Annotated in this window: 53 protein-coding genes (2 of these 53 running past the window's edge); 36 read left to right on the top strand and 17 right to left on the bottom strand. The window is 33.8% G+C overall.

Annotated features, from left to right (window positions below):
• The 7 genes from F6P99_RS11770 to F6P99_RS11740 all read left to right on the top strand — a co-directional run.
• Positions 1 to 1,345, top strand: the 3' portion of a protein-coding gene (locus F6P99_RS11770) for an acyl-CoA carboxylase subunit beta (protein WP_152287685.1). The gene continues 284 nt to the left of window position 1, outside the view; only the last 1,345 of its 1,629 coding nucleotides appear in the window; the start codon falls outside the window, past its left edge; its stop codon occupies positions 1,343 to 1,345.
• 218 nt (positions 1,346 to 1,563) lie between these two features.
• Positions 1,564 to 3,657, top strand: coding sequence for a phosphate acetyltransferase (gene pta / locus F6P99_RS11765; protein ID WP_152287684.1), 2,094 nt, complete (start codon positions 1,564 to 1,566; stop codon positions 3,655 to 3,657).
• On the top strand, positions 3,657 to 4,841 hold the full coding sequence (locus tag F6P99_RS11760) for an acetate/propionate family kinase (RefSeq protein WP_152287683.1): 1,185 nt from the start codon (positions 3,657 to 3,659) through the stop codon (positions 4,839 to 4,841). The genes pta and F6P99_RS11760 overlap by 1 nt, the downstream gene beginning before the upstream one ends.
• A 35-nt stretch (positions 4,842 to 4,876) precedes the next feature.
• Positions 4,877 to 5,212: a cupin domain-containing protein gene (locus tag F6P99_RS11755; protein ID WP_152287682.1), complete on the top strand. Its 336-nt coding sequence runs from the start codon at positions 4,877 to 4,879 to the stop codon at positions 5,210 to 5,212.
• Positions 5,213 to 5,225: 13 nt separating this feature from the next.
• Positions 5,226 to 5,624 carry a group III truncated hemoglobin gene (locus F6P99_RS11750; RefSeq protein WP_152287681.1) on the top strand — a complete coding sequence of 133 codons (399 nt, stop codon included), beginning with the start codon at positions 5,226 to 5,228 and terminating at the stop codon, positions 5,622 to 5,624.
• 131 nt (positions 5,625 to 5,755) lie between these two features.
• Entirely contained in the window at positions 5,756 to 6,472 is a 717-nt protein-coding gene (locus tag F6P99_RS11745) for a YebC/PmpR family DNA-binding transcriptional regulator (RefSeq protein ID WP_152287680.1), read from the top strand.
• Between the two features lie 152 nt (positions 6,473 to 6,624).
• Positions 6,625 to 7,857 (top strand): purple acid phosphatase family protein, encoded by a 1,233-nt coding sequence (locus F6P99_RS11740; protein WP_193316069.1) that lies wholly within the window; start codon positions 6,625 to 6,627, stop codon positions 7,855 to 7,857.
• Here F6P99_RS11740 and F6P99_RS11735 read toward each other — a convergent pair whose 3' ends face one another.
• On the bottom strand, positions 7,858 to 9,330 hold the full coding sequence (locus F6P99_RS11735) for a hypothetical protein (protein ID WP_152287678.1): 1,473 nt from the start codon (positions 9,328 to 9,330) through the stop codon (positions 7,858 to 7,860).
• A gap of 156 nt (positions 9,331 to 9,486) precedes the next feature.
• Here F6P99_RS11735 and F6P99_RS11730 point away from each other — a divergent pair, with 156 nt between their 5' ends.
• Positions 9,487 to 9,906: a hypothetical protein gene (locus F6P99_RS11730; protein ID WP_152287677.1), complete on the top strand. Its 420-nt coding sequence runs from the start codon at positions 9,487 to 9,489 to the stop codon at positions 9,904 to 9,906.
• Between the two features lie 78 nt (positions 9,907 to 9,984).
• Complete coding sequence (gene yiaA / locus F6P99_RS11725) at positions 9,985 to 10,500, top strand: inner membrane protein YiaA (protein ID WP_152287676.1); 516 nt, start codon at positions 9,985 to 9,987, stop codon at positions 10,498 to 10,500.
• A 49-nt stretch (positions 10,501 to 10,549) separates the two neighbouring features.
• On the opposite strand, the gene F6P99_RS11720 is transcribed toward yiaA, so the two are convergent.
• The 5 genes from F6P99_RS11720 to F6P99_RS11700 all read right to left on the bottom strand — a co-directional run bounded on the left by F6P99_RS11720 (position 10,550) and on the right by F6P99_RS11700 (position 16,260).
• Positions 10,550 to 12,526 carry a ComEC/Rec2 family competence protein gene (locus F6P99_RS11720; protein WP_152287675.1) on the bottom strand — a complete coding sequence of 659 codons (1,977 nt, stop codon included), beginning with the start codon at positions 12,524 to 12,526 and terminating at the stop codon, positions 10,550 to 10,552.
• Between the two features lie 81 nt (positions 12,527 to 12,607).
• A complete protein-coding gene (locus tag F6P99_RS11715; protein WP_152287674.1) occupies positions 12,608 to 13,036 on the bottom strand; it encodes a S1 RNA-binding domain-containing protein in 429 nt (142 codons plus the stop codon).
• 5 nt (positions 13,037 to 13,041) lie between these two features.
• The gene (gene menD, locus F6P99_RS11710) at positions 13,042 to 14,715 is read right to left on the bottom strand and encodes a 2-succinyl-5-enolpyruvyl-6-hydroxy-3-cyclohexene-1-carboxylic-acid synthase (protein ID WP_152287673.1); all 1,674 of its coding nucleotides are present in this window, start codon (positions 14,713 to 14,715) and stop codon (positions 13,042 to 13,044) included.
• Positions 14,716 to 14,772: 57 nt separating this feature from the next.
• Positions 14,773 to 15,825, bottom strand: coding sequence for a chorismate-binding protein (locus F6P99_RS11705; protein ID WP_152287672.1), 1,053 nt, complete (start codon positions 15,823 to 15,825; stop codon positions 14,773 to 14,775).
• Positions 15,826 to 15,834: 9 nt separating this feature from the next.
• Complete coding sequence (locus tag F6P99_RS11700) at positions 15,835 to 16,260, bottom strand: PaaI family thioesterase (protein ID WP_152287671.1); 426 nt, start codon at positions 16,258 to 16,260, stop codon at positions 15,835 to 15,837.
• Positions 16,261 to 16,401: 141 nt separating this feature from the next.
• Here F6P99_RS11700 and F6P99_RS11695 point away from each other — a divergent pair, with 141 nt between their 5' ends.
• Positions 16,402 to 16,923 carry an IS1096 element passenger TnpR family protein gene (locus F6P99_RS11695; protein WP_193316068.1) on the top strand — a complete coding sequence of 174 codons (522 nt, stop codon included), beginning with the start codon at positions 16,402 to 16,404 and terminating at the stop codon, positions 16,921 to 16,923.
• Positions 16,924 to 17,006: 83 nt separating this feature from the next.
• Here F6P99_RS11695 and F6P99_RS11690 read toward each other — a convergent pair whose 3' ends face one another.
• Complete coding sequence (locus F6P99_RS11690) at positions 17,007 to 18,071, bottom strand: hypothetical protein (RefSeq protein WP_152287670.1); 1,065 nt, start codon at positions 18,069 to 18,071, stop codon at positions 17,007 to 17,009.
• A gap of 164 nt (positions 18,072 to 18,235) precedes the next feature.
• Positions 18,236 to 18,553, bottom strand: a complete 318-nt coding sequence (gene trxA, locus F6P99_RS11685; protein ID WP_152287669.1) for a thioredoxin — start codon at positions 18,551 to 18,553, stop codon at positions 18,236 to 18,238.
• 179 nt (positions 18,554 to 18,732) lie between these two features.
• Here trxA and F6P99_RS11680 point away from each other — a divergent pair, with 179 nt between their 5' ends.
• A complete protein-coding gene (locus F6P99_RS11680) occupies positions 18,733 to 19,563 on the top strand; it encodes a 2OG-Fe(II) oxygenase (RefSeq protein ID WP_152287668.1) in 831 nt (276 codons plus the stop codon).
• A gap of 37 nt (positions 19,564 to 19,600) precedes the next feature.
• On the opposite strand, the gene metF is transcribed toward F6P99_RS11680, so the two are convergent.
• The 3 genes from metF to F6P99_RS11665 all read right to left on the bottom strand — a co-directional run bounded on the left by metF (position 19,601) and on the right by F6P99_RS11665 (position 24,519).
• The gene (gene metF / locus F6P99_RS11675) at positions 19,601 to 20,560 is read right to left on the bottom strand and encodes a methylenetetrahydrofolate reductase [NAD(P)H] (RefSeq protein ID WP_152287667.1); all 960 of its coding nucleotides are present in this window, start codon (positions 20,558 to 20,560) and stop codon (positions 19,601 to 19,603) included.
• Positions 20,561 to 20,778: 218 nt separating this feature from the next.
• The gene (gene metH / locus F6P99_RS11670; RefSeq protein ID WP_394349542.1) at positions 20,779 to 23,442 is read right to left on the bottom strand and encodes a methionine synthase; all 2,664 of its coding nucleotides are present in this window, start codon (positions 23,440 to 23,442) and stop codon (positions 20,779 to 20,781) included.
• 81 nt (positions 23,443 to 23,523) lie between these two features.
• A complete protein-coding gene (locus tag F6P99_RS11665; protein WP_152287665.1) occupies positions 23,524 to 24,519 on the bottom strand; it encodes a homocysteine S-methyltransferase family protein in 996 nt (331 codons plus the stop codon).
• Between the two features lie 214 nt (positions 24,520 to 24,733).
• Between F6P99_RS11665 and eco the strand changes: the two genes are divergently transcribed.
• From eco to F6P99_RS11650, 3 genes are read left to right on the top strand one after another with little or no spacing between them, the layout of a single operon-like run.
• Positions 24,734 to 25,234, top strand: a complete 501-nt coding sequence (gene eco / locus F6P99_RS11660; RefSeq protein ID WP_152287664.1) for a serine protease inhibitor ecotin — start codon at positions 24,734 to 24,736, stop codon at positions 25,232 to 25,234.
• Entirely contained in the window at positions 25,235 to 25,840 is a 606-nt protein-coding gene (locus F6P99_RS11655) for a DUF502 domain-containing protein (RefSeq protein ID WP_152287663.1), read from the top strand.
• A 4-nt stretch (positions 25,841 to 25,844) separates the two neighbouring features.
• Complete coding sequence (locus tag F6P99_RS11650) at positions 25,845 to 26,975, top strand: BamA/TamA family outer membrane protein (protein WP_152287662.1); 1,131 nt, start codon at positions 25,845 to 25,847, stop codon at positions 26,973 to 26,975.
• A 14-nt stretch (positions 26,976 to 26,989) separates the two neighbouring features.
• On the opposite strand, the gene F6P99_RS11645 is transcribed toward F6P99_RS11650, so the two are convergent.
• Positions 26,990 to 27,517 carry a DUF4442 domain-containing protein gene (locus F6P99_RS11645; protein WP_152287661.1) on the bottom strand — a complete coding sequence of 176 codons (528 nt, stop codon included), beginning with the start codon at positions 27,515 to 27,517 and terminating at the stop codon, positions 26,990 to 26,992.
• A 36-nt stretch (positions 27,518 to 27,553) separates the two neighbouring features.
• Positions 27,554 to 28,522 (bottom strand): Gfo/Idh/MocA family protein, encoded by a 969-nt coding sequence (locus tag F6P99_RS11640; RefSeq protein WP_152287660.1) that lies wholly within the window; start codon positions 28,520 to 28,522, stop codon positions 27,554 to 27,556.
• A 135-nt stretch (positions 28,523 to 28,657) separates the two neighbouring features.
• Here F6P99_RS11640 and F6P99_RS11635 point away from each other — a divergent pair, with 135 nt between their 5' ends.
• The 13 genes from F6P99_RS11635 to ribB all read left to right on the top strand — a co-directional run bounded on the left by F6P99_RS11635 (position 28,658) and on the right by ribB (position 42,053).
• The gene (locus F6P99_RS11635; RefSeq protein ID WP_152287659.1) at positions 28,658 to 29,389 is read left to right on the top strand and encodes a class I SAM-dependent methyltransferase; all 732 of its coding nucleotides are present in this window, start codon (positions 28,658 to 28,660) and stop codon (positions 29,387 to 29,389) included.
• The gene (locus F6P99_RS11630) at positions 29,386 to 30,087 is read left to right on the top strand and encodes a ZIP family metal transporter (protein WP_152287658.1); all 702 of its coding nucleotides are present in this window, start codon (positions 29,386 to 29,388) and stop codon (positions 30,085 to 30,087) included. The genes F6P99_RS11635 and F6P99_RS11630 overlap by 4 nt, the downstream gene beginning before the upstream one ends.
• 210 nt (positions 30,088 to 30,297) lie before the next feature.
• Entirely contained in the window at positions 30,298 to 30,609 is a 312-nt protein-coding gene (locus F6P99_RS11625; protein WP_152287657.1) for a hypothetical protein, read from the top strand.
• 99 nt (positions 30,610 to 30,708) lie between these two features.
• Positions 30,709 to 32,295: a peptide chain release factor 3 gene (locus tag F6P99_RS11620; protein WP_152287656.1), complete on the top strand. Its 1,587-nt coding sequence runs from the start codon at positions 30,709 to 30,711 to the stop codon at positions 32,293 to 32,295.
• 11 nt (positions 32,296 to 32,306) lie between these two features.
• Entirely contained in the window at positions 32,307 to 33,845 is a 1,539-nt protein-coding gene (locus tag F6P99_RS11615) for a hypothetical protein (protein WP_152287655.1), read from the top strand.
• Positions 33,846 to 34,154: 309 nt separating this feature from the next.
• Positions 34,155 to 34,451, top strand: a complete 297-nt coding sequence (locus F6P99_RS11610; RefSeq protein WP_152287654.1) for an isoamylase early set domain-containing protein — start codon at positions 34,155 to 34,157, stop codon at positions 34,449 to 34,451.
• 178 nt (positions 34,452 to 34,629) lie between these two features.
• Positions 34,630 to 35,262, top strand: coding sequence for a peroxiredoxin (locus F6P99_RS11605; RefSeq protein ID WP_152287653.1), 633 nt, complete (start codon positions 34,630 to 34,632; stop codon positions 35,260 to 35,262).
• Between the two features lie 122 nt (positions 35,263 to 35,384).
• Positions 35,385 to 35,882 carry a thiol peroxidase gene (tpx, locus tag F6P99_RS11600; RefSeq protein ID WP_152287652.1) on the top strand — a complete coding sequence of 166 codons (498 nt, stop codon included), beginning with the start codon at positions 35,385 to 35,387 and terminating at the stop codon, positions 35,880 to 35,882.
• Positions 35,882 to 36,256, top strand: a complete 375-nt coding sequence (locus F6P99_RS11595; RefSeq protein ID WP_152287651.1) for a diacylglycerol kinase family protein — start codon at positions 35,882 to 35,884, stop codon at positions 36,254 to 36,256. Before tpx ends, F6P99_RS11595 begins: the two co-directional genes overlap by 1 nt.
• Before the next feature lie 50 nt (positions 36,257 to 36,306).
• Positions 36,307 to 38,769: an FtsK/SpoIIIE family DNA translocase gene (locus F6P99_RS11590; RefSeq protein WP_152287650.1), complete on the top strand. Its 2,463-nt coding sequence runs from the start codon at positions 36,307 to 36,309 to the stop codon at positions 38,767 to 38,769.
• A 27-nt stretch (positions 38,770 to 38,796) separates the two neighbouring features.
• A complete protein-coding gene (locus tag F6P99_RS11585; protein ID WP_152287649.1) occupies positions 38,797 to 39,438 on the top strand; it encodes a LolA family protein in 642 nt (213 codons plus the stop codon).
• Positions 39,439 to 39,453: 15 nt separating this feature from the next.
• On the top strand, positions 39,454 to 40,902 hold the full coding sequence (locus F6P99_RS11580; RefSeq protein ID WP_152287648.1) for an LptF/LptG family permease: 1,449 nt from the start codon (positions 39,454 to 39,456) through the stop codon (positions 40,900 to 40,902).
• Entirely contained in the window at positions 40,902 to 42,053 is a 1,152-nt protein-coding gene (ribB, locus tag F6P99_RS11575) for a 3,4-dihydroxy-2-butanone-4-phosphate synthase (RefSeq protein ID WP_152287647.1), read from the top strand. The genes F6P99_RS11580 and ribB overlap by 1 nt, the downstream gene beginning before the upstream one ends.
• 29 nt (positions 42,054 to 42,082) lie before the next feature.
• Here the strand turns inward: ribB and pepE are convergent, their stop codons facing one another.
• On the bottom strand, positions 42,083 to 42,793 hold the full coding sequence (pepE, locus tag F6P99_RS11570) for a dipeptidase PepE (RefSeq protein ID WP_152287646.1): 711 nt from the start codon (positions 42,791 to 42,793) through the stop codon (positions 42,083 to 42,085).
• Positions 42,794 to 42,884: 91 nt separating this feature from the next.
• Between pepE and F6P99_RS11565 the strand changes: the two genes are divergently transcribed.
• The 9 genes from F6P99_RS11565 to F6P99_RS11525 all read left to right on the top strand — a co-directional run bounded on the left by F6P99_RS11565 (position 42,885) and on the right by F6P99_RS11525 (position 51,744).
• On the top strand, positions 42,885 to 43,388 hold the full coding sequence (locus tag F6P99_RS11565) for a DUF6702 family protein (RefSeq protein WP_152287645.1): 504 nt from the start codon (positions 42,885 to 42,887) through the stop codon (positions 43,386 to 43,388).
• A gap of 40 nt (positions 43,389 to 43,428) precedes the next feature.
• A complete protein-coding gene (locus F6P99_RS11560; RefSeq protein ID WP_152287644.1) occupies positions 43,429 to 45,672 on the top strand; it encodes a M1 family metallopeptidase in 2,244 nt (747 codons plus the stop codon).
• Positions 45,673 to 45,809: 137 nt separating this feature from the next.
• Positions 45,810 to 46,574, top strand: a complete 765-nt coding sequence (locus F6P99_RS11555; RefSeq protein ID WP_152287643.1) for a ParA family protein — start codon at positions 45,810 to 45,812, stop codon at positions 46,572 to 46,574.
• A complete protein-coding gene (locus F6P99_RS11550; RefSeq protein ID WP_152287642.1) occupies positions 46,574 to 47,446 on the top strand; it encodes a ParB/RepB/Spo0J family partition protein in 873 nt (290 codons plus the stop codon). Before F6P99_RS11555 ends, F6P99_RS11550 begins: the two co-directional genes overlap by 1 nt.
• Positions 47,447 to 48,022, top strand: a complete 576-nt coding sequence (locus F6P99_RS11545; RefSeq protein WP_152287641.1) for a DUF5683 domain-containing protein — start codon at positions 47,447 to 47,449, stop codon at positions 48,020 to 48,022.
• A gap of 1 nt (position 48,023) precedes the next feature.
• Positions 48,024 to 48,725 carry a 4-hydroxy-tetrahydrodipicolinate reductase gene (dapB, locus tag F6P99_RS11540; RefSeq protein WP_152287640.1) on the top strand — a complete coding sequence of 234 codons (702 nt, stop codon included), beginning with the start codon at positions 48,024 to 48,026 and terminating at the stop codon, positions 48,723 to 48,725.
• Between the two features lie 58 nt (positions 48,726 to 48,783).
• Positions 48,784 to 50,424 carry a signal peptidase I gene (gene lepB, locus F6P99_RS11535; RefSeq protein ID WP_152287639.1) on the top strand — a complete coding sequence of 547 codons (1,641 nt, stop codon included), beginning with the start codon at positions 48,784 to 48,786 and terminating at the stop codon, positions 50,422 to 50,424.
• Between the two features lie 18 nt (positions 50,425 to 50,442).
• Positions 50,443 to 51,066, top strand: a complete 624-nt coding sequence (locus tag F6P99_RS11530) for a WbqC family protein (RefSeq protein WP_152287638.1) — start codon at positions 50,443 to 50,445, stop codon at positions 51,064 to 51,066.
• A gap of 102 nt (positions 51,067 to 51,168) precedes the next feature.
• On the top strand, positions 51,169 to 51,744 hold the full coding sequence (locus F6P99_RS11525; protein WP_152287637.1) for a Crp/Fnr family transcriptional regulator: 576 nt from the start codon (positions 51,169 to 51,171) through the stop codon (positions 51,742 to 51,744).
• A gap of 38 nt (positions 51,745 to 51,782) precedes the next feature.
• On the opposite strand, the gene ettA is transcribed toward F6P99_RS11525, so the two are convergent.
• The 3 genes from ettA to rpoC form a co-directional block, all read right to left on the bottom strand.
• The gene (gene ettA, locus F6P99_RS11520) at positions 51,783 to 53,474 is read right to left on the bottom strand and encodes an energy-dependent translational throttle protein EttA (RefSeq protein WP_152287636.1); all 1,692 of its coding nucleotides are present in this window, start codon (positions 53,472 to 53,474) and stop codon (positions 51,783 to 51,785) included.
• A 161-nt stretch (positions 53,475 to 53,635) separates the two neighbouring features.
• Complete coding sequence (locus F6P99_RS11515; protein ID WP_152287635.1) at positions 53,636 to 53,950, bottom strand: DUF3467 domain-containing protein; 315 nt, start codon at positions 53,948 to 53,950, stop codon at positions 53,636 to 53,638.
• Positions 53,951 to 54,041: 91 nt separating this feature from the next.
• Positions 54,042 to 57,671, bottom strand: partial view of a DNA-directed RNA polymerase subunit beta' gene (gene rpoC / locus F6P99_RS11510; protein ID WP_152287634.1) — the 3' portion only. The gene runs 654 nt beyond the window's last position; only the last 3,630 of its 4,284 coding nucleotides appear in the window; its start codon lies off the right edge, out of view; it ends in the stop codon at positions 54,042 to 54,044.

The following is a 57,671-nucleotide window of genomic DNA, read 5'->3' as shown; positions in this document are numbered from 1 at the left end:
TATTGTTGTCGCTAATGACGCTTCAGTTAAAGCTGGAGCCTGGTTCCCGATTACAGCAAAGAAAAATTTGCGTGCTCAAGAAATAGCAATAGAGAATAAAATTCCGATCATATATTTGGTAGATAGCGCTGGTGTTTATTTACCATTACAAGATGAGATTTTCCCAGACAAAGAACATTTTGGAAGGATTTTCAGAAACAATGCTATTATGAGTAGCATGGGAATCACACAAATATCTGCTGTAATGGGAAGTTGCGTAGCAGGTGGTGCGTATTTACCAATTATGAGTGACGAAGCATTGATTGTTGATAAAACAGGAAGTATCTTTTTAGCCGGAAGCTATCTTGTAAAAGCTGCTATTGGTGAAAGCATTGATAATGAAACATTGGGAGGAGCTACTACTCATTGTGAGATTTCTGGGGTTACCGACTATAAATCTACAGATGATAAAGATGCTCTTGACACAATAAAAAACATAATTGACAAAATTGGCGTACCTGAAAAAGCTGGTTTCAACAGAAAAGAAGCTTTATTACCTAAGGAAAACCAAGAAGATATTTTTGGAATATTACCCAAATCTAGAGCCGACCAATACGACATGAACGAGATTATCAAACGACTGGTTGATAATTCAGAGTTTGAACCTTACAAAGAAGAATTTGGAAAAACCATTATCTGCGGATATGCTCGTATTGACGGGTGGGCTGTTGGTATAGTTGCAAACCAAAGGAAAGTAGTAAAAACCGCAAAAAAAGAAATGCAATTTGGTGGAGTTATTTATTCTGATAGTGCAAACAAAGCCACTAGATTTATCTCTAACTGTAACCAAAAGAAAATTCCGTTGGTATTTCTGCAAGATGTAACCGGATTTATGGTAGGTAGTAAATCGGAACATGGTGGCATTATAAAAGACGGAGCAAAAATGGTCAATGCAGTAAGTAATTCTGTGGTACCTAAATTCACTGTGGTTATCGGAAACTCTTACGGAGCAGGTAACTATGCAATGTGCGGTAAAGCATACGACCCAAGATTAATATGTGCTTGGCCGAGTGCTCGTTTAGCAGTTATGGGAGGTACACAAGCTGCAAAAGTACTTTTACAAATGGAAACTGCTTCCTTAAAAAGTCAAGGTGAAGTTATTACTCCTGAAAGAGAAGCCGAGATATTAAAATCTATCGAAGAAAAATATGACAAACAAACATCTCCATATTATGCAGCTGCACGATTATGGACTGATGGAGTCATCAATCCTCTCGACACCAGAAAATGGATAAGTACAGGTATAGAAATTGCCGAAAACGCACCTATTGAAAAACATTTCAACCTAGGAGTAATACAGGCTTAGACTCTGAAAATAAAACAAGTAAAAAGGTCATTGATACATCAATGACCTTTTTTATTTTTTACCTCAAGTAGAACACAGAACACTCAAAAGAAACTTCTCAATTCTAATAGAATATTATTTGTTTTTGATTTATGATAAGAGTCATAAAAATAATAACACACTGGTGCTACTTTTGAAAACTAATATTTTGTAAATTCGAATCACAAAAAAACATACGTATGAGTAAAGCCATATACATTGCTACCATAGAATCGCACACAGGTAAGTCTTTAGTATCTTTAGGTCTATTAAGAATGATGCTTACGAAATCGATTAAGGTAGGTTATTTCAGACCTATCATTAACGAAACAGAAAATGGACAATTTGACAACCACACAAAAACAGCTATCAATTTTTTTAATCTCGATTTAAAACAATCAGAATGTTACGCTTATAAGCAAAGTGAAGTTTTAAAACTTTTAAGTAAAGGAAAAGTTGATGAAGTAATTCAGACTGTTATTGAGAAATATAAAAAATTAGAAGAGCGATTCGACTATGTGTTAGTTGAGGGAACTGATTTTTCTGAAGAAGGAAGTTTCTTAGAACTTGATTTGAATTTGGCAATCGCAAAAAACTTAGGAGTTCCTTCGCTGATTGTTGGCTCAGGAAAAAATAAATCTATTGATGAATTTGTCAATAGCATGGAAATAACCTATAAAGCATTCAAGCAAAAGGAAGTAGATGTAATTGGGGTTATTGCAAACAAAGTAGACCCAGGAAATACAGAAATCATTACACAAGAATTGAAAAAAGTTATTCCGCTTGATGTACAAATAGATGTAATTCCAGAAAGCTTGTACTTAGAAAACCCGACAGTAAAAGAAATCAATGAAGCATTGAAGGGAAAAATACTCTTTGGAGAACAGTTTATCGATAATACCATTGGAAGTTTTAGTTCTGGTGCTATGCAGTTGAGAAACTATTTGACCAGAATCAAAGAAAACGCTTTGGTTGTAACTCCAGGGGACAGAGCAGATATTATTTTAGGCGCGTTGCAAGCTAATGCTTCTTCTAATTATCCAAAAATTGCAGGTTTAATTTTAACTGGAGGCTTACTACCTGAAGATTCTATATTAAAATTGATGGAGGGAGTTCAATCAACTGTGCCTATTATTTCTGTAGAAGGAGGAACATTTGGTACTACCAATAAAATTGGAGCCGTAAAGTCAAAAATCTATTCTACAAACTCAAAAAAAATATTAATGGCCTTAGATACTTTTGATTCATACGTGAACTCAGAAGGAATTTCTAACACCTTAACAAATTATAACTCTGCAAGGATCACTCCTAATATGTTTCAATATAGCTTGATGCAAAGAGCCAAAGTAAACCGAAAACATATTGTATTACCCGAAGGGAACGACGACAGAATCATTCAAGCCGCTGCCCGTCTACAACTTTTAGACATTGTTGATTTAACTATTCTTGGAGATAAAAGCGTAATTCAACTGAAATGTGATCAATTAGGACTTCAAATAGATTTAGACAAAATCAATATTTTAAACCCTGAAAACTCAATTCACAACAAAGAGTTTGCAGCAACTCTATATGAGACAAGGAAACACAAAGGCATGACTGAAACAACGGCCAATGACTTGGTAAAAGATGTTTCTTATTACGGTACCATAATGGTAATGAAAGGAATGGCTGATGGAATGGTTTCTGGAGCTGCACACACTACACAGCACACCATCAAACCTTCGCTTCAATTGATCAAAACCAAACCTGGAGTATCTGTAGTATCATCCGTATTTTTTATGTGTTTACCTGACCGTGTATCTGTAATGGGAGACTGTGCTGTAAACCCTAATCCAAATGCAGAACAACTTGCAGAAATTGCCATTAGCTCTGCTGAATCTTCAGAAGCCTTTGGAATTGATGCTCGAATTGCTATGTTATCATACTCTTCTGGAAGTTCTGGTAAAGGAGAACAAGTAGAAAAAGTTAGAAAAGCAACCGAAATTGTTTCTGAGAAGTACCCTAATTTAAAAATTGAAGGACCTATCCAATACGATGCTGCAGTAGATATGAATGTAGCCAAAAGCAAAATGCCAGATTCAAAAGTTGCAGGGCAAGCATCAGTATTGATATTCCCAGACTTAAACACAGGTAACAACACATACAAAGCAATTCAAAGAGAGACAGGAGCTTTGGCTATCGGACCAATGCTTCAAGGATTAAATAAACCGGTAAACGATTTAAGCAGAGGATGCACCATCGATGACATTTTCAATACCGTATTATTAACTGCCATTCAAGCAAATCAAGAATAATGAATATACTAGTTTTAAACGCAGGATCTTCTTCGCTAAAATATCAGCTTATTGCAATGCCTTCACAAGAAGTAAAATGTGTTGGTTTGGTAGAAAGAATCGGAATGGAAGATGCAATTTTCACTCATGAAAAAGGTTCTCAAGAACACAATGAAGTAACTCCAATTCTAGATCATACAGCTGCACTGAAAAAAGTAGAATCTGCATTGATGGATTCAAATTACGGAGTATTGAAAAATGTTGATGAAATTGATGCTGTCGGACATCGAGTGGTACACGGAGGAAGTCAATTTACCAAAACCGTACTTGCAACACCTGATGTAAAAGAAAACATCAAAGAATTGTTTGCGTTGGCTCCATTACACAACCCTGCAAATCTTACCGGAATTGAAGTTGCTGAAAATGTATTTTCAAATGCGAAACAAGCAGTTATTTTTGATACAGCTTTTCATCAAACGATGCCAAGAGAAGCTTATCAATATGCAATCGCCAACAAATATCTAGAAGAAGATGGAATTCGCGCCTATGGTTTTCATGGTACGAGTCATAAATATGTTTCTGAAAAAGCTATTGAACACCTAAAGAAAGAAAAAAGCAACATTATCACCATCCATTTAGGAAATGGATGCAGTATCTCAGCTGTAAAAGACGGTAAATGTATCGAGCATTCAATGGGGATGGGGCCATCAAATGGATTGGTCATGGGAACAAGAGCGGGTGATATTGATCAATCTGTGGTATTCCACATGCAGAAAAAACTAGGAAAAACAGCTGACGAAGTAAATCATATTCTACAAAAAGAATCTGGTATGAAAGGGCTTACCGGACACTCTGATCTTAGAGATATTAGAAATTTGGCTGCTGAAGGAAATCAAGACTGTATCAACGCATTAAATTTAGCTGCACATAGAATTAAAAAATTTATTGGTAGTTATACAGCAATATTAAATGGTCTTGACGCGATCGTTTTTACTGCTGGTATTGGAGAAAACTCAAGTTTGATGCGTGAGTTAAGTTGCAAAAACATGAGTTATTTAGGGATCGATCTAGATTTAGATAAAAACGCAGTTCGTTCTAAAAAAATTCGAGAAATTCAAAAACAAGATGCCAACGTAAAAATATTGATTGTTCCAACAAACGAAGAGTTAGAAATAGCAAAACAAACATACGAGTTGATTTGTTAAGCAATTTTTGACCGACTAATTTTTTATAAAAATTTATGGTAATTACATCATTCGATGCGAATAGCGAATTTCAAGATAAAATTACAACCAAAGTAATTTTAGAAACCTCTTTTTCTAAAGAAATAAGAATTCTTTTGAAAAAGGGACAATTCATGAAAGAGCACAAAACTAAATTTCCTATCATCGTTCATGTTTTAGAAGGTTGTATAGATTTTGGAGTGAATGGCACAATTCATAAATTTGAAAAAGGAGCTATTATTGGACTCGATGCTAACATTCCTCACGATTTACTTGCCAATAAAAACAGCATTGTACGCTTAACATTATCGAAACAAGATTCTGTTGAACGAGTTGAGCATGTTATTTCTTAAACGGCTGATTGATATGAAGCAGATAGAAAAAAGGGAAGACATTTCTAAGCTAGTACACCTATTTTATAAAAAAATCAGAAAAGATGCAGTACTTGGTCCTATTTTCAACAGTCACATCAAAGAAAATCAATGGCCAGAACATCTCGAAAAACTTACGGACTTCTGGGAAACAAATTTATTCGGAATTCCAAAATTCAAAGGAAACCCAACGCTAAAGCACCTTAACGTAGATAAAAATCTAGAATACAAAGTAACTCAAGAACATTTCGGGTTTTGGTTGCAACTTTGGTTTGAAACTATCGACGAATTATTTGAAGGTGACTTAGCTACAAAAGCCAAGGAAGCTTCTAGAAGAATGGCACATGGTCAATTTATGGCAATTTGGAATTATCGTCCAAGCGTAAAGAATTAGAATACGCACTGTTCAAAACAAATCTTTTCGCTGTATGATACATTCGTTTCTAAGCCAAATAAAACTTGTAAACTAAGTCGTTAATAATTACATTTGCTTTTCAAAAATTAACACAGAAACAACAATTAGAAATGGGTAGAGCATTCGAATTCCGTAAAGCAAGAAAGATGAAACGTTGGTCGGCAATGGCCAAAACTTTTACACGTATTGGTAAAGACATCGTAATGGCTGTTAAGGAAGGAGGACCAAACCCTGATACCAATTCACGTTTACGTGCGGTGATGCAAAATGCAAAGGCTGCAAATATGCCTAAAGACAACGTAGAACGTGCTATTAAAAAAGCGACGGACAAAGATACTGCAAACTATAAAGAAGTTTTGTTTGAAGGATATGCTCCTCATGGTATCGCCATTGTTTGCGAAACTGCTACAGACAACAACAACAGAACTGTTGCAAATGTAAGAGCAGCTTTTAATAAATGTAACGGTACATTTGGTACTTCGGGCTCTGTGATTTTTATGTTTGATCACACCTGTAACTTTAGAATTAAATCTGAAGGAGCAGATATTGATTTAGAAGAATTAGAATTAGAATTGATGGATTTCGAAGTAGAAGAAGTTTTTCAAGACGAGGATGGAATTTTAATCTATGGTCCGTTTGAACAATTTGGAGCGATTCAAGGATTCTTAGAAGAAAACAGTTTAGAAATTCTTTCTTCTGGTTTTGAACGAATCCCTACAACAACAAAAAAACTAGGTGAAGCTGAACAAGCAGAAGTTGAAAAGTTACTAGAAAAACTAGAAGAAGACGACGATGTACAAAATGTCTATCACAGTATGGAAATGTAACATCGAACTATATAAAAATAAAAACCGCTTTTACCAAGCGGTTTTTTTATGGGTGAAAATCATCAAAAAAAGTCTCTTTTAAATCAAACGAACATTTCAAGATGAAAAAAAATGTAGATTTACAGCACTCATTTTTTAAACCACAAATCTCCATGAGAAAAATTTTAGCACTTTTAACGTTACCCCTATTGTTTGCCTTTTCATCCTATTTAAAAAACAACAGTTACGAACAACCTGAATTACTAAGAGAGCCCTATTTACAAATGGTTCGAGAAAATAGTGCTACAATTACATGGAAGACAAATGATGTTACCGAAAACTGTTATGTAGAAATTCAAAAAGAAACATCAAACAAAATTATCAGCAAGCAAGGCAAACTCACACAGCATGAAAATAACACGTTTAACGAAGTAGTTTTTGACAAACTTGAACCTAACACAAAATATTATTATAGCATCTTTTCAAACGGCTACAAACTTGCCACGGGAAAAAATTATTTTTTTATCACCAACCCAAAAAAAGGTAAAACAGCGTTTACTTTTTATGCTTTAGGAGATATCGGAGCGAAATTACCCCATAGTTTCGCTGACAAGCCAGCAAAGTGTATAGAAAAACTAAACCACAAACCAAGTTTTGGATTAGGACTAGGAGATATTGTATATCCTAAGGGAGAAAGCAGAAACTATGACAAGCAATTATTTTTACCTTTCGAAAACATTTTTAAAAACACCCCATTTTATCCAGTCCCTGGAAACCATGATTGGTACACTGATCCAGAAAAGAATTTTGAAAAAGAATGGTCTCTTCCAAATAACGAACATTACTATAGCTTTTCATATTCCAATGCCTTATTTATCGGATTAGATTCGTCTAAAGGAGAGTTCTACAATTACAAAGAACAAGTCGCTTGGTTGCAAAAAACGTTGAACGAAAACAAAGATACGTTTGACTGGACTATTGTTTACCTGCATCATAATGGTAAAACATGCTCTTACAAACCCAATTACGAGGCTGTAATTTCTATCTACAAAATACTTGCAGAGAACGAAGTGGATTTATTATTAAATGGTCATGCTCATACCTATGAAAGATTAAAACCTTACAACAAAGAAGGAGATATAGATACTAATAGAACAAACCATTCGGAATATAAAAATCTAGATGAAAACTTTATTTCTATTACTGTGGGAGCTGGTGGTAAACTCAATAACAAGTGGGAGCCTAACCCAAGTGACAAAAAAAACTGTGAAAACGGAGACATTGTCGCTCACTATGAACATGAACCTAGTTTTTCTCTAATTTCTATTGATGGAAAAACCTTAAAGTTTGAAGGAATCAACTCTATTAACGGGAAAACATTTGATAGTTTTACAATAAAGAAATAACTATTGCAACAACTCTAAACAGGCAGAATACAATTCTTTTTTATCAATTTTTGCTTTTAGCCAAGCATAAAAACAAAGAATAAATACATCTTCTGTTTTGGTGTCGTCTTTTACTAATTCATTCACTTTTTTCTTAAAAGAATCTTTTTCTACACATGTGTTGTCTTTGTAATAGACAGTAATCAACTTTACAAATTCAAGAACTCTCGTCTCGTTATGATGGACAAGTAAATATTTATGTTTTTTTCTAAAGCTCACTAATCTAGCCTGAAACAAGTCATAAGAATCCAACTCTAAAAGCAGCAATAATTCAATCAGATTTTTCTGAACAACCCACAGTGTTCCTACTTTTTGTGTATACCAAACATCGCTGTGATAAAATTTAGAATAGATTCTATAGGCTTCTTCGATATTCCCTTTGAAAAACAAAACTACAACCTTTGAAAGTAAGAGGTCATAATATTCTTCGGTTCGAGACACCTCTTTTGGGCAATCATCTAAAGTAATTAATGCATGCTCTAATTCACCGGAAAACAAGGCTGTTAATACTTTCAATAATTTATATTTTAATACAAAATGATTGAAATAAACACCTTTCTTTAACCTCATATGAGAATCCATTGCTTTTAAGTATGTGTTGGCAACATCCATTTTTTTTATTCTAAAATTAAAGTTTGCCAAATAAAACAACAACTGAATCTTTTCAGGAAGATAACGCTCGATGTCAATATCTTTCTTATTTATATCAGCCATGGTGTTTTCTACAAAAGTCCAAAGTTCAATGTGCTTACTACTAACGTGGGCAACTGTGTTAAACACCTCAATAATTTTTATCAATGCCACAAAATGTAATCCACGAGAAGAGGTAATTGCAAATTTTTCTAAATTCGACTCTAAAACTTCTATAGGATCTTTTGAGGTATTTTCTAACTCATATTGAATTGTCGCATAAAACATTTGAAGGTTTTCTTGCAACTGTAATTGCAATTTATTTTTCTCAAAAGCATTTTTTACCGCAACAAAATCATACAGCTTTGACTTATGCAGGTGCTGAATTTTCAGTAGGTATATTTCATGCAACAATTGAAAAAAGTCATGCTTTTGAGCTTTTAACTCAGCTTTTTTTAACGTTTTAAACGCAAGCTCATTCTGTTTACACAAAAAAAAGTATTTACTAGCTTCCAACAACTTAGTAATAACCGCTTCTTTGGAGTTTCCTTTAGAAAAAGAATCACTAGCAATAAACTCAATCAAAGAATCATGCAATCGCTTACTTATAGCATGATAAGCTCCTTTGTTAGAAACACCATAAAGTTTAATATCAATAGATTTATCCTCTATTCCATTCGATAACATTAAAAATAATTCAATATTCTTAACATCCCCCCTTCTATTCTTTTTCTTCAGTACAGACAGAAACTCTTTTTTCTGATCCAAAGAAAATGTATCAATAATGATTTTATTTACACTCATTATATCATTAGTTTAACAACACACAATATACCAATATACATACATAAAACACAAATAAACAGAATATTTAATCGTAAGTATTTTACAAAAATAGAATTTACACTTCATTGATCTACAAGCATCTTTGCATCAGTAATAAGAACCTAATAAAATACTATGCAATTTTTAAATGTCATTTGGCCTGCTGTATACGTCAGTCAAGCCTTCTCAGAATTTTGGTTTATCATTTTTGGAACCATTGCAATCGAACTCATAACAATTCGATACTTCTTAAAAACTTCTTGGGCAAGCTCCTTAGTCATGTCTGTAGTAGGAAATCTGGTATCAGGAATCATCGGAACGTTTATCATGACGTATGGTATGTTTGTTTGGCATTTGATCGCAGACACTCTTTTTTTTAAAGCAACATTCAATCCAATCAACTGGATCATGACCTTTATTTTGATGTGCTTAGGTAGTGTAATCCTTGAAGCTTTAGCAGTAAAAATTATCCTGAAAAAAAACATCAAAAAAATTTTCATTCCACTTCTAATTGGAAATCTTATGAGCTACATTTTTATTGCCATACTTATGTAGCATATAGATAACATCAAGAAGCACATCCAAGCTGGAAAGCTAATAAACAGTTATTATTAACGAAAAAAAACATTTATTATGGACTATAATTTTAAAAGTGACGCCACAGATCAGAACTTATCGAATAAAAAAACAAAATCATCAAAAAAAGAAAGAACACCTCAGTTTGATCAAAAGCCAACTCCGGCATTTATTGGGGCGTCTTGGTTCGCTCTTTTGTCTGGAACACTTGCCTACTGTATCGGTTTATGGAATTCCGATATGCTGCTAAACGAACGTGGCTATTACTTTACCATTCTATTATTTGGATTATTCTCTGCCGTATCACTTCAAAAAAGTGTACGAGACAAATTAGAAGGATTGAAAGTAACAGAAATGTACCACAAAATAAGTTGGTTCTCTGCGCTCTCTGCTCTTGTGTTACTGACAATAGGACTATGGAATGCCGACCTATTAGCAAGTGAAAAAGGTTTTTATGCGATGTCTTATTTATTAAGTTTATTTTCGGCTATTGCGGTTCAAAAAAACACAAGAGATAAGGCATACATTGAGTCTATAGAGTCGGAAAATAGTAACCAAAAGACTAAGAGTTAATAAACCAAATTCAAAAATTTACAAGCCATTTCTATTTTGAAGTGGCTTTTTATTTTAAAACAAATGCTCCGTCTGTTTGTGTATCATGAAAATGAACTTTGTACTTTAAACATGTAATTTTCCACCTTTCCTTTACTTGCGGATAGCTCGAACCATCAGCCACAACAACCCTAGGTTTAAGAAGTTTCAAACAGCGCTCAAGATGTATCTTTGGTGAGTTTCTTAGTACTAAAATTTCAGGTTGAAAATTTGGGACTTTATAGAAATTTTTATTGTCAATGATAAATATATTTTGAGATTTATAATTTATCAAATTCGGCACCTCTTCTCTACTCATAATCAAGTCAGCTCCAGTCTTCACAAGATAACTCTCTATCAATTTTTCATTTTTAGCAGTTCCAAAAAAACGTACTTTCCCCTCGTTAGAAACTGCAATCGATGACTTTTTATATTGTTGGAAAATCACTAATTCATTATAGTTTTTCTGCACATACAACTCATAAAACATAGCCAACTGAAAAACGAAAACAGCCAAAAGAGAAATATGAATTCTCTTCAAAGTAATTTTATAAAACAGAAAAACAAAGCTGATTAGTAACAGGTAAGAAACCACTAATAGTAATTTTGAAAAATAGATGACATCCCACAACCAAGCTTCTTGTTTTGAAATAAAGTCAATACATACATTAAATTTCTCTATAATAAACGAATAACACTCAAACAATATTTTAATATTTATCTGAAACTTAGCACATATCAAAACCAACAAACCTAATATCAAAATCAGTCCTAGACAAGGCAAGACTACCAAATTAGATACAATAAACAAACCTGGGAATTGATGAAAATAATACAAACATATCGGCAACAAACCCAACTGTGCAGATATAGACACAGACATTAGATTCCATACAAACCTCAAAACACTATTTTTCGGACTCCATAGTTTTTGAAACAAAGGATAAATAACAACAATAGACACAACAGCCACATAACTCATGACAAACCCTAGGTCAAATATTAAATATGGGTTAACCAGCAATAAAATCAAAGCTGAAGTTATTATCGAATGATAGATTGAATTGTTTTTTTGAAGTACTATTCCAAATGAAATAAATGAAAACATGGTTACCGCACGTACGACAGACGAAGACAAACCTGCAATAAAAGCATAACTCCAGAGGAAAAGCACAATAAGAAAAAGTGAAATTATTTTACCATACCTAAACCTCCGCAACGGACTTAAAAAAAAATGCAACAACACAACTAAAAGACCAACATGCAAACCACTCACAGCAAATATATGTATGACTCCGGCATCTGTATAACTCTCTCTTACTTCTGTTGAAATATTTTTTCGATCTCCTAATAACAATGCAGTAGTAATCGCTAACACATCCTGATTATTAATATATCTCTTTAAATGCTGACCTAAATCTTGTTGGATCAATGAAGCAGAACGCCTCCATGATGTATTTTTACTTTCTGAGAGTATCCAATGCACCGTGTCAATTACTACTTGTCTATGAATATTTTTCTTAGCCAAATAATTCTTATAATCAAACCCGTAAGGATTCATCGATTTTTTAAGAGTTACTAGCTTTGTATTTGCCAAAATAAAATCGCCAACTGCTAGTGAATTTGACAAACTATCTGACATTATTTTTATTAAAACCCTTTCTTTAAAAATCGTTTTTTCACCTTTATGAATATACCCGTAAAAATTTGATGAATAGTTTGTTGATTTTAATACTGCATCTATTTCGAATACATAATTTGTGGCACTTACAGCTATAGGCGCTTCTTTAACTTGTCTAACTTGCATAGCATACATACCAAGCAGAAAAACCAACAACATACTTGTACCACGAAACACCACTTTGAATTTCAATAATAACAAACATGCGACAGCACATAATATCCAAATTGAAAAAGCAAGTGGCGTTTTAGTGTAATATTGGTAAAAAACACCAATCACATAAAACAAAAGTATATGCATCGGGATGTACCGAAAAACAGATTTCATAGCAACTTAAAGTTACTAAAATTTGAACAAAAAAAATCCCTTTAGATTTTGACTAAAGGGATTTTATATAATTTTTACAACTTACTTAGTTTCAGAAACCAATTGAATTCCGTTCTCTAAAATTTCAATTTGCTTGGCTTTGTACAAACCACCGATAGCACTTTTAAAAGATTTTTTACTCATTTTAAAATGGTACTTAATATCTTCTGGACTACTTTTATCATTATACCCTATAAAACCACCATCCAAACTTTTCAGTTTATTTAAAATAACAGCTTCATTTTCACCAATTTTATTTAAGAAACCAACAGGTTGTAAAGAAACATCTATCAACCCATCTTCTCTAATTTTTTTGACATATGCTTCTAAACGTTGTCCTTCACGAACTCTCTGAAAAACTTCATTTTTATAAAGCATACCCTCATATTCTTCTTCAACCAGTACACGAATACCAATATTCGTAAAACGACCTATCACAACTTCTATCTTTTGCCCTACTTCTAATTCCATTTTTCTTATTTTAAATTATTAAAATATTCTTTCAATACAACATCATTGATTTCCGAAGGAGTATGTATTTCTAACAGTTTTGGCTGTTCACTTACTGCATAAAAATCAACCAATGTATTTCTCAATTCTTTTTCGTCAAATACAGACTGGTAAGAAACACCATACATTTTACATAAATGCTCTGCTTTTAAGCCATGTGGTGTTTCAAAATAATCTAAAGCACCACTTTTTTGAGGTCCCGGGATAAATTTAAAAATACCTCCCCCATTATTATTTATCAAGATTACCCGAAATGAACTAGGAATATAAGCATTCCATAAAGCGTTGCTATCGTAGAAAAAACTAATATCACCTGTAAGAAAAACAACTTGTTCCTCAACACTCATAGCCGCTCCGATTGCTGTTGAGGTGCTACCATCTATCCCACTAGTACCTCGGTTACAAAACACTTTAATACTCGGCGATAGCTGAAACAATTGACTATATCTTACTATCGAACTATTGCTTAATTGCAATTGACTGTTTTCAGGAATTGATTCTAATATGATATTATGTACTTTAAAATCTGAATAACCTGTGTTTTCGAGAAATTTGATGTGCTTTTCTTTTCTTATTTTTTTGACAGCAAGCCAAGTAGTAGAAAAATCACTTTTCATGGATTTGGTCAAAAAGAAAAATTGACTAAAAAACAATTGAGCGGAAATTTCAAAATGACGTGTCATACAGTGAAAAGAATCCAAAGCTCTATGTTCGTTCACATGCCAATGTTCAACCGGTTGGTGTTTTCTAAAAAACTGTTTGATACGTTTAGAGACAACCAAACCTCCTAAGGTTAACAGTATTTCAGGCTTTAATTCTTCTTGCGCTTCTTCTGTTAAAGGAAATAGCAGCTGATCTATAGAATTGACACAACGCTCATGTCTCATGTTTGAGGTTGTTTCGGTAAACACTAACACAGAAGAATCTTTTAACAGGTGTTCTATTTGTGTTTCTAATAGTTCATCAGGAAAACTACTTCCAATCAGCACAATTTTTTTCTTTGCTGTATTCCATTTATCAGCATACACTTGAAGTTCATCAACATCTAGAGGTTCTTCTTTCAATGTCGATTTAGAAAAATCGTAATGCGCTTCAATTGGCAGCTCTAAAATAGTTTCTACTGTTTCATACAAAGGTTCATCAAAAGGGATATTGATATGTACCGGTGCACTATTTAAAACAGCTGTATACAATGCATTCTTTATCTCTTCGGCGTTATGATGGTTTTCACCTGTAATCAAATTCGCTGAGTATGCAATATGGTTTTCAAAAACATTTTTTTGTTGAATCGTTTGACCATCCCCTATTTCTAGTAAATGTTCTGGTCTATCAGCTGAAAGTACCACCAAAGGAATATCGCTATAAAAAGCTTCAGCAATCGCTGGATAATAATTTAATAAGGCAGAACCTGATGTACACAACAAAGCAACCGGTTTTTGGGTTTGTTGCGCCATACCCAATGCAACAAAACCTGCAGCTCGTTCGTCTACAATACTATAGGTAGCAATTTTAGGATGACTCGTAAAACCAATGGTCAACGGAGCATTTCTAGACCCCGGAGATATCACAACAGTGTCAATACCATTTGCTATACATGAGGCGATTACTATTTGGGCAAGGTCTTTTTTAGGGTACTTCATTTATAGCTGAATCGTTCTTTAAAATGTCTATCTACATTTAAATTTCAGCTTGTAAAATTACAAAATAGATTCCATTGTTTTACACTTTGCAACAGTTTCTTGCCACTCTAATTCTGGGTCACTTTTCGCAGTAATACCACCTCCAACATACAAGGTTATCTTATTATTTACATACTGTAAACAACGTAAATTTACATATAGAGAAGTTGTTCCTGTTGTATTTATCTCCCCAAGAAAACCAGTGTAAAATGTTCTATCGAATGCTTCGTTGGCAAGTATATATTCCTTGGCTAAATCACCCGGAAATCCGCAAACAGCGGGAGTAGGATGCAAAACCGAAACAAGAGATTCAATTCCCAATCCATCCTTCAAAGCACCTGAAATATCTGTTCGTAAATGCAAGAGAGCACCTGCTTTCACCGTATAGGTGTCTGATTTTTCTAATGTTTGAGAAACTTTCTCCAAGTTAGAGACAACATAATCTGTAACCAATTGCTGCTCTTCTATCTCCTTCTCTCCCCAAGCAACATTTTCAGAACCTTGATATTTTTGCGTACCTGCCAAAGACATGGTCGAAAAACGATCTTTTTCAATTTCTAACAACGTTTCTGGCGTTGCTCCCATCCATAAACCTATTTTTGGGTGGTACAAAATATAGCAAGTCGCATTCACATATTTTCCAACCAGCTTTTTAAATGATTCTAACGCAGAAAAGTCTGTCTTTTGAATTTCTTTCGTTCTGGCAATTACAATTTTCGAAACTTTTTCTGTATGAATGAACTCTTTAGTATTTTTCACAAAATCAACATGCTGCAAAGCTGTTTCCGTTTCTTCAGTAAAAATTGTATCCGCCTTTTTATCAGCTTCTAAAAGTACAGAAACCTCAGCCTCTGAAATCGAATCAGCTGCAATAAACACAGTTGGTTTTTGAGAGTCAAATGGTGCAAAAACAAAACCATTTTCTGAAAAATTATTTGTTTGATGCAAACTGTCGTCTTCTTGAAACAGTGCTCTTATTTTTTTAGAATTTGCTCGTTTATAAGCTACAAATGGCAGTTTGTTTTGGTATGCAACTGCCACCTTTTCTAACAGGTCGTTATATAGAATCAATTGTTGCGCTTATTTTTTCTTTGGTAAAACTATATTGGTCAATTTGCAAAATGAAACCAAATTTTCTTGTTCGTCTCGTACTTCTATTTTCCAAAGGTGCGTTGTTTTTCCTTTGTGTAAAACACTTGCTGTGGCGATAACTTTCCCTTTTGAAACACTTTTTATATGGTTGGAAGTAATTTCTATACCTCTTACTTCATACGATTCATTGTCAATCAACAAATGTGATGCAGCACTACCTACACTTTCAGCTAATGCAACAGTTGCACCACCATGGAGCAATCCCATCGGCTGATGTACTTTAGAAGTAACTGGCATCGTAGCAACTAAAAAATCTTCTCCTACATCGATGTACTCTATCTCTAGTGTTTCCATTAAGGTATTTTTCGTGATTTTATTTGCGATAGCAAGCATTTTCGTACGATCCATATTTATTTAATTTGGGTGTTAAAAATACAACTTCCTAGGCAATCTTATTTCATATCTTATCGAATATTTCTAAAAAGAATCTTTCTCTTTTTTTTGATTTGTAAATTTTGAAACTCTAATTTTGTATCGGTTAAAATATATTTAGGTATGATTAGTAAAATAAGAGTTGTTTTAGATGTGAAGGAAGATGTTATTAGAACTATTACCATAGATTCTAAAAGCACTCTTGAAGAATTACACCAAACGATTTCGAACGTTTTTGGTTTTAATGGTCAACAAATGGCTTCATTTTACAGAACCGATGACGACTGGAATCAAGGAGAAGAAATACCTTTGATCAATATGGATGATAGTCCAGGTGCACTTTCTATGGCGACTACTACCATTGAGCAAAACATAGAAGACGAAGGAGAAAAGTTAATTTATGTATATGATTTTTTAGAAATGTGGACTTTCTTTGTTGAACTTATCGAAACAAATGAAACCACAGAAGACGAATTGCCTAAATTGATCTTATCGATTGGTGAGGTTCCAGAAAAATCTCCAGAAAAAGAATTCACCTCAGACAACGCTGGTAGCTCAAACGACCCTTACGATCTTGGAGATGAATTTGACGATAATTTTGGAGAATTCGAAAGCTTAGACGATTTAGATACTGATATCTATTAACAACTCGTTATTATATAAAACAAAAAACGCCTTGAAATCTATCTTCAAGGCGTTTTTTATTGGCATTCAAAAAATACAAAGTCTTATTTATAAATCAAATAGCTGTTTTCACTTTCATAATTACGAACTACAAAATCAAACCCAACCTTTAATATTTCTCCCATAGTTTCACATTTTTTAAACTTCATATCTTTTGTGAATTCTTGAAGGTCCGTTTTTAATTGTTTTACTTTTTCTGGACTAGATATTACATCATTAGACATACATTCTAACAAAGACATTACCCTACTATGAATACGAATAATACGTTTGGAAATAGCAGAGCGTTCTTCTATGCGATACTGGTTTATAGATTCCTCTCGTAAATTTTCGTGAACCATGTCTACATACAAATTATTTTCTTTTAGAAACTGAGGCATGTATACTTTCAATCGTCCTTCATAACACTGCTGATCAAAATCAATCGCACGGATTCTATATTGCACTTGATCAAAATCGTGGGTTGGCACAATCACATAATTGTAAGAACGCATATCGCCCAACAAACGAATAATACAACGCTCATTAAACTTCACAAATTCTTTTGACAATTGTTTTTGATCTCTTGTCGAAAAATTTTTATATCCTTCGTTCATAAAAACATCACCAGGAATCCCTTGAATATGACCTTCCACAATCGTATCTTTATACACCAAAAAATTAATTCTATCTGGAGATAATAAATGCTCTAATTCTAAACCATATACACGAGAAGCATCTGCCTTTTTAATGTACATGTACGTGTAGTTATCATTTAAAATATTTCGAACTTTTATACGAAAAGGTTTAGAGTTTCCAAAAGTACAGTAATCAACCTCGTCAATATTTAAATACGGAATCGATTCGTTACTACCATCCGCATGTAAAATGGCATATACTTTTTTAAGGTTCAAATCGATTTCTGCTCTCTCAAATTCTGGATAATATACACGAATCCATAAAGTATCTTTACCTGCTTTATCATACACCTCAATTGCACCCGAATAACGAAGTAAATCTTCATAAACAACAGGCATAACAACATTTCGATTGTATGTTTTTAAATATTCTAGCAACTTATTGTTGATCGGAAAGCTTGGCTTTTTCTTAGATATCAACTTTTCATCCATACACTATATCTTCAAATTCTATACTTGTTAAGCACTAAAGTGCGTCTAACAAAATTACTTAAAAAAAAGGACTTTTAAGTCTTCTTATCCTACGAACTTAGTACTACAAAATAAAAAAGCAGTACAAAAATGTACTGCTTTTTTATTTTGTAAAAAGAATATTTTTATAAAACTGCATCGATTTTAGCAGCATAAGTAGCTTTTGGAGCCACACCTACTTGCTTATCAACAACTTCACCATTTTTAAACAATAAAACTGTAGGAATATTTCTTACACCGTATTTTGCTGCAAATTCTTGATTGTTATCTACATCAACTTTTCCAACAACAGCTTTTCCATCATAATCATTGCTTATTTCTTCAATGATTGGCCCAACCATTCTACAAGGTCCACACCAAGTTGCCCAAAAATCAACCAACACCGGTTGAGATGCTTTTAATACTACTTCTTCAAAAGTTGCGTCTGTTATTTCTAATGCCATAACTATATATTTTTTAATGTTGTTATTTACTTTTTTTACACTTACAAATGTAGTCAAATATTTTACTTAAAACTTTCTACCTGAATCACTTTTTTTTATAGCTGTATTCAACTTAATGATTAAAAAAAATTTTTTGCAGCAAAACAAATTCATTAATTTCGTTTCAAATAAATCAAACTATGAAAGAATTAAAAAAGTCAGATGTGGTGAACTCGCCATACCCTCATGTTGTAATTAATGAGTTTACTTCATTTGGAGATCAACTAGAAATAGAGTTTCCTAAGCTCGAATTATTTGGAAACACGATAAGAATGGATGGGGATTTAAATTCTAATGATGACAACTTTAAAAAACTAAATAATGATAGTCGAACATATGCCAGCATAAATGAGTATTTTATTTCAAAAAAATTCATTGAAAATATTCTAGATGCTTTCGATGAACAAATAGAGGAACATATTAAAATTGGTGAATTATTAATAGATCCTCGAGACCTAGAAATATCTGAAACATGTTTAGAAGCAAGAAACGGAAGCGCTCTCATCGAATTTCCTGAGCCTAAATTATTTTCAAGAATAGATATTGGCTATGCAGGAAAAGCATATGGTATAAACAATGGAGGGAAAGGAATACACACAGATAATAGAAGAAGGCTTTTTTCTTGTTTATTATACATAAACACTCCTAAAAACATTAAAGGAGGCGAGCATAGAATGTATCAAATGCACGAAAACTACTCTTTAAAGCAAGATAAAAGTTACACTCCGAAACAAGACTTATTTTTAGCATCACTTCAATCTAATTATGCATTTCACGATGTAAATCCAATAACAGAGATAGAGGGATATAGAAAAGCAATATATATCGGAGTTACGTGCTCAAATGAATTATGGAAAAAAATTGATGATGTTAATCAAGCAAAACTCACTCAGAATAGATACACCGCTCCACCTACAAAACCCAAATCAAAATCTTTAATAAGCAAATTCTTACTAAAAATTTTCAAATAAAAAAAAGAGCTTTAATAAATTATTAAAGCTCTTTTTTTTAAAATACTTCTCTCGCTATCTTAACAATATTATCAGATTTTCCCATAGAATAATAATGAACCGTTGGTGCGCCTGCAGCCATCAATTCTTTACTTTGTTCAATCGCCCATTCAATTCCTACTTGTCGAATCGCCTGCTTGTCTCCTTTGCAATCTAGCACAGCTTTTTCTAGAGCCAATGGTAAATCTAAACTAAACACTTTTGGTAATATTTGTAAATGACGTTCAACTGCAATTGGTTTGATACCCGGAATGATTGGCACCGTAATACCAATATTTTTAGCAGCCTCAACAAATTCGAAATATTTTTTATTATCGAAAAACATCTGTGTCACCACATAATCAGCACCCGCATCAACCTTCTCTTTCAAACGCAATAAATCAGAATCTAAACTAGGCGCTTCAAAATGCTTTTCAGGATACCCTGCTACCCCAATACAAAAATCAGGTTTGGTATCCATTTCAACAGTTTCATTTAAAAACTTCCCTTCATTCATTCGGTTTATTTGCTTCACCAAATCAACGGCATAATTGTTACCACCTTCACATGGTACAAACTGCGATTCGTGTTTCATAGAATCGCCACGCAAAGCTACCAAGTTGTCGATCCCTAAATACTGCAAATCAACCAAAACATATTCCGTTTCTTCTTTGGTAAAACCTCCACACAAAACATGTGGTACGGTATCCACATCATACTTATGCATTAACGAAGCACAAATCCCCACTGTACCCGGACGCATACGAGTCATTTTTCGCTCTAACAAGCCATTACCTTTTTCAATATACACATACTCCTCTCGAGATGTTGTAACATCGATAAACTTAGGTTTGAACTCCATTAAAGGATCAATATTATCGTATAATTTCTGAATATTTTGTCCTTTTACAGGAGGTACAATTTCAAAAGAAAACAATGATTTTCCGTTTGCTTCTTTGATGTGATCTGTTACTTTCATTTTTGTGTTTTATTTGGGCGTTCCTTTTCAGGTCGGGCTATTCGCTGTATCTTTACTATTTCTTGAGACTTCGATATGCTCAGCCTCCAAAATAAAAAAGGATGTCGCTGCTATCCCTAACGCGCATGCGAAATTACATAATTCCTCTATATAAAAAAAAGCCTAATGATTTTAAAAATACACTAGGCCCTTTATTGTTTCTATGAATATTCTCAATATCAATCGTTCAAATTAGGTGCCAACCAGCGTTCCATAACTTGTTTGGTATACCCTCTTCTTTCTGCAAAATCATGTACTTGTTCCATGGTGATTTTACCCACTCCAAAATACCTTGCTTTCGGATGTGCAAAATACAACCCTGAAACAGATGCTGTTGGAAACATAGCCAAACTATCTGTTAGGTTAACCCCAATATTTTCTTCAACTTGTAATAATTTCCACAACGAAGTTTTCTCAGTATGATCTGGACATGCAGGATATCCTGGTGCCGGACGAATTCCTTGGTACTCTTCTCGTATCAAAGCTTCATTCGATAAATTTTCATCTGATGCATATCCCCAAAACTCTTTACGAACTTTATCATGTAAATATTCTGCAAATGCTTCAGCGAATCGATCTCCTAAAGCCTTTACCATGATGCTGTTATAATCATCTAAATCTGCTTTGTATTTTTCAGCAATCTCTTCAACTCCAAATCCAGTAGACACACAGAAACCTCCAATATAATCTTCTAAACCTGTTTCTTTCGGCGCAACAAAATCGGCCAAAGCAATATTAGGTTTTCCAGCTCCTTTTTTCGATTGTTGTCTTAATGTCAATACCGTTTCAAGTACTTCAGACCTAGAATTGTCTTTATAGATTTCTATATCATCTGAATTTTCTTTTGTATTAGCAGGAAACAAACCATATACCGCTTTCGCTGTAAACCACTTTTCATCTAAAATTCTATGTAGCATGTCAGTAGCTTCTTTGTACAAATCTGTTGCCTGTTCACCAACAACCTCATCTTCTAAGATTGCAGGAAATTTCCCATGTAACTCCCAAGACTGAAAGAACGGAGTCCAATCTAAATAAGGCACCAATTCGTTCAAGTCTAAATCTTCAATAACATGAACACCCAATTTTTTAGGTTGGTATACATCTTCAGCCTTCCAATCTATGTTAAATTTATTTGCACGAGCTTCTTCTAAAGGTAAATACACTTTTTTACGTGCTCTATTTAAAAATCCATCACGCAATTTATCGTATTCAGTATAAGTATCTTTTAAGAAATCATCTCGTGTATCATCACTTATCAAAGTACTTACAACAGGCACAGAACGAGAAGCATCTAATACATGAATAACTCCATTGTCGTACTCATGTGCTATTTTTACCGCTGTATGCGCTCTAGATGTTGTCGCTCCTCCGATCAATAATGGAATTTTAAAATCCAAACGCTTCATTTCTTTTGCAACATGCACCATTTCATCTAACGATGGTGTAATCAATCCACTCAAACCAATCACATCTACATTGTGAGTCTTAGCTTCTTCTAATATTTTTTCAGGCGGTACCATGACCCCTAAATCAATAATTTCATAATTATTACATGCCAAAACAACACCCACAATATTTTTACCAATATCATGAACATCTCCTTTTACAGTAGCCAACAATACTTTTCCTTGCGCTCTAGAGTTTTCATCTTTTTCAGCTTCGATAAACGGCATCAAATGCGCTACGGCCTTTTTCATGACACGAGCAGATTTAACTACTTGAGGCAAAAACATTTTTCCTTCGCCAAACAAATCTCCAACAACACTCATACCAATCATCAAATGTCCTTCGATAACTTCCAATGGTTTGGCTACAGCCAATCGTGCTTCTTCTACATCTTCAACAATAAAGGTATCTAAACCTTTTACCAAAGAATGGGTAATTCTATCTTGTAATGGAGCTTCTCTCCATTCTAAATTTTGTACTTGAACCTTACCTTTTCCTTTAACAGATTCGGCAAAATCCAACAAACGTTCGGTTGCATCATCACGTCGATCTAAAATAACATCTTCAACGTGTTCTAATAAATCTTTTGGAATATCGTCGTAAACCTCCAACATTGCAGGGTTTACAATTCCCATATTCATTCCTTTTTGAATCGCGTAATACAAGAAAACCGAATGCATCGCTTCACGTACCACATTATTCCCTCGAAATGAAAAAGAAACATTACTAACACCACCACTCACACTTGCATTCAACAAATTCGTTCGAACCCAATATGTTGCTTCTATAAAGTCAATGGCATTTTTTCTATGCTCTTCCATACCTGTTGCTACAGGAAAAATATTCAAGTCAAAAATGATATCTTCTGAAGGGAATCCCAACTCATCTACCATAATATCATAAGAGCGTTTTGCTATTTCACAACGACGCTCGTAATTATCAGCCTGTCCAACTTCATCAAAAGCCATTACAATTACCGCCGCTCCATATCGCTTCAGCAATTTAACATGCTTTCTAAAAGCTTCTTCTCCTTCTTTCAGTGAAATGGAATTCACCACACATTTTCCTTGAACTACCCGCAACCCAGCTTCAATAATATCCCACTTCGAACTATCAATCATGATAGGTACTCGAGAGATATCTGGTTCGGCCATGATCAAATTTAAAAAGCGTACCATCGCCTCTTTTCCATCGATCATACCATCATCCATATTGATGTCGATAATCTGAGCTCCACCTTCTACTTGATCTCTTGCAATTGCCAACGCCTCATCGTATTGCTCTTCTTTAATCAGACGTAAAAATTTACGAGACCCTGCAACATTCGTACGCTCTCCAACATTTATAAAGTTCATATCAGGACTTAGAATTAAAGGCTCTAAACCTGATAACTTCATGTATTTTGTTTGTTTTATGCTCATTCTATATGGAATTGAATCTGTGCTTTACAACTAGTATTTTTTTCTATTTACTTACTTTTATGAAGCAATAACTCTTGGTTTGTATTTGGCTGCTTCATCTGCAATAGCTTTTATATGCGCAGGGGTCGTACCACAACAACCACCGACAATATTCACCAAACTCTTATCTAGATATTCTTTGATTTGAGCTGCCATCTCTTCAGGAGTTTCATCATATTCTCCAAAAGCATTTGGCAAACCAGCATTTGGATGCGCAGACACACCGTATCCCGTGTTTCCTGATATTGCTTCAAGGTGTGGCACCAAAGCACTTGCTCCCAATGCACAATTAAGCCCTACAGTCAACAGAGGCACATGAGACACTGAAATTAAAAACGCTTCCGCTGTTTGCCCTGATAATGTTCTACCACTAGCATCTGTAATTGTACCACTCAACATAACAGGAACCTCAATATTTCGTTCTTCTTTTACTTCTTCTATCGCAAACAAAGCTGCTTTTGCATTTAAGGTATCAAACACAGTTTCTACCAATAAAATATCAGACCCTCCGTCTAACAAAGCTTCTGCTTGTTGCTTATAAGCTATGCGTAACTCATCAAAAGAAATGGCTCTATACCCAGGATCATTCACATCTGGTGACATCGACCCTGTTTTATTCGTAGGACCAATAGAACCAGCAACAAATCGAGGTTTATTAGGGTTTTCTTTTGTGAATTCGTCTGCAACTTCTTTTGCTATTTTAGCAGATTCGTAATTCAATTGGTATACGTAATCTTCCATTTCGTAATCTGCCATGGCAATAGTTGTACTCGAAAAAGTATTGGTTTCAACGATATCAGCTCCCGCTGCAAAATATTTTCTATGAACTTCTTTAATAGCTTCTGGCTGCGTAATAGACAACATATCATTATTACCTTTCACAGACAATTTCCAATCTTTAAATTGCTCTCCTCTAAAATCCTCTTCTGTAAACTTATATGCCTGTAACATAGTCCCCATCGCTCCATCTAACACAAGGATTCTCTCTTTTAAAACTTCTGTGATATTTTTCATTATTTGCTATTTTAATGGTCTAAAAAATTTTATTCTATGTCGAGTTTCTAAGATAAACTGGCAAGAAATTTCAAGAAAAAAAAGCTTGACCACCATTTCTATTTCAGGCTGCAAAGATACTTATTTTGAAACAAAAAATAAGAGTTATTTTCACAAGAGAAAACCTAGGCTGCAACTATTTTGTGTATATTTGAAATACGCTTAAAAAACACTTATGAAACACTTATTCTCAATACTCTTTGTTATTAGCATTTTTTTCACGAGTTGCAATCAAACCAAACAGCTAACACCTCAAAAAAAAGAAACTATTGCTGATTATGATTTGAGCATGTACCCGAAAGCAAACGACAGCGTACAACGTTACGTCATAGAGTTACCCATTAGAGCTGATGAAGGCTTGTATAATCTTGAAATATGGGCTGGACAAACAAAAGAAGTTGACTGTAACAAACATAGTTTGGTTGGGAAATTCAATAAAAAAACAGTCAAAGGGTGGGGATATTCTTATTACGAATTCGAGACAAACGGAATGATCATGAGCACACAAATGGCATGTCCTGATGCAAAAGTTAGTGAGAAATTTATTCGTTCAAAAACAGAACATGTTCGATACAATAGCAAACTACCCGTTGTAATATACAGCCCAAAAAATATTGAAATTGAATACGCCATTTGGTCAAAAAGTGACATCCCTTTAAAAGCAATGAAAAAATAAATGAAAAAACTGCTACAATTTTTCAAAACCACCCTAATCGGTGGTATATTTTTAATCGTACCGATTGTGATAGTACTGCTAATATTCGGTAAGGTAGTTGAAATATTACGTGTTTTGGTAAAACCTATCGTTCGAGAGCTACCATTAGATACTATTGGAGGTATAGCAATAGCACGTCTAGTTGCCTTTGCAGTTTTAATTTTACTGTGTTTAGTTGCAGGTCTCATCGCTAAAACACAGACGGCAAACAAACTAAAAAATTGGATTGAATTTACGATTTTATCAAATATTCCTGGTTATTCTATCCTGAAAGGAATGACCGAAACCGCTGTAGGAATAGAGAACAATAACGACAATCAAATAATGCTTGTAAACATAGAAGAAACCTGGCAATTAGGAATACTTATGGATCAAATTGACGAAGAATTATTTACTGTTTTTTTACCAGGAGCTCCCAGTCCCATGTCTGGAGATGTAGTTTTCGTAAAAAAAGAGCGTTTAAAAAAACTAGATATCACTTCTGTTGAAGCGTTTAAAATCCAAAAAAAATTGGGAATGGATTCAGCTTCCATTCTAAAAGGAAAAATCAGCAACAATTCTTTCTAAAACTATGAGAAAAAAAAACATTTACCTACTTGCAACATTACTTTTTTCTTTCAGTTTTATTGCAACAGCACAAAAAGGCAAATCAACTAAAACAAAAGAAGACAAGAATTTCAAAACAGTTGTGATTCCAACCATCTCTTACAATAATAGTTTTAAAACTTCTTTTGGGTTGATGGCATCTGGGTTTTACAAATTGAACAAAAAAGACACCATTTCTCCCCTATCTACATCCATGATAGTAGGAAGTTATTCAACCAATAATACTTGGTTTGCTGTACAGGTTAACAAATTTTATTTCAAAGAGGACAAATTCAGGTCTAAAGTCGTTGGAGGTACTGGTGGAATTAATTTTCAAACCTTTTTAGATTGGGGTACTATTTTAGACAATTTACCTCCAAATTTTATACCACCTGTCTTACCTCCTTTACCCGATGATGGCGTATTTGTGGATTACAACACCAGTGTGTATTTTATTTTTTCTGATTTTATGGTGAATGTCTATGATAGATTATATATAGGTGCAAATATTGTATACACACAATCAACAACCACCTTTGACGTACCTACAACACCCGTTGACAAACAACGATTGTTTGGTTTTGGTTTCTCTTCTGAATATGACAAAAGGGATAATCAGATGCAACCCATTACTGGTTTCAATGGAAAACTAAACACTACTAGTTTTTTAAAATCTTTAGGAAGTACATCTAATTACACGAATATTACTTTAGAATACAACAAGTATTTCAAACAAGGAAAAAGAAACACCCTTTTGGTAAGAGCTTACGGCCAAGCTGCTGTTGGCGATGTTCCTTTTGCTGGTCAAAATGTGGTAGGTAGAGATGACTTACGTGGATATTCAAACGGTAAATATCGAGCAAATCAAGTGTATGATGTTCAAACCGAATACAGACATTGGTTTGCAGAAAAATGGGGCTATGTAGCCTTTGGAGGTTTGGCCACTGCTATAAACAACCCAAATGAAATTAGCCTTAACAATACCTTACCTGCGATAGGTGCTGGTGTTCGTTTCATGGCAATTCCGAAATCAAGAATTACTGTAGGAATGGATGTAGCTGCCGGAAAAGACGACTGGGGAATTTATTTTAGAATTGGAGAAGCTTTTACTAGGTAATAATTACCTTATAATTACACCTTAACTTTTGTTCTTAGCTTTTCTTTGTAATGCGTTTTATCTGCTATGTAGATCGTTTTATTGACTTCACAAAAAACTTGTGTTTGGTTTTTATCTACAATCTGTGTAATTTTTTGAATCGTAATTTCTTTTTCTTTTGCCACTCTATCACGAATCGAATTTAACTCGTCTGTAGAAAAAGAAAAATATGCGTAGACAGCTTGTTTTGCAGGACGTTTGAAATTTATTTGTGCTGATTTATCCCAAATCACATACGAGCTATCTAAAATATAAATAAGTTGAATCATCGGAATCGGATCCACTGAAGCAAACAAACTACCTCCAAAAATAGAATTTACATAATTCCTGTTTTTCCAACTCAGTGGAATTTTAACTGTAACTTTTAATAGATCTTCAGAAACATATACCACTCTACCTGTACTACGACGGTACATCGGAGAATTGTTAAAGCCATATTTGAAGAGTTGTCTTTTTGAAAAGAACCGCAATCCAAGTTTTGTTAGTTTTTTATAGATAGACATCTTGCAAATAAGATTTATACCAATAAAGATACAATATTATTTACCTAGTAATTTATCTAACACCCAAGATGTTTGCGTTGCAGTTTTCCCTGTTGAGGGATGCGTTTCAATATTTGACAAGTGTTTTTCAATATTTTGCACATGCTGAAGTTGAATTGGGTTTGGATTTTCAATCCAAATTTCCTCAGTTTCATTTTCTCTTTCAACGAACAAAGATTCTTCATTAAAGATCGCAAAGCGAATGATCCCTTTTTCTCCAATCACTTCCACTCTATCTTGTAGTTTGTGCGTAGCAAAATTCCAAGACCCAGTGCCTGTAACTCCACTTTCGTGCTTCCAATTCCCCACAACGGCATCCATGGCAGTATATAAATCTTGTTGTTTTGTTGCATAACCATTTGCATCTGTAATGGTTCCAAACAAAAATGCAAACAAATCAATTGTATGACTTGCCAAGTCGTCGAAATATCCACCAAAAGCAATATTTTTATCTGTTCTCCAATTATACTTTCCACTTAAATCAACCGGACTTGGAGTTCTTGTATAGAGATAGTTTACATGACGCACTTTACCTATTTCACCAGAATCTATGATTGATTTCACTTTCAAAAATCTTGGCAAAGACCTTCTGTAATACGCAACAAACAATGGAATATTCTTCTGCTCAAAAACCTGCTCGATTCGTTTACAGGCTTCGTATGAAGGAGCCATTGGTTTTTCAATACAACAAATCTTACCCGCTTCAGCAGCTTTTAAGGCATAATATTCGTGCGAATCAGGAGGTGTTGCAATATACACTGCGTCTATTTCAGGGTTATTGATCAAGGCATCAGCATCATCATAATAATTTGGGACATTATGACGCAAAGCATAATCTTTTGCTTTAGCAAAATCTCTTCGCATTACAGCGTGCAAATAAAAATTTTGTGTTTGCTGATATGCAGGTCCGCTTTTCTTTTCTGTTACATCACCACAGCCAATAATTCCCCATCGATAAGTACTCATGTTTTTTTTGCTAAAAATATTAATCTGTTTTGAATTTTCGCAAAAAAACAGAACAATTTTCAACTAAAAAACAAGCCGTGATTTTTTTATGAGGTACTAACATTATAATTGTTATTTTTGTCACAAATTTTTCAAATGTCTTCAAAAAAAGATTGGTTTACCGATTGGTTTAACACCAAATATTACCACATTTTATACCAGCACCGAGATGATTATGAAGCTCAAGTCTTTATGAGTAACTTGGTGAATTACCTTGAGTTACCAAAAGGTGCTTCTGTATTAGACTTAGCTTGCGGTAAGGGAAGACATTCTATTTATTTAAATTCACTCGGATACAATATTACAGGTGCTGATTTATCTATAAACAGTATCAAACACGCAAGTGAATCAAAAAACGACTCTTTAAACTTTATTGTTCAAGACATGCGTCTGCCATTTCCTTTAAAAACAGATGCCATTTTTAATTTATTTACAAGTTTCGGATACTTTGCTGATGACAAAGAAGACATTCGAGTGATTGAAAATATAAAAAACTCTTTAAATCAAGATGGAGTTGCAGTCATCGATTATTTGAATGTTGTAAAAACAATTGACAAACTTGTACCCGACGAAACAATTTTGTTGGATGACATTGAATTCCATATAACGAAAGAAGTAAAAAACGATTTCATTATAAAAAAAATAGAATTCACTGTAGAAGAAAAATACCACTGTTATTACGAAAGAGTAAAATGTTTAGACTTAGCTCGTTTCAAAAAAATTATTGAAACAGCCGGGCTTCAAATTACCGAAACATTCGGTGACTATAACTTACACGCTTTTGATAAAAACAATTCCAACCGATTAATCTTAATTATCAAAGCATGATTTATCTATTGTTAATTTCTTCTGTGATTATTGGAGCTGTAATAGTGGGGTTGTTCAAACCACAACAAAATTCAGTAAGGTTGTTGTTGTCTTTTAGTGGAGCGTATTTATTAGCTATTACTGTATTGCACTTATTACCAGAAGTATTTAGTTCAGAAATAGATATACATGGTCACGGTCAAATAGCTGCAGATAAAATTGGGATTTTCATACTTTCTGGAATTTTAATCCAATCGATACTCGAATCTTTTTCAAAAGGAGCCGAACATGGACATATTCACCTACACTCACATTCTAAAAAGTTCCCTTGGTTATTGTTTGTAAGCTTGAGCTTGCATGCTTTATCAGAAGGTATTCCGATTGGTTACCAAGAAGATTCAGAATTATTATGGGCAATTGTAGTCCACAAAATTCCTATCAGTATAGTACTAGCTACATTTTTATTTAATTCAGAACTACCAAAATCTTACGGTTATCTCTTTATATTACTATTTGCATTAATGAGTCCTATCGGTTTATTCACTTCAGAAAAAATCGATCTTTTCATGGATTACCATAAACAAATAACTGGTTTTACCATTGGTATCTTTCTGCATATTTCTACCATTATTCTGTTTGAAAGCTCTAAAGATCATAAGTTTAACTATTCAAAATTTGTGGCAATATTACTCGGAATGTTCGTTGCATTTATCGCATAAAACATTTCTCAAAAAAAACATCAAAAAATTCATGTCTTACAATATTTATTGTATATTTGAGTTTTACACAATTAGAAACTAATATTTACCCCCTCTGTTAGTACTATGGATCAATACAATACAAACACGTCTAAGGCACAACTTAAGCCTCTAAAATTAAGTCAAGTTTTCAACCAATACTTATCGGTAAAAAAAACAAACAGAACCCTCATGGATATTTTCCTATGGTGGGAACGTAAAAGAATTGCATTCAACATGATTGTAGTTGGATTATTCTACATCTGCATCCACACTCAAAATTTGTTCAATCAAAGTTCAACTGAAGAACTATTTAGCAAAAGAGAAGTGATACTATTTATTGTTTTATACAATATCATTTATTCTGGATTTTGTGTGTTAGAGTTTTTCATTAAAAAAAGTAGAAAATTTGGGCCTGCTATGTTCAAAAACGCATTGTTTATTTGTACAGCAATCATCACAATTCCAACGATATTCAACCTTTTAGAAAAAATCGCATTCTAGTTAATTTATTTCGTAATTATTTTTGCATCGAATTCTAAAATGTATCTTTGCGCTTCCAAAACAACCACAATTGTTTTGCTTAACGCAACTATTTAGAACATGTCATTTTTAGAAGAAATACAACGCAGACGTACCTTTGGTATTATTTCACACCCGGATGCTGGTAAAACTACCTTAACAGAAAAATTGTTACTTTTTGGTGGAGCAATCCAAGAAGCAGGGGCCGTAAAAAATAATAAAATAAAAAAGGGAGCAACTTCTGATTTTATGGAAATCGAACGTCAACGTGGAATTTCTGTAGCTACTTCAGTTTTAGCGTTTATCTATAAAGACAAAAAAATAAACATCTTAGACACTCCTGGTCACAAAGATTTTGCTGAAGATACATTTAGAACCTTAACTGCAGTAGATAGTGTAATTGTAGTAATTGATGTTGCAAAGGGTGTTGAGGAACAAACCGAAAAATTAGTTGAGGTTTGTAGAATGAGAAAAATTCCGATCATCGTTTTTATCAATAAGTTAGATAGAGAAGGTAAAGATGCCTTTGATTTGTTAGACGAGGTTGAACAAAAACTTGGACTTACTGTAACTCCACTGAGCTTCCCAATTGGAATGGGTTATGACTTTAAAGGAATTTACAACCTGTGGGAGAAAAAAATAAACCTGTTCACCAACGAAAACAAAACAACCGTTTCTGATGGTGTTGAATTTACAGATATCGACAGTGAAGAATTGGAAGAAATTATTGGAGAAACTTCTGCTGAAACACTAAGAGAAGAATTAGAAATGGTAGACGGAGTCTATCCTAAATTCGACCAAGAAGCCTATTTAAACGGAGATTTACAACCTGTATTCTTCGGTTCTGCCTTGAATAATTTTGGAGTAAAAGAATTGCTAGATTGTTTCATTGACATAGCTCCTACTCCACAACCAAAAATGAGTGATACAAGATTGATCGACTCAAAAGAAGAAAAACTGACAGGGTTTGTGTTTAAAATTCATGCCAACATGGATCCAAAACATAGAGATCGTTTGGCTTTTATAAAAATTGTTTCTGGTACATTCAAAAGAAATCAACCTTACTTACATGTTAGAAATAACAAAAAAGTAAAATTCTCTAGTCCAAATACATTCTTCGCAGAGAAAAAAGAAATCGTAGACATATCCTATCCTGGAGATATTGTTGGCTTGCACGACACAGGAAACTTTAAAATTGGAGATACATTAACTGAAGGAGAAAATCTGAACTTTAAAGGAATTCCTAGTTTTTCACCAGAACACTTTAGATATGTTAACAATGCTGACCCGCTTAAAGCAAAACAGCTTTATAAAGGGCTAGACCAGTTAATGGATGAAGGAGTTGCACAATTATTTACATTAGAGCTCAATGGTAGAAGGGTCATCGGTACAGTGGGAGCGTTACAGTATGAAGTAATCCAATACCGTCTTGAACACGAATACGGGGCAAAATGCACCTATGAAAACCTACCAATGCATAAAGTTTGTTGGGTAGAACCTTCAGAAAACAATGAAGAATTCAAAGAGTTCAAAAGAGTAAAACAGCGCTATTTGGCAAAAGACAAAAGAGGACAGCTTGTGTTTTTAGCAGACTCAGCATTTACTATTCAAATGACACAAGACAAATATCCATCAGTAAAATTGCACTTTACGAGTGAATACGAATAGAAACCTTTAGTTTGAAAAAAATTGTTTTCTTCATAATAGCAATAACACTCTCCTTTATATCTTCAGCGCAAAACAACCCGCTATACTTAAAGGATTTAAAAGGTTATGAACTTGAGAATACAATCAAACTAAACTATATTCCGGTTGACATTCAAAAAAGCCCACTTGGAATTGAAGAAATCCCAATGGGAGTTATCGGAGTGCATTACGATTTCCCCTTTAACAAAAACTTTTATGGAGGTATCGGAATGTTTGCTGCTGTTGAAGGAGACCAAGGAGGGTTATTTACACTCGGTGTTGAACTTGGATTCCAACAAAAACTCTATAAAAACTTCTATTTCGACACAGATTTTCACTTTGGCGGTGGTGGTGGCTATCGCTACCTAGTGAAAGATGGGGCTTTCATTAATTATAACATTGGTTTAAAATACAGGACAAAAAAGATTGCTTTTGGAGCTCAATACAGTTATTTTAATTTTTACAATGGATATATCGAAAGCGGCAATGTATCTGGTTTCGTAAGCATCCCGACTTCATTTTTATTTACAGATTACTCAGAAGCAAATCAACACTATACTATCAGCAACGATACTCCCTATTTCTGGAATCGAAAAGCTAGTAAAAATGCGCTTACGCTTCGTTTCGATCAATTTTACACTACTGGAAATACGAAAGACCAATATTACAACCCAATTGAAAACACATTACACCTTATCGGTTTTGAATACGACCATTACATAAATAGAAAGACCTTTGGTTATATACATCTAGATGCAATCTACAAAGGATTAGAATCAGGTTTTATGGACTTATTTATGGGGGTTGGTTACGAACCCATACAAACAAGTACTTTTAAGTTATTTGCTAAATTTGGTGCTGGTGCCTCTGGTGGACGTGTTGAACGTGAAGGTGGTTTTACAATATATCCAAGCGTTGGATTAGAACAAAAAATATACGAAAATTTAGCAATTGCACTACACGGAGGATACATTATGGCTCCGTTTGGAAATTTTGAAGCCTATACCGCTGGATTCGGATTCAAATACAGAACATTCGACAATGGTAGTTATCATCCTGAAAAAGAAACATACATAGCTAAAACAAAAGGTATTCGATTGGGTATTCAAAACCAAACCTATTTCCAAGCGGCCAGCACAGAAACAAAACCCTATGATTTACAATTGATCACAGCACAACTAAACTCTGATATCTCAAACCACTTTTACCTAACCGGGCAAGCGACATTTGCTTATGAAGGAGAAGCTGGAGGATATGCCGATGGTATGGTTGGAATAGGATATAATTCACCAATGTTTTTTTATAAAAAACTTGAGTTTATCGCAGAATTTTTGGGAGGCGCAAGCGGAGGTGCTAAAATAGATACTGGAGCAGGACTCGCTATCAAACCTAAAATAGGACTGAATTACTCATTGAATCATAAACTACATATCACCAGTGGATTTGGAAAAATAATTGCTCCTTATGGCAACCTTAACTCAACACTATTAAGTTTTGGGTTCACATTCAATTTTAGTAAAATACAATTGTAATTTAGAAACGATTACCATATTTTTTTATTTCACATAAACTACTGATTCACAATGCAAAACTGTTATTTATCATAAAAAAAAATACGTTTACAACCATCTTTTAAGGAAAACAAACATATTCCATTATAACATTGATAACAAGAGAATTAATGCGTTGCGATTTTAATGAAATTTTCAAACTATATCATAAAGTTTCTATTAATGTAATTAAATAATTATCAAAATGTTATTTCTTCTTTTTCAGGGTTCAAATATTTTTTTAACCCTCTCATAATCCGTAAATTTGCCCTATTAATAAAACAATAAATTATGGCTATTAAAAAACAATATTTAAAAAGTAAACCAGTGTGTAAAGTTACTTTTGAAGTACCAGCAAAAGAATCAGAAAAAGTATCTGTAGTAGGAGATTTTAACGAATGGGATGCCGCAGCTGCTCCTTTGAAAAAATTAAAAAACGGAACATTCAAAGCTGTACTTCCATTTGAAGTTGGAAATTCTTATGAATTCAAATATTTAATAGATGGTGCATACGTAAACGAAGAAAAAGCAGATGCTTTCGCTTGGAATGAATACGCAAATGCAGAAAACAGCGTATTAGAACTATAGAAAAATAATACTCAATATAGAAGCCTGCTAATATAGCAGGCTTTTTTTTGCTTTAAAGTCTTTGTATAAAAAAAATCTATCCGAAAATCAATTATTAAAATCGATATACACAAAGGTTAAACTTCATAATCTTCTATATTTGTATTCGAAAATTAAAATCAAATAAAACTTATATATTATGGCAGTATTAGTAGGAAAAAAAGCTCCTGAATTTAGTGTACAAGCAGTTGTTAACGGAGGTGAGTTCGTTGAAAACTTTTCTTTAGAACAATTTCAAGGTAACAAGTATGTGTTGTTATTCTTTTACCCGAAAGATTTTACATTTGTATGTCCAACAGAATTGCATGCTTTTCAAGAAAAATTAGCTGAATTTGAAAAAAGAAATGTTCAAGTAATTGCTGCATCTACAGATACAGAACAATCTCACTGGGGATGGTTACAAGTACCTAAATCAGAAGGAGGAATTCAAGGAGTAACATATCCAATTATCGCAGATACAAACAAAACAATCTCAAAAAACTATGACGTTTTGGCTGGAGATTATTTTTACGATGACAACGATCAATTACAAGCACAAGGTGAATTAATCGCTTACAGAGGTTTGTTTTTAATTGACAAAGACGGGGTTGTTCGTCACCAAATCGTAAATGACTTACCATTAGGAAGAAATGTAGACGAAGCTATCAGAATGGTAGACGCATTACAATTCAACGAAGAGCACGGTGAGGCTTGTCCAGCAAACTGGAATTCAGATAAAAAAGGATTGACTACAACTCATGAAGGTGTAGCAAGTTACTTAGCTGAAAACTAAAATTTTTATTGTCTGTGTATCTATTGCATTGACAAGTTAAATTATCAATAAAACTCTCGATTCATTTCGAGAGTTTTTCTTTTTAACGTACTTTTGAATTCAAACATAAACACATTAATAAAATGGCTACAATAACACTAAAAGGAAATCCTTTTCAAACAAACGGAGAATTACCATCAACTGGAAACGCTGCTCCAAATTTTTCACTTAGAACAGTAGATTTAAACACTATTTCATTAGCGGATTTTTCTGGTAGTAAAATTATTTTAAATATCTTCCCTAGTGTTGATACCGGAACTTGTGCGACTTCTGTTAGAACTTTTAACAAAACGGCAAGTGACTTAAAAAACACAAAAGTTATCTGTGTTTCAAGAGATCTACCTTTTGCACATGCTCGTTTTTGTGGTGCTGAAGGAATTGAAAATGTAATCAGTGCTTCTGATATTTCTGGAAACTTTGCTGCAGACTACGGATTGCAAATTACAAATGGTCCTTTGGAAGGTTTGTGTTCTCGTTCAATTGTTGTTATTGACGAAAACGGTAACGTTGTCTATACAGAACAGGTACCTGAAACTGTTGACGAACCAAACTACGAAGCAGCAATCAACGCTTTATCATAATGAAAAAAGAAAAAGATTCTTTTGTTCTAAACAGAATAAAAAGTATTTCTTTCGCTTTTAAAGGCCTTTGGTTGTTACTAAAGTCTGAAAAAAGTATCAAAACACAGATTGCCATCAGTATATTGATGACAATCTGTGGTTTTGTTTTTAATATTACTCACCAAGAGTGGATGATACAAATTTTATGTATCGGAATCGTATTGGTCGCAGAATCACTGAATACGGCTATTGAAAAAATAGCTAATTTTGTACATCCTGATTTTCACGAAAAAATTGGTGTTATTAAAGATGTCGCCGCCGGTGCAGTAGCATTTGCTGCCATCATTGCAATTGTTGAAGGCTTGCTAATTTACATTCCTAAACTAGTCGCGTAACACAATTAAAAAAACTATATTTATTCTTTTAAAAACCTATATTTTTTTGAATGAAAAAATCTAAAAAAGAAAAAGATACAAACGATAAAAAAGAACGTTTCGTAAAGACTAAAGAGCTACTGCAAAACAGACAGTTTCAAACAGTTACAGGTGTTTTTACATTTTTGTTTGGATTATTTTTATTAATCTCATTCTTTTCTTTCTTTTTTACTTGGCAAGATGATCAAAGCTTGCTAAATGAATTTTCAGACAAAACTATTGTCTCGAAAAACCTTTTAGGAAAAATTGGGGCTAGTATCAGTCATTTTTTTATCTATAGAGGATTTGGAGTAGCGTCACTCATCATTCCTATAATAATAATGTTTGCTGGTGCTTATATTTTATTAAAAATTCCAATCAAAAAAATATTTAAATCTTTAAACTGGGGAATATTAGGTATGATTTGGGTAGCTACCTCTTTCGCATTTTTAGATAAAAAATACAGCTTAGTTGCTGGAACTATTGGTACAGAACTAAACGAATACCTAACAACCTACACAGGAAACACAGGACTAGCAATTATTTTAATTTTTGGCTATAGTACTTACGCAGTAATCCGTTTTAAAATTACTCCTGAAAGAATTAAAAGTTGGTTCCCTGAAAAAGAAGTTATTCTTGAAGATTTATCTAAAGAAACACAACTCGAGAAAGAAGTAACTACCGTTACTGAAGAAACAAAAAAAGAAATCGAACCTGAGGTTATAGAGAAAGAAACAGTTGAAGATACATCTAAAGACTCAGACACACCTAAAAAATCTGAATTTGAACTCTCTATAGAAAACCTACAACCTACAATAAAAAATCATTCTTCAATCGATAAAGAAGAAACTGCAGATGTTCCGCTAAAAGTCACTTCAGAACCCGAAGAAAAAATTATCGACGAACAACCTGATGTCTCTATTGCTATAGAAAAAACTACTGATGAAGAAAAAGTAGAAGAAAACTTGGCAAATAATTTGGTTGAAAAATTTGGTGAATTCGACCCTAAGTTGGAATTAGGTAATTTCAAATTCCCAACATTAAACTTATTAAAAGACTACAACGAAAGTATCGCTGTAGATGCAGAAGAACTCGAACAAAACAAAAATCGCATTGTAGACACCTTAAAAAACTACAAGATTGGTATTGCGGAAATCAAAGCTACAGTAGGTCCTACAGTTACACTATATGAAATTGTGCCAGAAGCAGGAATTCGTATTTCTAAAATTAAAAACTTAGAAGATGATATTGCGTTGTCATTATCTGCTTTGGGTATTCGTATCATCGCTCCTATTCCAGGTAAAGGTACTATTGGTATCGAGGTACCAAACAGCAAAGCATCAATCGTATCAATGCGCTCGGTAATTGCCTCTACCAAATTTCAAGAATCAAAAATGGAATTGCCAATAGCACTTGGTAAAAATATTTCTAATGAAACAGTTGTGATTGATTTGGCAAAAACACCACATCTATTAATGGCTGGTGCTACAGGTCAAGGAAAATCTGTTGGATTGAATTGTATTTTAACCTCGTTACTTTACAAAAAACATCCAGCTGAAGTAAAATTTGTATTGGTAGACCCTAAAAAAGTTGAACTTACTTTATTTAATAAAATAGAACGTCATTACCTGGCTAAACTTCCTGATGAAGCTGAAGCCATCATCACAGACACTACCAAAGTTGTGAATACTGTGAATTCTCTTTGTATTGAAATGGACGAACGTTATGATCTATTGAAAACAGCAATGGTTCGAAACATTAAAGAATACAATGCAAAATTTAAAGCTCGAAAATTAAACCCAGAAAATGGTCACAAATACCTGCCATATATTGTATTGGTTATCGATGAATTTGCAGATTTAATCATGACAGCAGGTAAAGAGGTGGAAACCCCTATTGCACGTTTGGCACAATTGGCTCGTGCCATAGGAATACATTTAATTGTTGCAACACAAAGACCTTCTGTTAACGTTATTACAGGTATGATCAAAGCCAACTTCCCTGCTAGAATAGCTTTTAGAGTGATGTCTGCTATTGATTCGAAAACCATCCTTGATGCATCTGGTGCAAATCAATTGATCGGACGTGGAGATATGCTTTACACTGGTGGAAATGAAAGTATCCGTATTCAATGTGCTTTTGTCGATACTCCCGAAGTTGAAAAAATCACAGATTTTATTGGGTCACAACGTGCATATCCAGAAGCGCACATGCTACCTGAATACATCGGTGAAGAAGGTGGCACAGGAGTTGATATAGCTATTGAAGATCGAGACAAATTATTTGAAGAAGCAGCAAAATTAATTGTGATTGCCCAACAAGGTTCGGCATCTTTATTACAAAGAAAACTTAAACTTGGTTATAACAGAGCAGGGAGATTGATTGACCAACTCGAAGCAGCCGGAATAGTAGGTCCTTTTGAAGGAAGTAAAGCCCGACAAGTAACTGTACCCGATTTACAAGCTCTTGATGAGTTATTGGCCAACGAAAAATAAATACACCTAAACACAAGCAAAACTAACATGAAAAAAACGACTCTCATAATCGTACTTTTTATAGCATCTATTGCATCAATTCATGCGCAACAAAACAAAGCAGAAACGCTATTAAATAGAGTTTCTGAAAAAATGTCAAGTTTTAAAAACATGTACATTAAATTCAACTATACCCTGGTCAATAAAGAAGTTGACATGGAACAGCAAGCGTCTGGTTCGGTATATACTCAAGGAGATAAGTACAACTTAAGCTTTATGGATAATATTTTTCTCTACGATGCGCAAAACACCTATATTATTCTTACTGAAGATGAAGAGATAAACGTTGTAGATGGTAATTCAGATGAAGAAATGCTAAATCCTACAAAACTTTTATTCTTTTACAAAGAAGGTTTTACCTACGAATTGGCAGAGAAAAAAAACGTGAAAGGAAACTCAATTCAATTCATAAAATTAATCCCAATTGACAGTAACTCTGAAGCATCTTACTTTGTAATCGGAATCAATACCAATACCAATATCATAGATAGCATCAAAGAAGTTGGCAACAATAGTACAGAAACAACATTTAGTATCGAAGAATTCAAAGCAAATCAAGATATCTCAGAAAATCTGTTTATTTTTGACGAGTCAAAATACAAAGCACTAAACTACACTATCAACAAATAATACAGGTACTTTCCTTTGAGAATTCTTGATCAATACATTATAAAAAGTTTTTTAAAACCTTTTTTTGCAACATTCTTTATTGTAATGTTTGTATTGGTGATGCAATTTTTATGGTATGCTTTTGATGAAATTGCAGGGAAAGGAATTGACTTTATCTATATCATGAAATTTTTATGGTATACCTGCTTGAACGTTACTCCTACTGCCCTGCCCATTGGTGTATTATTATCATCAATTATGGCCATGGGAAACCTTTCGGAAAATTACGAAATGGCAGCTATAAAATCTGCTGGGATTCCTTTACGAAGAGTTATCAAACCAATTGTAATTCTTACGTTATTTATCAGTGCGATTAACTTTCTGTTTTTAAATAATATTTATCCATATGCATCTTTAAAACAGAGAAACCTCCTCTTTAATATGAGGAAACAAAAACCAGCACTTGCCCTTCTCGAAGGTAGTTTCAATACTGAAATCCCAGGCTACAGTATTTATTTTGAAAAAAAATATGGCCCCGAAGAAAACCTGCTAAAAAATGTTCGTATTTACGATTTAAAAGGAGGCAAGAAAAACGATGTATGTATCACTGCGAAAAAAGGAGAAATCACTACAGAATCTGGTAGTAAATACATGACATTAAACCTTACAGATGGTTATTATTTTGAAGACCACTCACAAAGTAAAAAAAGAAAAAACGAAAGGGATAAAATGCCCGCTTCTTCAGCTAAATTTGACAACTACAAAGTAAACATTGATATTTCTTCGTTGAGCAGTAATGATTTAGATCTTGAGAAATACAAAAAACATTATATGATGTTAAATGTCAGACAACTTTACTCACAATCTGATAGTTTAAAAATGTCATACGATACCTATATCAATGCCAAAGCTTCTTCTTTTTACGTTCGAAATTATGGAGAAAAACTTTACAAGAGACACGATACGTTATCTAATGAAAAATTAAGTCAAGAAATTTTAGAAAATTTCAAATTAAATGGTAAAATATCAATTATTCAAAATGCTTCAAACAACCTAAAAAAACCATTAAGAAGCATACAAGTATTTAAAGAAAGTTATAAGACGAAACGTAAAATTTTAAATCTTTTTGATTTTGAATTCCATTATCGATTTGCCTTTTCACTTTCATGTATATTGTTATTTTTTATTGGAGCTCCATTAGGGTCTTTGATAAGAAAAGGAGGATTTGGTTTGCCCATGGTAATGGCGATTCTTATTTTTGTGGTCTATTTCTTTATCAATTCATTGGGTAAAAATATCGCAGAAGAAAGTTCAATATCCTCAACATTGGGTGGTTGGCTATCCACATTGATTATTTTCCCTTTTGGAATTTATTTGACAAAAAGAGCGAGCAAAGGTACAGCAGCGTTTAACTTTGATGGAATTTTGAAAAAAATCAAACCTATCTTTAAGCGTCTAAAAAAACAAAAAGAACCGAAAAGGTAATGACACAAAACAATACTAAAACAGAAGAAATGAAATTAAATACCATTCAAGAAGCGATTGCCGATATCCGTGCTGGAAAAGTGGTAATTGTGGTTGATGATGAAGACAGAGAAAATGAAGGTGATTTCATTGCAGCTGCCGAGAAAGTAACACCAGAAATGATCAATTTTATGGCGAAGCACGGTAGAGGATTAATCTGTGCGCCTTTGATTGAAGAACGTTGCGAAGAACTAGGACTAAACATGATGGTAGACGACAATACTGTATTGCATAACACACAATTTACAGTATCTGTTGATTTGATTGGAAATGGCTGTACAACAGGAATCTCAACGCAAGATAGATCTAAAACTATTTTTGCATTGACTGATAAAAACACACGCCCAATCGATTTAGGTAGACCTGGACATATTTTTCCTTTAAAAGCAAAAAAAGGGGGTGTATTAAGAAGAACTGGTCATACTGAAGCTGCTGTTGATTTAGCTAGATTGGCGGGATTAGACCCTTCTGGAATTTTAGTTGAAATTCTGAATGAAGATGGAACTATGGCTCGTTTGCCTGAATTGAAAAAGGTAGCCAAAGAGTTTGATTTAAAACTAATCTCTATCGAAGATTTAGTTTCGTACAGAATGCAACATGATTCTTTGATAAAAAAAGTTGAAGATTTTGATATTGCTACGCGTTTCGGAGATTTTAGATTAAGAGCCTACAACCAAACCACAAACGATCAAATACACATTGCAATTACTAAGGGTAGCTGGAAAAAAACAGATGAAGTTTTGGTAAAAGTCACACCTAATTCTTTCGGAAACGATATTTTAGGAACTTTACAAAATAATATCGACGACAAATTACAAAGTATTTTCGGCCTTATAGAAAAAGAAGGTAAAGGTGCCGTTGTCTTTATCAACCAAGAAGTGCAGTCTTTTAATTTATTGCAAAGATTACAGGCCTTAAAAAACCAATCAAACGTTGAAAAACCAGTGAACTATTCACAAGGAATGGATGACAAAGATTTTGGTATAGGAGCTCAAATTTTACATGATTTAGATATATATAATATCAAATTGATTTCTAATTCTTCCACGACAAAAAAACGTGTCGGTATGACTGGATATGGATTAAAAATCACGGATAGAATTCCTTATTAAAACACAATTCAAAAAAAGAGCTTGTAAATTTACAAGCTCTTTTTTTTAAATATATAATTAGGTTTACATATTTGTAACTCTCTCTTTTGCTCAAAGAGAAATGCATTTAACGTACCTTCTAACTTCACCTGGTTGCCAGAAATTTGCAACCAACTTCCCTCTTGCAAACCGATAACCGGTACCGTATTGAATACATGAAACTCTTTGATTCTTGTTTCTCTCGTTTCTCCTTTGTGTGTAGAGTTTTTATCTGCTACTATAAAATGTGCATTTAAATTAAATGGGATTACTCCTAATGTCGAAAAGCTTTCCGGTTGTACAATAGGCATATCATTCGTTGTTTGCATAGAGACTCCGCAAATATTACTTCCAGCACTTGTTCCTAAATAAGGCATTCCAGCTGCTATTTTTTTCTTCAAAACAGACATAAGACCTAGTTTCTGTAGCGTATCTACCAAAACAAAAGTATTGCCCCCTCCAACAAAAACTGCTTGAGCAGCATTCAAACCTTTTTTAGGATCTATACATTGATGAATTCCTTTTACCTTGACTCCTAAATTAGACAATCCTTTTGAAGCGACCTTGGTATATGCATCATATGAGATCCCGGAAGGTCTCGCATAGGGAATAAATAAAATTTCAGAGACTCCTTCAAACAAGGTTTTGAGCTGTGGCTGAAGATATTCCAAATACCCACTACCATGTATCGTTGAAGAACTAGCTAAAATAAGATTTTTCATAATTATACATATGTTTAGTTTTTTCGAAAAAAATCAAAATTAACTATTATTTTTTTACAGAAATAACCATCTTTACTTTTTATAGTCATATATGAAAAGAACCACCCTGTTTGCTATCGGTATTGTATTGCTATTCTGCTCATTTAATGTACATAAATATTACATGAGTATTTCTCATATAGAATATGTAAAAAAGCAAAAGGCATTGCAAATGGTACTTCGTATTTTTGTCGATGACTTACAATTAGAAATAAATACAATTAACAATAGTCGCATTGAACTCGCTACTGACAGAGAACCGAAAAATGCAGATAGCATATACTATGAGTACCTAAAAAAACATTTCGAAGTAGCTGTAAACGACTCGAAAATTAACTATAGCTATATCGGCAAAGAATATAAAGAAGACATTGCGATATTTTATTTAGAAGCTACAAATATTGCTTCGATCCAAAATATTAAAATCGACAATAGTGTTTTGTGCCGTTCCTTTCCAGATCAAGAAAACATTATCAAATTAAATATTCACGAAAAACATAAGACTTATATTTTAGATAGATATGAGTCAACAGTGCGCACAGAGTATCAACATTGAGCAAATATTTATACATTTGTTCTTTCTCAAAAATACGATTATGAAAAAAATCTTTAGAACTTCTACATTAATTGCTGTATTCTTTTCTCTTGCTTTAACGGCACAAGAAACACAGACAAAAACGGGGCATACAAACAACAACAAATTCAAACAATTAAAAGATGAATTTGCGACTCCAAATAGTCAACACACAGCATCGGGTGCTCCAGGTGTAAATTACACACAGCAACAAGTAGATTATGAAATGGATATTATTTTGGATGACGAAAACCAAAAATTAAGCGGAGATGAATCCATTGTATACTACAACAATTCTAAGGACGAGTTACAATATCTTTGGGTACAATTAGACCAAAACAAACGAGCAAAAGACTCTAAATCACCACTTATTGAAGGAGGTGGACCAGAAGTTCTTTACACTCCCGAAAAATTTGCTGCAGATTTTATCGACAAACCATTCGATGGAGGTTTTAATATTGTTCATGTAAAAGATGCAAAGGGAAATGATCTATCGTACATGATCAATCAAACCATGATGCGTATTGAATTGCCAAAACCTTTGGCTTCTGGAAAAAAGTTCAATTTTCAAATCAAATGGTGGTACAACATCAACGACCATGTTCCTCATAGAGATCGATCTGGTTACGAACACTTCAAAGCAGATGGTAATAATCTTTACGTAATTGCTCAATTTTACCCAAGACTAGCTGTTTATAACAATGTTGAAGGATGGCAAAACATGCAATTTTGGGGAAGAAGTGAATTTGCTCTTGAATTTGGTGATTTCAAAGTAAACATCACAACTCCAAAAGATCATATTTTAAATGCTACAGGCGTATTGACAAACCCTAAAAAAGTATTAACACCAACACAGTTAGAACGATTAGAAAAAGCAAAAAATTCGTTCGACAAGCCTGTTATAATAGTTTCTCAAGAAGAAGCTATTGAAGCTGAAAAAAACAAAAGCAAAGAAACCAAAACTTGGTCTTTTGATGCGAAAAACGTTCGAGATTTTGCATTTGCATCGTCAAGAAAATTTATTTGGGATGGTATGGCTGTTGACATCAATGGAAAAACCGTAATGGCCTATTCATTATATCCAAAAGAAGGAAATCCGTTATGGGAAGAATACTCAACAAAAGTTGTTGCCCACACTTTGAAAGAATACTCTTCTTATACTTTTGATTACCCTTACCACAAAGCAATTTCTGTACATTCTAAAAACCAAGGAATGGAATATCCTCAAATCTGCTGGAATTATGGTAGACCTAGACCTGATGGTAGTTATGATGATAGAACTAGGGATGCAATGATTGGAGTTATCACTCATGAAGTTGGACATAATTTTTTCCCAATGATTGTAAATTCTGACGAACGCCAATGGACTTGGATGGATGAAGGTTTGAACTCATTCGTCGAAACTTTAACTGAACTCACGTTTGATCCTAATTTTGATACAGGAAATTTACCAAAAGACATCATACCATACATGGATGGTGATCAAAGCAACATTGCTCCAATCATGACTCAAGGAGATAATACTCATCAGTTCGGACCCAATGCATACACTAAGCCAGCTGCCGGTTTATACATGTTAAGAGAAACAATCATGGGACATGAATTGTTCGATTATGCTTTCAAAACTTATGCACAAAGATGGATGTTCAAACACCCAACTCCCGAAGATTTTTTTAGAACTATGGAAGACGCTTCTGCTTTTGACTTAGACTGGTTTTGGAGAGGTTGGTTCTATACCACAGATTTCACAGATATCGGAATTAAAAGCGTCAATCAATATCGCGTAACAAACAAACCTACGCAAGACGTTATCGAATTGGCTAAAAAATATGGTATCACTGCTGAACAAATTCGTCCAAGTATCTATTTATCTACAGATCCAGAAACAGAAGGCGAACCACAAACTGCATTAGATATTAAAATTTTGAAAAACTACATTGATGCCAATTATCAAAATACAGCAGATGCCGAAATTCCAGGATACTTTTACGAAATAACATTTGAAAAACCAGGCGGACTTGTAATGCCGATTATTGTTGAGTATACTTACGAAGACAATACGACAAAATCAATTACCTACCCTGCTCAAATTTGGAGAAAAAACGACAAACAAGTAAATAAAGTTGTTGCATCAAACAAAGCAATCAAAAGCATTGTCATTGACCCTAAGCAAGAAACAGCAGATGTAGACATCTCAAATAATGTTTGGCCTAGAGAAGAAAAATCTGAATTCGACAAGAAAAAGGAAGAACTCACAAACGAATAATTCTTTCAATTATTATAAAAAACCGACGATATCAGTCGGTTTTTTTTATACCAAAGAAGTTTACAAGTTTGTTAACATCTTACCTTTTATTAACTCATAATTAATCGTATTTTTGATTTTTATAATTACAGATTTCAATGGGAAAAATTATTGCAATAGCAAACCAAAAAGGTGGAGTAGGTAAGACAACTACCACTGTGAATCTTGCCGCCTCTCTTGGGGTATTAGAAAAAAAAATCCTTTTGATAGATGCTGATCCTCAAGCAAACGCATCTTCAGGATTAGGGATTGATATTGAAACTATTTCCGCTGGAACTTATCAAATTTTAGAACACACAATTACAGCTGAAGAAGCTATCCAATCAACAACATCTCCTAATGTAGATATCATACCGGCGCACATTGATCTTGTGGCCATTGAAATTGAATTAGTTGATAAAGAAGATAGAGAATACATGTTAAAAAAATCATTAGAGCAAGTAAAAGATGCTTATGATTATATTTTAATTGACTGTGCTCCTTCTCTTGGATTGATTACATTGAATGCGTTGACAGCTGCCGATTCTGTAATTATACCAATTCAATGCGAGTATTTTGCATTGGAAGGATTAGGAAAACTGTTGAACACGATAAAAAGTGTACAAAAAATACACAATACAGATTTAGATATTGAAGGTCTTTTGTTAACCATGTTTGATTCGCGTTTGCGTTTATCTAATCAAGTGGTTGAAGAAGTTCGAAAGCATTTTAACGAAATGGTCTTTAAAACTGTAATTCAAAGAAATACTCGTTTAGGAGAAGCACCTAGTTATGGTGAAAGTATTATCGCATATGATGCTACTAGTAAAGGAGCTGAAAACTATATTAGTTTGGCAAATGAAGTATTAAAAAAGAACTCGTAATGGCAAAAGCAACCAAAAAACAAGCTTTAGGTCGTGGATTATCTGCGCTATTAAACGAAAGTACCACTGAAGATACATCTAAAAAATCAGTAGGAAATATTATCGAATTGAGTATTGATCAAATAGAGGTCAACCCGTTTCAACCGCGAAGTTATTTCAATGAAGAAGCGCTTACAGAACTAGCAAATTCGATTAAAGAACTTGGAGTAATTCAACCTATTACGGTGCGAAAAATCAATGAAAACTCATTTCAATTGGTTTCAGGTGAAAGACGTTTTCGTGCTTCTAAATTAATCGGAAATAAAACCGTACCAGCCTATATAAGAACTGCCAACGATCAAGAAATGCTTGAAATGGCATTGGTAGAAAATATCCAACGAAAAAACTTAGATCCTATTGAAGTTGCTTTATCCTACCAAAGATTGGTTGATGAAATTAAATTGACTCAAGAAGAGTTAAGTACCAGAGTTGGAAAAAAAAGATCGACAGTTACAAATTACCTGCGTTTGCTAAAACTAGATCCTATCATTCAAACAGGTATGAGAGATGGATTCATTTCAATGGGACATGGACGAGCTCTTATAAATATTGATGCTATTGATGATCAATTGTTTGTTTATGAAAAAATTCTAAAAGACAAGTTATCTGTTCGACAAACCGAAGAATTGGTAAAAGAAATAAAAGCACCATCCAAAACAAAAAAAACAGCTTCTGGTGTTACTCCTTCATTTGTAAAAAACGGAATCCCTACTATTAGCGAGTTTTTCGGACACAAAATATCGGTATCAGTTAATGCTAAAGGAAAAGGTAAAATTTCTATTCCTTTTCACTCTGAAGAAGATTTTAATAGAATCAAAAAACTGCTTGAATAAGTGCATAAAAAATTCACATATACTTTTATCACTTTTGTAGTTCTTAGTTTTTATTCTGTAAAAGGTCAGAATACAACTCCACAAATTACTAGCGAAGATGTAATTAAGGCTGAAGGTTATGATCCTTTACGTCCAGCTACTGCTGCATTTTACTCAGCTATCTTACCTGGTATGGGACAAGTATATAACAAACAAGCTTGGAAACTACCGTTTGTCTATGGAGCAATGGCTACAAGCATGTATTATTTTTCAATAAACAATGACTCGTACAAACGCTATCGAAACGCATACAAGTTAAGAGAAGCTGGTTATCAAGATGAATTTACCTTGGATGATGGAACTACATTGATTTCTAGAGAAGGTCTTGTAAGTGCTCAAAAAACATTAAAACAAAACCGAGAAACTTCATTACTTTTGTTTATTGGTTTTTATGTTTTACAAATCGTAGATGCCAGTGTAAGTGCGCATCTATTGCAATTTAATGTCAATGATAAGATATCATTCGACCCACAAATATTTAGTGATCCAAACGATAACAAACCTTTCGTTGGGCTTACCTTTAATTATAATTTTTAAAATGAAAATAGCATTATTAGGATACGGAAAAATGGGACAAACAATCGAAAAGATTGCTATTGACCGAGGACATGAAATAGTTTTAACAATCGACAAAGATAGTCCAGCATATGACATCTCAATAGCTGATGTTGCTATTGATTTTAGTATTCCAAACTCAGCCGTTTCAAATATCAGCAATTGTTTAAATAACAATGTACCTATCGTTTCAGGAACTACAGGGTGGCTAGATCAATTTGAAGAAATGAAACAATTAGCTTCTGAAACAGAAGGGGCATTTATTTATTCATCTAATTATAGTTTAGGAGTCAATATTTTCTTTGAATTGAACAAACAGCTTGCAAAAATGATGGGAAATTTAGACCAGTACAATGTTACAATGGAAGAAATTCACCACAAACAAAAACTTGATGAACCAAGCGGAACGGCAATCACATTGGCAGAAGGAATAATCGAGAACACGCAAAACACAAAATGGGAATTGGACAATGCTACCGAAGAAAATAGTATCCCAATTTCTGCTATTAGAAGTCCTGAAGTTCCTGGTACTCATTCTATTTCATACGATTCAGTTGTAGATAGAATAGACATCAAACATACTGCACACAACCGTCAAGGATTTGCTTTAGGTGCGGTCGTTGCTGCAGAATGGATTATCGGAAAAAAAGGAGTTTTTTCTATGAAAGACGTATTAGGAATTTAACATACTCCTAACGCAATTGATTGATAGATTTGAACATATTTGAAAAAAATAATAGTTTATGACACTTACAGAATGGTTCTTGGTTTTACTTGTTATTCAAGGAATTCACTTTTTAGGGACTTGGAAATTATACCAAAAAGCAGGTAGAAAATCATGGGAAGCCATTGTTCCTGTTTACAATGCAATCGTTTTAATGCAAATTATCAACCGCCCGAAATGGTGGGTTATTTTGCTTTTTGTACCTGTTATCAACTTAATCATGCTACCTGTAATTTGGGTAGAAACTGCTCGAAGTTTTGGTAAAAACTCTAGCCTTGACACCGCATTAAGTATTTTTTCTTTAGGGTTCTATGCATATTATATCAATTATGCTACCGATGTTTCCTACATTGAAAACAGAAGCTTACAACCAAAATCAGAAGTGGGCGAATGGGTAAGTTCTATACTTTTTGCAATTGTAGCTGCTACGATGGTGCATACCTACATCATGCAGCCTTATACCATACCAACTTCATCATTAGAGAAATCTTTATTGGTTGGAGATTTCTTATTTGTGAGTAAGTTTCACTACGGGGCAAAAACACCTACTTCTGTGATTGCTGCACCGATGGTACATGATACATTACCAATTATCAAGACTAAGTCATATGTTTATGACGATGATGCTACAAATAAAAACTCGTTCTTAAACAAATTTCAATTACCCTATTTTCGTTTACCTGGTTTTCAAAAAATCAAAAGAAATGAAATCGTAGTTTTTAACTGGCCCGCAGATACTGTTAGACAGTTTTTCAAACACGATAGAAAATATGCCAAGCCGATTGACAAAAAATCAAACTACGTGAAACGTTGTGTGGCTATTGCAGGAGACTCTTTAGAAATAAAGGATGGATTTATTTATATCAATGGTGAAAGATCAATACTTCCTGAAAGAGCAAAACCTCAATTCTATTATACTGTCGATACGGATGGTAAATCAATGAGTGATAACATGATTTACAACACCTATCACGTGCGTCCTGGAGAGGCTAAAACCGCATATCAAGACTATGAATTGCCTTTATTCTATGAAAAACAATTATTTGATAGATTTGGAAAAGATTACATAAAAAACAGAAAATATGTTTTGAATCTTGATGAGAAAAACGCTTCAAAACTTAAGAAAAATAAACAAATTAAAAGTGTAACTAGAAACATAGCTGCAAAAGGAGAAGCAGAAGCTGTATTCCCATCAATTGAGTTAAAGTGGAATCGCGACAATATGGGACCTATCTATATTCCGGAAGAAGGTAAAACAGTAGCGCTCGATCTTAACTCTCTACCTTTTTACAAGAAAATAATCAAAGACTACGAACACAATACGTTAAAAGTCGAAGGAACAGATATATTTATCAATGGTGTAAAAACAACATCTTATACATTCAAACAAAATTATTATTGGATGATGGGAGACAACAGACACAACTCTGAAGACTCAAGATATTGGGGATATGTTCCTTTTGATCATGTTGTAGGAAAGCCTGTATTCGTTTGGTTTAGTTGGAACACCTATGGAGATGGGATTCTTAACAAAGTTCGCTGGGATCGATTGTTCACAACCGTTAATTTAGAAGGACCTACGAAGTCTTACTTTTATCACTTTCTAATAATATTAGCAATTTATTTAGGATACAAAGAATACAAAAAAAGAAAATCGTAAATAAGCACTGTATTTCGAATGATTTTAGTTCATCCAACATACTTTTCACCGATTATACAATATGCAATAATCTATGGTGAAAAGGAAATTCTATTTGAATTTGAAGATAATTTTCAAAAGCAAACCTATAGAAACAGATGTTATATAGCAAATGCAAATGGTAAGCAATTATTGAATATTCCAATTCATCACAATCGAAACGAAGAAAAATCACTTTCTAGAGATGTGAAAATTGATTACGATGCTGGATTATGGTATCAAAATCATTTAAAATCGTTTCAAGCAGCCTATCGTTCATCCCCTTTTTTTGAATATTATGAAGATGATATAAAATCCATATACGATAAAAAACATACTTTTTTAATTGATTTAAATCTTGACATACACGCATTTATCACTGAAGCATTGCAAGAAGAATCAACATACTCTAAGACCTCAGAATTTTTATTAGAAACTAGCCATCTTGACAATAGACAGCTCGTTAATGCTAAAAAGAAAATCGAATTAAAATTACCTGAATACCCACAAATGTTTGACATAAAACATGGATTTCATCAAAATTTAAGCATCTTAGATTTATTATTCATGGAAGGTCCTGCTTCTTATTTATATCTTAAAAAAGTAAAAAACTTACTTTCTTAATTTTTATAAAAACATAATCTCAGATTTTATTCGTATTGCAATTTTTTTAATATATTTAATAAATTAACAAATGTTATTTTTTCAACTATCAAATTGCTAACTATGAACGAGTTATATGAATTCATGAATAAGATCTCTCCCTTATCTGTAGAATCTTATGAAATCTATATGGACATGTGTGAAAGTAAAACTTTCAAAGCCGGAAGTATTCTTACTGAGATAGGCACCGTCCCTGAATCATTGTACTTTATTAAAACAGGTGTTGCACGTTCTTATAGTGTTACAGATAAGGGTGTAGAATACATTCGATCATTGATAAGCACATATAATATCTTAGCAGCTACTGAAGCTTTAATAACACGAGAACCGAGTAAAATCGCATGTCAATGCCTGACGGACTGTGAGGTGTTAGAAATCAACTATACAGCACTAATTCAAAAATGTAAAGAAAACCAAGAAATTGCAGCGTGGTATACCAGAACCGTTGAATTACACTATGCCCATTTACAAAAAACCAATGATGAATTGTTAACACTAAATGCGACAGAACGTTATTTGATTCTTCAAAAAAGAATTCCAAACATAGACAATCTAATCAATCAATATCATATCGCTTCTCGACTAGGAATTACACCTATTCAGTTAAGTAGGATTAGAAAAAAATTATATAGTAAATAAAAAAAAGCCGTTACAATTTGTAACGGCTTTTTTAATACTTATCGAATAAGCTTTTTGTATTTGATACGCTTCGGCATCAAATCACCACCCAATCGTTTCTTCTTATTTTCTTCGTATTCAGAAAAACTACCTTCAAAGAAATATACTTGAGACTCCCCTTCAAACGCCAAAATATGTGTACATATTCTATCTAAGAACCATCTATCATGCGAAATAACAACCGCACATCCTGCGAAGTTTTCCAAACCTTCTTCAAGTGCTCTTAAAGTATTTACATCTAAGTCATTGGTAGGCTCATCTAACAACAATACATTCCCTTCTTCTTTTAGAGTCATCGCCAAATGCAATCTATTTCGCTCACCTCCAGATAATGTATTTACTTTTTTGTTTTGTTCTGATCCACTAAAATTGAAACGGCTTAAATATGCACGAGAGTTTACCATTTTACCTCCCATCATAATTTGGTCCTGCTCATCAGCGAAATTCGCCCATATAGAACGCTCAGGATCAATATCTGCATGTGATTGATCTACATAAGCTATTTTTGCAGTTTCACCAACCACGAACTCACCAGCATCAGGATTCTCCTCTCCCATAATCATTCTAAATATGGTAGATTTTCCAGCACCGTTTGGTCCAATAATCCCTACGATACCATTAGGAGGTAACGTAAATTCTAGATTATCATACAACAATTTCTCACCAAAAGCTTTTGAAACACCTTTGGCATCAATCACATTTGATCCCAAACGAGGTCCGTTTGGTATATAGATTTCTAATTTCTCCTCTTTTGCCTTTTGATCTTGATTCATCAATTTGTCATAGTTCGCTAAACGTGCTTTCGATTTTGATTGACGACCTTTTGCCCCTTGACGAACCCATTCTAATTCTCTTTCAAGTGTTTTTTGACGCTTCGAGGCTGTTTTATCTTCCTGAGCCATACGTTGTGACTTCTGATCTAACCAAGAAGAGTAATTTCCTTTCCAAGGGATTCCTTCTCCTCTATCCAATTCTAAAATCCACCCTGCAATATTGTCCAAGAAATATCTATCATGCGTTACAGCAATTACTGTTCCTTTGTATTGCGCTAAATGATGCTCTAACCAATGAACAGATTCAGCATCTAAATGGTTGGTAGGCTCATCCAATAACAACACATCCGGTTGTTGCAACAACAATCTACACAAAGCAACTCTACGTTTCTCTCCTCCAGACAATACAGAAATAGATTTATCTGGCTCAGGTGTGCGCAACGCATCCATTGCTATTTCAAGTTTTGTATCCAACTCCCAAGCGTCTAAAGCATCTATTTTATCTTGTAATTCCGCTTGACGATTCATCAGTTGCTCCATTTTATCAGCATCAGAGTACACTTCTTCCAGACCAAATTGATCGTTGATTTTATTATACTCATCTAATACAGCAACAGTATCAGCAACACCTTCCTTTACAATTTCTAAAACCGTTTTCGATTCATCTAATTCAGGTTCTTGCTCTAAAAACCCAACTGAATATCCAGGTAAAAACGTGATATCACCTTGATAGTTTTTATCAACGCCAGCAATAATCTTAAGCAAAGATGATTTACCCGAACCATTCAGTCCTAAGATCCCAATTTTAGCTCCATAAAAGAAACTTAAATGAATGTTTTTTAATACTTGTTTTCCCGTACTTTGGTAAGTTTTACTCAAACCTGACATGGAAAAAATGACTTTTTTATCGTCTGACATATATCTAATATTTTTAGTTTTTATTTGATGTATTTCTCATGGAAATATTACTTCATGAGAACGTACAAATATCGTAAAATTGATTCAAAACTGTTTCTAATGATTCATAAAAAAAGCCTAACAATACAACAGTTGTTAGGCTCTTTATTTGTTCTAATTCTTTATGCTTGCCCTGTAGGACCAAAATTCATGGGTATTGGTGTTTCCTCAGGCTCGTTGATTTTTCCATTAGCTGCTTCAAATCTTTTTATATTATCCGCTAATGCTTTCGTCAATCTTTTTGCATGTTCAGGAGTTAAAATAATTCTAGATTTTACTTTTGCCTTAGGTGTTCCGGGCATTACATTAATAAAATCTACTATAAACTCTGACACAGAATGATTGATAATTGCCAGGTTAGAGTATGTTCCTTCTGCTATCTTCTCATCCAGTTCAATATTTAATTGACCTTCTTTTTGTTTTTGTTCTTCATTCATAATGATAAAGATATGTATAATGTGTTTTAAAAAAAAGATTGGTCCACAATTTCTCGTGAACCAATCTTATTATTCAATTACACTAACTAGGTTAGTCTAAGTTTAAACTCTCTTCGATTTCCTCTTTTGGACCAACGATTAAGTTATTGTAAGAACGCATACCTGTACCAGCTGGAATTCTCTTACCAACAATAACATTCTCTTTCAATCCTTCTAAGTTATCTACTTTTCCACTTACAGCTGCCTCATTCAATACTTTTGTAGTTTCTTGGAAAGAAGCTGCAGAAATAAATGATTTTGTCTGTAATGAAGCTCTAGTAATACCTTGCAATACTTGCTCAGCGGTTGCTGGTCTCGCATCTCTTGCTACTACTAAATCTTTATCTTCACGACGTAATAAAGAATTCTCGTCTCTCAATTTACGAGCAGAAATAATTTGTCCTGCTTTCAATTCTTCTGAGCCTCCAACTTCTTCAACTACTTTCATACCGTAGATAGCATCATTTTGCTCGATAAAGTCATTTTTATGAATTAATGAATTCTCTAAGAATAATGTATCTCCAGAATCAATAATTCTAACTTTACGCATCATTTGACGTACTACAACCTCAAAGTGTTTGTCGTTAATTTTTACCCCTTGTAAACGGTAAACCTCTTGAATTTCATTCACCAAGTACTCTTGTACTTTTGCCGGTCCTTGAATTTTCAAAATATCATTTGGAGTAGTTGCTCCATCAGATAATGGCATACCTGCTTTGATAAAGTCATTTTCTTGAACTAAGATTTGATTAGAAAGCTTTACTAAGTATTTCTTAACATCTCCTAATTTAGATTCAACGATGATCTCACGGTTACCACGTTTGATTTTTCCGAAAGAAACAACACCATCTGTCTCAGCAACAACTGCCGGGTTCGAAGGATTACGAGCTTCAAATAATTCTGTTACACGAGGTAAACCTCCTGTAATATCTCCTGCTTTACCTGACTTACGAGGAATCTTCACCAATACTTTACCTGGCTCAATTACATCTCCATCTTCAATCATCAAGTGAGAACCTAATGGTAAACTGTAAGAACGTAATGCTTCACCATCTTCTCCTTCGATAATCAAAGCAGGAATAATTTTCTTATTCTTAGATTCTGTAATTACTTTTTCTTGGAAACCAGTTTGCTCATCTATTTCTACCGTGTAGTTCACTCCTCTTTCAACATTGTCAAAGACGATTTTACCACCAAATTCAGAAACGATAACACCGTTAAATGCATCCCACTGACAAATTACATCTCCTTTTTTGATTTTCTTCTTTCCTTTTACGAAAACATGAGAACCATAAGGAATGTTATTTGAACTTAATACCAATCCAGTTACATCATCAATTACTTTAATTTCAGATGTTCTAGAGATTACGATATCAACTTTATTACCTTGACCGTCTTCTCCTTCAACAGTATTTAAATCTTCGATTTCGATACTTCCGCTGAATTTAGCAATCAATTTATTGTCTTCAGAAATGTTACCAGCAACCCCTCCAACGTGGAACGTTCTAAGTGTTAACTGTGTACCAGGCTCTCCAATTGACTGTGCAGCAATAACTCCAACAGATTCACCTCTTTGAACCATTGTTCTTGTAGACATACTTTGTCCGTAACAACTAGCACATATTCCTGTAGTAGCCTCACAAGTTAATGGAGAACGTACTTCAATAGAATCAATTCCAGAATCTTCAATAGCTTTCGCCAATTCATCAGAAATCAATGTTGTAGCTTCAACGATAACTTCTTTTGTTACTGGATGTAATACATCATGTAAAGTAAAACGTCCAACAATTCTTTCGCTCAATGACTCAACGATTTCATCATTTTTCTTCAATGGAGCAACTTCTAGACCTCTCAATGTACCACAATCATCTTCATTGATAATTACATCTTGTGATACATCAACCAAACGACGTGTTAAGTAACCAGCATCTGCCGTTTTCAAGGCAGTATCGGCAAGTCCTTTACGCGCACCGTGAGTTGAGATAAAGTATTCCAAAATTGATAATCCTTCCTTAAAGTTAGAAAGAATTGGATTCTCAATAATTTCTCCTCCAGAAGCAGTAGATTTTTTAGGCTTCGCCATCAATCCACGCATACCAGTCAACTGACGAATTTGCTCTTTCGATCCACGGGCTCCAGAATCCAACATCATGTATACTGAGTTAAATCCTTGTTGATCTTCACGCAAACGTTTCATAGACAATTCCGTCAAACGGTTGTTTGTAGATCCCCAAATATCAATAACTTGGTTGTAACGTTCTTTGTTTGTTAACATACCCATGTTATAGTTAGCCATGATTACATCAACCTCTGAGTTCGCATCATCAATCATTTGCTGTTTTTCAGCTGGGATAATGATATCTCCTAAACTAAACGACAATCCACCTTGGAATGCAAATTTGAATCCCATTGTTTTAATATCATCCAAGAATTTACCAGTAGTAGGAATATCAGTTGCTTTTAATACACCACCAATAATTCCTCTTAAGTTTTTCTTAGTCAATACTTCATTGATATATCCAGCAGCAGCAGGAACAACTTCATTAATCAATACTCTACCAACAGTAGTTTTGATAATTTTAGTTACTTGCTCACCGTTTTCATCGATATCTTGTGTTCTAACACTGATTCCAGCATTCAAGTCAACTGCTCCTTCGTTGTAAGCAATATTCACCTCTTCCGGAGAGTAGAATGTCAATCCTTCACCTTTAATCGGCACTTCAGGAGTAGAGATTCTCTCTTTTGTCATATAGTACAATCCAAGTACCATATCTTGAGATGGTACTGTTACTGGTGCACCATTCGCTGGATTCAAAATATTATGAGAAGCCAATAATAACATTTGCGCTTCCAAAATAGCTTCAGGTCCTAATGGTAAATGCACCGCCATTTGATCCCCATCAAAATCGGCATTAAATGCTGTACATACCAATGGGTGTAATTGAATCGCTTTTCCTTCGATCAATTTTGGTTGGAATGCTTGAATACCTAATCGGTGAAGCGTAGGCGCACGGTTTAGCAATACTGGATGTCCTTTTAAAACATTCTCCAAGATATCCCAAACCACTGGCTCTTTTTTATCTATAATTTTCTTAGCAGACTTTACTGTTTTTACAATTCCTCTTTCGATCAACTTACGGATGATAAAAGGTTTGTATAGTTCAGCTGCCATGTCTTTTGGCAATCCACATTCAGACAATTTCATTTCTGGTCCAACAACAATTACAGAACGTGCAGAATAATCAACACGTTTCCCTAATAAATTTTGACGGAAACGACCTTGCTTACCTTTTAATGAATCTGATAAAGATTTCAAAGGTCTGTTAGATTCAGTTTTTACAGCAGAAGCTTTACGCGTGTTATCAAATAATGAATCAACAGATTCTTGCAACATACGTTTTTCATTACGTAAAATCACCTCTGGTGCTTGAATTTCCATCAAACGCTTCAAACGGTTGTTACGAATAATTACTCTACGGTATAAATCATTCAAATCAGAAGTAGCAAAACGACCACCATCTAATGGCACCAACGGACGTAATTCTGGCGGTATTACAGGAATCGCCTTCATAATCATCCAAGCTGGATTGTTCTCTCTGTTTTTAGCAGATTCTCTAAACGCCTCAACAACATTCAAACGTTTCAACGCTTCTGTTTTACGTTGTTTAGATGTTTCTGTATT

It is taken from the genome of Flavicella marina (assembly GCF_009193215.1).
Lineage (GTDB): Bacteria > Bacteroidota > Bacteroidia > Flavobacteriales > Flavobacteriaceae > Flavicella > Flavicella marina.
The sequence above is the reverse complement of the archived record's forward strand: the minus strand, read 5'-3'. Positions and strand labels throughout refer to the sequence as shown.

Coding starts and splice junctions, on each gene's coding strand:
- F6P99_RS11645 (WP_152287661.1), bottom strand. CDS start 27,517: ATGTCTATCTATAAAAAACTAACAAAACTTGGATTGCGGTTCTTTTCA.
- F6P99_RS11560 (WP_152287644.1), top strand. CDS start 43,429: ATGAAAAAAATCTTTAGAACTTCTACATTAATTGCTGTATTCTTTTCT.
- F6P99_RS11565 (WP_152287645.1), top strand. CDS start 42,885: ATGAAAAGAACCACCCTGTTTGCTATCGGTATTGTATTGCTATTCTGC.
- F6P99_RS11740 (WP_193316069.1), top strand. CDS start 6,625: ATGAGAAAAATTTTAGCACTTTTAACGTTACCCCTATTGTTTGCCTTT.
- pepE (WP_152287646.1), bottom strand. CDS start 42,793: ATGAAAAATCTTATTTTAGCTAGTTCTTCAACGATACATGGTAGTGGG.
- F6P99_RS11610 (WP_152287654.1), top strand. CDS start 34,155: ATGGCTATTAAAAAACAATATTTAAAAAGTAAACCAGTGTGTAAAGTT.
- F6P99_RS11525 (WP_152287637.1), top strand. CDS start 51,169: ATGAACGAGTTATATGAATTCATGAATAAGATCTCTCCCTTATCTGTA.
- eco (WP_152287664.1), top strand. CDS start 24,734: ATGAAACACTTATTCTCAATACTCTTTGTTATTAGCATTTTTTTCACG.
- F6P99_RS11620 (WP_152287656.1), top strand. CDS start 30,709: ATGTCATTTTTAGAAGAAATACAACGCAGACGTACCTTTGGTATTATT.
- ettA (WP_152287636.1), bottom strand. CDS start 53,474: ATGTCAGACGATAAAAAAGTCATTTTTTCCATGTCAGGTTTGAGTAAA.
- pta (WP_152287684.1), top strand. CDS start 1,564: ATGAGTAAAGCCATATACATTGCTACCATAGAATCGCACACAGGTAAG.
- F6P99_RS11760 (WP_152287683.1), top strand. CDS start 3,657: ATGAATATACTAGTTTTAAACGCAGGATCTTCTTCGCTAAAATATCAG.
- F6P99_RS11590 (WP_152287650.1), top strand. CDS start 36,307: ATGAAAAAATCTAAAAAAGAAAAAGATACAAACGATAAAAAAGAACGT.
- F6P99_RS11550 (WP_152287642.1), top strand. CDS start 46,574: ATGGCAAAAGCAACCAAAAAACAAGCTTTAGGTCGTGGATTATCTGCG.
- lepB (WP_152287639.1), top strand. CDS start 48,784: ATGACACTTACAGAATGGTTCTTGGTTTTACTTGTTATTCAAGGAATT.
- F6P99_RS11625 (WP_152287657.1), top strand. CDS start 30,298: ATGGATATTTTCCTATGGTGGGAACGTAAAAGAATTGCATTCAACATG.
- F6P99_RS11530 (WP_152287638.1), top strand. CDS start 50,443: ATGATTTTAGTTCATCCAACATACTTTTCACCGATTATACAATATGCA.
- F6P99_RS11555 (WP_152287643.1), top strand. CDS start 45,810: ATGGGAAAAATTATTGCAATAGCAAACCAAAAAGGTGGAGTAGGTAAG.
- F6P99_RS11605 (WP_152287653.1), top strand. CDS start 34,630: ATGGCAGTATTAGTAGGAAAAAAAGCTCCTGAATTTAGTGTACAAGCA.
- F6P99_RS11750 (WP_152287681.1), top strand. CDS start 5,226: ATGAAGCAGATAGAAAAAAGGGAAGACATTTCTAAGCTAGTACACCTA.
- F6P99_RS11515 (WP_152287635.1), bottom strand. CDS start 53,950: ATGAATGAAGAACAAAAACAAAAAGAAGGTCAATTAAATATTGAACTG.
- ribB (WP_152287647.1), top strand. CDS start 40,902: ATGACACAAAACAATACTAAAACAGAAGAAATGAAATTAAATACCATT.
- F6P99_RS11690 (WP_152287670.1), bottom strand. CDS start 18,071: ATGGATGAAAAGTTGATATCTAAGAAAAAGCCAAGCTTTCCGATCAAC.
- F6P99_RS11730 (WP_152287677.1), top strand. CDS start 9,487: ATGCAATTTTTAAATGTCATTTGGCCTGCTGTATACGTCAGTCAAGCC.
- F6P99_RS11745 (WP_152287680.1), top strand. CDS start 5,756: ATGGGTAGAGCATTCGAATTCCGTAAAGCAAGAAAGATGAAACGTTGG.
- F6P99_RS11640 (WP_152287660.1), bottom strand. CDS start 28,522: ATGAGTACTTATCGATGGGGAATTATTGGCTGTGGTGATGTAACAGAA.
- F6P99_RS11630 (WP_152287658.1), top strand. CDS start 29,386: ATGATTTATCTATTGTTAATTTCTTCTGTGATTATTGGAGCTGTAATA.
- F6P99_RS11695 (WP_193316068.1), top strand. CDS start 16,402: ATGATTAGTAAAATAAGAGTTGTTTTAGATGTGAAGGAAGATGTTATT.
- F6P99_RS11665 (WP_152287665.1), bottom strand. CDS start 24,519: ATGAAAAATATCACAGAAGTTTTAAAAGAGAGAATCCTTGTGTTAGAT.
- metH (WP_394349542.1), bottom strand. CDS start 23,442: ATGAAGTTATCAGGTTTAGAGCCTTTAATTCTAAGTCCTGATATGAAC.
- F6P99_RS11635 (WP_152287659.1), top strand. CDS start 28,658: ATGTCTTCAAAAAAAGATTGGTTTACCGATTGGTTTAACACCAAATAT.
- F6P99_RS11755 (WP_152287682.1), top strand. CDS start 4,877: ATGGTAATTACATCATTCGATGCGAATAGCGAATTTCAAGATAAAATT.
- F6P99_RS11650 (WP_152287662.1), top strand. CDS start 25,845: ATGAGAAAAAAAAACATTTACCTACTTGCAACATTACTTTTTTCTTTC.
- F6P99_RS11720 (WP_152287675.1), bottom strand. CDS start 12,526: ATGAAATCTGTTTTTCGGTACATCCCGATGCATATACTTTTGTTTTAT.
- F6P99_RS11595 (WP_152287651.1), top strand. CDS start 35,882: ATGAAAAAAGAAAAAGATTCTTTTGTTCTAAACAGAATAAAAAGTATT.
- metF (WP_152287667.1), bottom strand. CDS start 20,560: ATGAAAGTAACAGATCACATCAAAGAAGCAAACGGAAAATCATTGTTT.
- F6P99_RS11715 (WP_152287674.1), bottom strand. CDS start 13,036: ATGGAATTAGAAGTAGGGCAAAAGATAGAAGTTGTGATAGGTCGTTTT.
- F6P99_RS11735 (WP_152287678.1), bottom strand. CDS start 9,330: ATGAGTGTAAATAAAATCATTATTGATACATTTTCTTTGGATCAGAAA.
- F6P99_RS11680 (WP_152287668.1), top strand. CDS start 18,733: ATGAAAGAATTAAAAAAGTCAGATGTGGTGAACTCGCCATACCCTCAT.
- yiaA (WP_152287676.1), top strand. CDS start 9,985: ATGGACTATAATTTTAAAAGTGACGCCACAGATCAGAACTTATCGAAT.
- dapB (WP_152287640.1), top strand. CDS start 48,024: ATGAAAATAGCATTATTAGGATACGGAAAAATGGGACAAACAATCGAA.
- trxA (WP_152287669.1), bottom strand. CDS start 18,553: ATGGCATTAGAAATAACAGACGCAACTTTTGAAGAAGTAGTATTAAAA.
- menD (WP_152287673.1), bottom strand. CDS start 14,715: ATGAAGTACCCTAAAAAAGACCTTGCCCAAATAGTAATCGCCTCATGT.
- tpx (WP_152287652.1), top strand. CDS start 35,385: ATGGCTACAATAACACTAAAAGGAAATCCTTTTCAAACAAACGGAGAA.
- F6P99_RS11655 (WP_152287663.1), top strand. CDS start 25,235: ATGAAAAAACTGCTACAATTTTTCAAAACCACCCTAATCGGTGGTATA.
- F6P99_RS11585 (WP_152287649.1), top strand. CDS start 38,797: ATGAAAAAAACGACTCTCATAATCGTACTTTTTATAGCATCTATTGCA.